The 55,171-nt window shown below is 68.5% G+C and carries 61 protein-coding genes and 4 tRNA genes (2 of these 65 only partly in view); 60 read left to right on the top strand and 5 right to left on the bottom strand.

Features of this window, described 5'->3' with window-relative positions:
• The 11 genes from ACIBK8_RS11825 to ACIBK8_RS11775 all read left to right on the top strand — a co-directional run.
• Window positions 1–630: the 3' portion of an NADH-quinone oxidoreductase subunit B gene (locus ACIBK8_RS11825; RefSeq protein ID WP_399041548.1), read on the top strand. It extends 45 nt beyond the left edge of the window; only the last 630 of its 675 coding nucleotides appear in the window; its start codon lies beyond the left edge, outside the window; its stop codon occupies window positions 628–630.
• Complete coding sequence (locus tag ACIBK8_RS11820) at window positions 627–1,823, top strand: NADH-quinone oxidoreductase subunit C (protein WP_399041547.1); 1,197 nt, start codon at window positions 627–629, stop codon at window positions 1,821–1,823. Before ACIBK8_RS11825 ends, ACIBK8_RS11820 begins: the two co-directional genes overlap by 4 nt.
• On the top strand, window positions 1,820–2,782 hold the full coding sequence (nuoH, locus tag ACIBK8_RS11815; RefSeq protein WP_399041546.1) for an NADH-quinone oxidoreductase subunit NuoH: 963 nt from the start codon (window positions 1,820–1,822) through the stop codon (window positions 2,780–2,782). The genes ACIBK8_RS11820 and nuoH overlap by 4 nt, the downstream gene beginning before the upstream one ends.
• The gene (locus tag ACIBK8_RS11810) at window positions 2,782–3,375 is read left to right on the top strand and encodes a NuoI/complex I 23 kDa subunit family protein (RefSeq protein ID WP_399041545.1); all 594 of its coding nucleotides are present in this window, start codon (window positions 2,782–2,784) and stop codon (window positions 3,373–3,375) included. Before nuoH ends, ACIBK8_RS11810 begins: the two co-directional genes overlap by 1 nt.
• Window positions 3,372–3,974: an NADH-quinone oxidoreductase subunit J gene (locus ACIBK8_RS11805; protein WP_399041543.1), complete on the top strand. Its 603-nt coding sequence runs from the start codon at window positions 3,372–3,374 to the stop codon at window positions 3,972–3,974. The genes ACIBK8_RS11810 and ACIBK8_RS11805 overlap by 4 nt, the downstream gene beginning before the upstream one ends.
• Complete coding sequence (gene nuoK / locus ACIBK8_RS11800; RefSeq protein WP_393683662.1) at window positions 3,974–4,348, top strand: NADH-quinone oxidoreductase subunit NuoK; 375 nt, start codon at window positions 3,974–3,976, stop codon at window positions 4,346–4,348. The genes ACIBK8_RS11805 and nuoK overlap by 1 nt, the downstream gene beginning before the upstream one ends.
• A complete protein-coding gene (locus tag ACIBK8_RS11795; protein ID WP_399041542.1) occupies window positions 4,345–6,342 on the top strand; it encodes an NADH-quinone oxidoreductase subunit L in 1,998 nt (665 codons plus the stop codon). Before nuoK ends, ACIBK8_RS11795 begins: the two co-directional genes overlap by 4 nt.
• A gap of 3 nt (window positions 6,343–6,345) precedes the next feature.
• Window positions 6,346–8,031 carry a NuoM family protein gene (locus ACIBK8_RS11790; protein ID WP_399041541.1) on the top strand — a complete coding sequence of 562 codons (1,686 nt, stop codon included), beginning with the start codon at window positions 6,346–6,348 and terminating at the stop codon, window positions 8,029–8,031.
• 8 nt (window positions 8,032–8,039) lie between these two features.
• The gene (locus ACIBK8_RS11785) at window positions 8,040–9,692 is read left to right on the top strand and encodes an NADH-quinone oxidoreductase subunit N (protein ID WP_399041672.1); all 1,653 of its coding nucleotides are present in this window, start codon (window positions 8,040–8,042) and stop codon (window positions 9,690–9,692) included.
• Between the two features lie 214 nt (window positions 9,693–9,906).
• On the top strand, window positions 9,907–10,776 hold the full coding sequence (gene htpX / locus ACIBK8_RS11780; protein WP_399041540.1) for a zinc metalloprotease HtpX: 870 nt from the start codon (window positions 9,907–9,909) through the stop codon (window positions 10,774–10,776).
• Window positions 10,777–10,893: 117 nt separating this feature from the next.
• Window positions 10,894–11,286 (top strand): YccF domain-containing protein, encoded by a 393-nt coding sequence (locus ACIBK8_RS11775; RefSeq protein ID WP_399041539.1) that lies wholly within the window; start codon window positions 10,894–10,896, stop codon window positions 11,284–11,286.
• A 305-nt stretch (window positions 11,287–11,591) separates the two neighbouring features.
• On the opposite strand, the gene ACIBK8_RS11770 is transcribed toward ACIBK8_RS11775, so the two are convergent.
• Complete coding sequence (locus ACIBK8_RS11770) at window positions 11,592–12,080, bottom strand: YajQ family cyclic di-GMP-binding protein (protein WP_227046462.1); 489 nt, start codon at window positions 12,078–12,080, stop codon at window positions 11,592–11,594.
• A gap of 200 nt (window positions 12,081–12,280) precedes the next feature.
• Between ACIBK8_RS11770 and ACIBK8_RS11765 the strand changes: the two genes are divergently transcribed.
• From ACIBK8_RS11765 to xylB, 4 genes are all read left to right on the top strand, one after another.
• Window positions 12,281–12,362, top strand: a tRNA-Tyr gene (locus ACIBK8_RS11765).
• Between the two features lie 252 nt (window positions 12,363–12,614).
• Window positions 12,615–13,409: a DeoR/GlpR family DNA-binding transcription regulator gene (locus ACIBK8_RS11760; protein ID WP_399041538.1), complete on the top strand. Its 795-nt coding sequence runs from the start codon at window positions 12,615–12,617 to the stop codon at window positions 13,407–13,409.
• Window positions 13,410–13,451: 42 nt separating this feature from the next.
• Complete coding sequence (locus tag ACIBK8_RS11755) at window positions 13,452–14,453, top strand: zinc-dependent alcohol dehydrogenase family protein (protein WP_399041537.1); 1,002 nt, start codon at window positions 13,452–13,454, stop codon at window positions 14,451–14,453.
• A gap of 74 nt (window positions 14,454–14,527) precedes the next feature.
• Complete coding sequence (gene xylB / locus ACIBK8_RS11750) at window positions 14,528–15,931, top strand: xylulokinase (protein WP_399041536.1); 1,404 nt, start codon at window positions 14,528–14,530, stop codon at window positions 15,929–15,931.
• A gap of 29 nt (window positions 15,932–15,960) precedes the next feature.
• On the opposite strand, the gene ACIBK8_RS11745 is transcribed toward xylB, so the two are convergent.
• Both ACIBK8_RS11745 and ACIBK8_RS11740 read right to left on the bottom strand, forming a co-directional pair.
• Window positions 15,961–16,623: an NAD(P)H-binding protein gene (locus tag ACIBK8_RS11745; RefSeq protein ID WP_399041535.1), complete on the bottom strand. Its 663-nt coding sequence runs from the start codon at window positions 16,621–16,623 to the stop codon at window positions 15,961–15,963.
• A 90-nt stretch (window positions 16,624–16,713) separates the two neighbouring features.
• Window positions 16,714–17,979, bottom strand: coding sequence for an amidohydrolase family protein (locus ACIBK8_RS11740; RefSeq protein WP_399041534.1), 1,266 nt, complete (start codon window positions 17,977–17,979; stop codon window positions 16,714–16,716).
• Window positions 17,980–18,160: 181 nt separating this feature from the next.
• Between ACIBK8_RS11740 and ACIBK8_RS11735 the strand changes: the two genes are divergently transcribed.
• From ACIBK8_RS11735 to ACIBK8_RS11710, 6 genes are all read left to right on the top strand, one after another.
• Window positions 18,161–18,233, top strand: a tRNA-Thr gene (locus ACIBK8_RS11735).
• A 48-nt stretch (window positions 18,234–18,281) separates the two neighbouring features.
• Window positions 18,282–18,354, top strand: a tRNA-Met gene (locus ACIBK8_RS11730).
• Window positions 18,355–18,442: 88 nt separating this feature from the next.
• On the top strand, window positions 18,443–18,607 hold the full coding sequence (gene rpmG, locus ACIBK8_RS11725) for a 50S ribosomal protein L33 (RefSeq protein WP_006604855.1): 165 nt from the start codon (window positions 18,443–18,445) through the stop codon (window positions 18,605–18,607).
• 86 nt (window positions 18,608–18,693) lie between these two features.
• Window positions 18,694–19,149: a MaoC family dehydratase N-terminal domain-containing protein gene (locus ACIBK8_RS11720; protein WP_393683642.1), complete on the top strand. Its 456-nt coding sequence runs from the start codon at window positions 18,694–18,696 to the stop codon at window positions 19,147–19,149.
• Window position 19,150: 1 nt separating this feature from the next.
• Window positions 19,151–19,585 (top strand): MaoC family dehydratase, encoded by a 435-nt coding sequence (locus tag ACIBK8_RS11715; RefSeq protein WP_399041533.1) that lies wholly within the window; start codon window positions 19,151–19,153, stop codon window positions 19,583–19,585.
• Between the two features lie 61 nt (window positions 19,586–19,646).
• Window positions 19,647–20,702, top strand: a complete 1,056-nt coding sequence (locus ACIBK8_RS11710; RefSeq protein WP_399041532.1) for a UDP-N-acetylmuramate dehydrogenase — start codon at window positions 19,647–19,649, stop codon at window positions 20,700–20,702.
• A gap of 68 nt (window positions 20,703–20,770) precedes the next feature.
• Here the strand turns inward: ACIBK8_RS11710 and ACIBK8_RS11705 are convergent, their stop codons facing one another.
• The gene (locus ACIBK8_RS11705) at window positions 20,771–21,790 is read right to left on the bottom strand and encodes an adenosine deaminase (RefSeq protein ID WP_399041531.1); all 1,020 of its coding nucleotides are present in this window, start codon (window positions 21,788–21,790) and stop codon (window positions 20,771–20,773) included.
• Window positions 21,791–21,926: 136 nt separating this feature from the next.
• Window positions 21,927–23,186 (bottom strand): pyridoxal phosphate-dependent aminotransferase, encoded by a 1,260-nt coding sequence (locus ACIBK8_RS11700; protein ID WP_399041530.1) that lies wholly within the window; start codon window positions 23,184–23,186, stop codon window positions 21,927–21,929.
• 182 nt (window positions 23,187–23,368) lie between these two features.
• Here ACIBK8_RS11700 and ACIBK8_RS11695 point away from each other — a divergent pair.
• From ACIBK8_RS11695 to map, 39 genes are all read left to right on the top strand, one after another.
• A tRNA-Trp gene (locus ACIBK8_RS11695) sits at window positions 23,369–23,441 on the top strand.
• Between the two features lie 109 nt (window positions 23,442–23,550).
• A complete protein-coding gene (gene secE, locus ACIBK8_RS11690) occupies window positions 23,551–23,844 on the top strand; it encodes a preprotein translocase subunit SecE (RefSeq protein ID WP_227046473.1) in 294 nt (97 codons plus the stop codon).
• Between the two features lie 72 nt (window positions 23,845–23,916).
• Window positions 23,917–24,804 carry a transcription termination/antitermination protein NusG gene (gene nusG, locus ACIBK8_RS11685; RefSeq protein WP_399041529.1) on the top strand — a complete coding sequence of 296 codons (888 nt, stop codon included), beginning with the start codon at window positions 23,917–23,919 and terminating at the stop codon, window positions 24,802–24,804.
• Between the two features lie 167 nt (window positions 24,805–24,971).
• Window positions 24,972–25,406, top strand: coding sequence for a 50S ribosomal protein L11 (gene rplK / locus ACIBK8_RS11680; RefSeq protein WP_143940025.1), 435 nt, complete (start codon window positions 24,972–24,974; stop codon window positions 25,404–25,406).
• Window positions 25,407–25,510: 104 nt separating this feature from the next.
• On the top strand, window positions 25,511–26,227 hold the full coding sequence (gene rplA / locus ACIBK8_RS11675; RefSeq protein ID WP_393683629.1) for a 50S ribosomal protein L1: 717 nt from the start codon (window positions 25,511–25,513) through the stop codon (window positions 26,225–26,227).
• A 147-nt stretch (window positions 26,228–26,374) separates the two neighbouring features.
• On the top strand, window positions 26,375–27,226 hold the full coding sequence (locus ACIBK8_RS11670; protein ID WP_399041528.1) for a hypothetical protein: 852 nt from the start codon (window positions 26,375–26,377) through the stop codon (window positions 27,224–27,226).
• A gap of 293 nt (window positions 27,227–27,519) precedes the next feature.
• Window positions 27,520–28,071: a 50S ribosomal protein L10 gene (gene rplJ, locus ACIBK8_RS11665; protein WP_393683625.1), complete on the top strand. Its 552-nt coding sequence runs from the start codon at window positions 27,520–27,522 to the stop codon at window positions 28,069–28,071.
• A gap of 108 nt (window positions 28,072–28,179) precedes the next feature.
• A complete protein-coding gene (rplL, locus tag ACIBK8_RS11660) occupies window positions 28,180–28,563 on the top strand; it encodes a 50S ribosomal protein L7/L12 (protein WP_227046477.1) in 384 nt (127 codons plus the stop codon).
• 627 nt (window positions 28,564–29,190) lie between these two features.
• Window positions 29,191–32,676 carry a DNA-directed RNA polymerase subunit beta gene (gene rpoB, locus ACIBK8_RS11655; protein ID WP_393683623.1) on the top strand — a complete coding sequence of 1,162 codons (3,486 nt, stop codon included), beginning with the start codon at window positions 29,191–29,193 and terminating at the stop codon, window positions 32,674–32,676.
• 97 nt (window positions 32,677–32,773) lie between these two features.
• On the top strand, window positions 32,774–36,673 hold the full coding sequence (locus ACIBK8_RS11650; RefSeq protein ID WP_399041670.1) for a DNA-directed RNA polymerase subunit beta': 3,900 nt from the start codon (window positions 32,774–32,776) through the stop codon (window positions 36,671–36,673).
• 236 nt (window positions 36,674–36,909) lie between these two features.
• Window positions 36,910–37,386: a DUF1707 and DUF4190 domain-containing protein gene (locus ACIBK8_RS11645; protein WP_399041667.1), complete on the top strand. Its 477-nt coding sequence runs from the start codon at window positions 36,910–36,912 to the stop codon at window positions 37,384–37,386.
• A 331-nt stretch (window positions 37,387–37,717) separates the two neighbouring features.
• On the top strand, window positions 37,718–38,089 hold the full coding sequence (rpsL, locus tag ACIBK8_RS11640) for a 30S ribosomal protein S12 (RefSeq protein ID WP_003948652.1): 372 nt from the start codon (window positions 37,718–37,720) through the stop codon (window positions 38,087–38,089).
• 2 nt (window positions 38,090–38,091) lie between these two features.
• A complete protein-coding gene (gene rpsG, locus ACIBK8_RS11635; protein WP_004571813.1) occupies window positions 38,092–38,562 on the top strand; it encodes a 30S ribosomal protein S7 in 471 nt (156 codons plus the stop codon).
• Window positions 38,563–38,601: 39 nt separating this feature from the next.
• Window positions 38,602–40,722, top strand: coding sequence for an elongation factor G (gene fusA / locus ACIBK8_RS11630; RefSeq protein ID WP_399041527.1), 2,121 nt, complete (start codon window positions 38,602–38,604; stop codon window positions 40,720–40,722).
• A 155-nt stretch (window positions 40,723–40,877) separates the two neighbouring features.
• A complete protein-coding gene (gene tuf, locus ACIBK8_RS11625) occupies window positions 40,878–42,071 on the top strand; it encodes an elongation factor Tu (protein ID WP_393683619.1) in 1,194 nt (397 codons plus the stop codon).
• A 590-nt stretch (window positions 42,072–42,661) separates the two neighbouring features.
• On the top strand, window positions 42,662–42,970 hold the full coding sequence (gene rpsJ, locus ACIBK8_RS11620; RefSeq protein WP_003948644.1) for a 30S ribosomal protein S10: 309 nt from the start codon (window positions 42,662–42,664) through the stop codon (window positions 42,968–42,970).
• A 14-nt stretch (window positions 42,971–42,984) separates the two neighbouring features.
• Entirely contained in the window at window positions 42,985–43,629 is a 645-nt protein-coding gene (rplC, locus tag ACIBK8_RS11615; protein ID WP_227046482.1) for a 50S ribosomal protein L3, read from the top strand.
• Window positions 43,630–43,637: 8 nt separating this feature from the next.
• Window positions 43,638–44,288, top strand: coding sequence for a 50S ribosomal protein L4 (gene rplD / locus ACIBK8_RS11610; RefSeq protein ID WP_393683617.1), 651 nt, complete (start codon window positions 43,638–43,640; stop codon window positions 44,286–44,288).
• On the top strand, window positions 44,288–44,611 hold the full coding sequence (rplW, locus tag ACIBK8_RS11605; RefSeq protein ID WP_227046484.1) for a 50S ribosomal protein L23: 324 nt from the start codon (window positions 44,288–44,290) through the stop codon (window positions 44,609–44,611). The genes rplD and rplW overlap by 1 nt, the downstream gene beginning before the upstream one ends.
• A gap of 39 nt (window positions 44,612–44,650) precedes the next feature.
• Complete coding sequence (gene rplB / locus ACIBK8_RS11600; RefSeq protein WP_030283452.1) at window positions 44,651–45,487, top strand: 50S ribosomal protein L2; 837 nt, start codon at window positions 44,651–44,653, stop codon at window positions 45,485–45,487.
• A 12-nt stretch (window positions 45,488–45,499) separates the two neighbouring features.
• On the top strand, window positions 45,500–45,781 hold the full coding sequence (gene rpsS / locus ACIBK8_RS11595) for a 30S ribosomal protein S19 (RefSeq protein ID WP_052859621.1): 282 nt from the start codon (window positions 45,500–45,502) through the stop codon (window positions 45,779–45,781).
• A gap of 43 nt (window positions 45,782–45,824) precedes the next feature.
• Complete coding sequence (rplV, locus tag ACIBK8_RS11590; RefSeq protein WP_030619142.1) at window positions 45,825–46,172, top strand: 50S ribosomal protein L22; 348 nt, start codon at window positions 45,825–45,827, stop codon at window positions 46,170–46,172.
• Window positions 46,172–46,993 carry a 30S ribosomal protein S3 gene (rpsC, locus tag ACIBK8_RS11585; protein WP_136741296.1) on the top strand — a complete coding sequence of 274 codons (822 nt, stop codon included), beginning with the start codon at window positions 46,172–46,174 and terminating at the stop codon, window positions 46,991–46,993. Before rplV ends, rpsC begins: the two co-directional genes overlap by 1 nt.
• Window positions 46,994–46,998: 5 nt before the next feature.
• On the top strand, window positions 46,999–47,418 hold the full coding sequence (rplP, locus tag ACIBK8_RS11580; RefSeq protein WP_004571829.1) for a 50S ribosomal protein L16: 420 nt from the start codon (window positions 46,999–47,001) through the stop codon (window positions 47,416–47,418).
• The gene (rpmC, locus tag ACIBK8_RS11575; RefSeq protein ID WP_030074787.1) at window positions 47,418–47,642 is read left to right on the top strand and encodes a 50S ribosomal protein L29; all 225 of its coding nucleotides are present in this window, start codon (window positions 47,418–47,420) and stop codon (window positions 47,640–47,642) included. Before rplP ends, rpmC begins: the two co-directional genes overlap by 1 nt.
• Window positions 47,642–47,923 (top strand): 30S ribosomal protein S17, encoded by a 282-nt coding sequence (gene rpsQ / locus ACIBK8_RS11570; RefSeq protein WP_399041526.1) that lies wholly within the window; start codon window positions 47,642–47,644, stop codon window positions 47,921–47,923. The genes rpmC and rpsQ overlap by 1 nt, the downstream gene beginning before the upstream one ends.
• 129 nt (window positions 47,924–48,052) lie before the next feature.
• A complete protein-coding gene (rplN, locus tag ACIBK8_RS11565) occupies window positions 48,053–48,421 on the top strand; it encodes a 50S ribosomal protein L14 (RefSeq protein WP_003974257.1) in 369 nt (122 codons plus the stop codon).
• 3 nt (window positions 48,422–48,424) lie between these two features.
• Window positions 48,425–48,748 carry a 50S ribosomal protein L24 gene (gene rplX / locus ACIBK8_RS11560; protein ID WP_393683611.1) on the top strand — a complete coding sequence of 108 codons (324 nt, stop codon included), beginning with the start codon at window positions 48,425–48,427 and terminating at the stop codon, window positions 48,746–48,748.
• On the top strand, window positions 48,748–49,308 hold the full coding sequence (gene rplE, locus ACIBK8_RS11555; RefSeq protein ID WP_227046488.1) for a 50S ribosomal protein L5: 561 nt from the start codon (window positions 48,748–48,750) through the stop codon (window positions 49,306–49,308). Before rplX ends, rplE begins: the two co-directional genes overlap by 1 nt.
• A gap of 2 nt (window positions 49,309–49,310) precedes the next feature.
• Entirely contained in the window at window positions 49,311–49,496 is a 186-nt protein-coding gene (locus tag ACIBK8_RS11550) for a type Z 30S ribosomal protein S14 (RefSeq protein ID WP_004571834.1), read from the top strand.
• 240 nt (window positions 49,497–49,736) lie between these two features.
• On the top strand, window positions 49,737–50,135 hold the full coding sequence (rpsH, locus tag ACIBK8_RS11545) for a 30S ribosomal protein S8 (RefSeq protein WP_227046489.1): 399 nt from the start codon (window positions 49,737–49,739) through the stop codon (window positions 50,133–50,135).
• 22 nt (window positions 50,136–50,157) lie between these two features.
• Window positions 50,158–50,697: a 50S ribosomal protein L6 gene (gene rplF, locus ACIBK8_RS11540; protein ID WP_393683608.1), complete on the top strand. Its 540-nt coding sequence runs from the start codon at window positions 50,158–50,160 to the stop codon at window positions 50,695–50,697.
• 3 nt (window positions 50,698–50,700) lie between these two features.
• Window positions 50,701–51,084, top strand: coding sequence for a 50S ribosomal protein L18 (gene rplR / locus ACIBK8_RS11535; RefSeq protein ID WP_227046491.1), 384 nt, complete (start codon window positions 50,701–50,703; stop codon window positions 51,082–51,084).
• Window positions 51,085–51,130: 46 nt separating this feature from the next.
• Complete coding sequence (gene rpsE / locus ACIBK8_RS11530; RefSeq protein ID WP_088798403.1) at window positions 51,131–51,733, top strand: 30S ribosomal protein S5; 603 nt, start codon at window positions 51,131–51,133, stop codon at window positions 51,731–51,733.
• Window positions 51,733–51,915, top strand: coding sequence for a 50S ribosomal protein L30 (rpmD, locus tag ACIBK8_RS11525; protein ID WP_393683606.1), 183 nt, complete (start codon window positions 51,733–51,735; stop codon window positions 51,913–51,915). Before rpsE ends, rpmD begins: the two co-directional genes overlap by 1 nt.
• A gap of 1 nt (window position 51,916) precedes the next feature.
• Window positions 51,917–52,372, top strand: a complete 456-nt coding sequence (gene rplO, locus ACIBK8_RS11520; protein WP_227046493.1) for a 50S ribosomal protein L15 — start codon at window positions 51,917–51,919, stop codon at window positions 52,370–52,372.
• Window positions 52,373–52,602: 230 nt separating this feature from the next.
• Complete coding sequence (gene secY, locus ACIBK8_RS11515) at window positions 52,603–53,916, top strand: preprotein translocase subunit SecY (protein WP_399041525.1); 1,314 nt, start codon at window positions 52,603–52,605, stop codon at window positions 53,914–53,916.
• Window positions 53,916–54,569: an adenylate kinase gene (locus ACIBK8_RS11510; protein WP_393683601.1), complete on the top strand. Its 654-nt coding sequence runs from the start codon at window positions 53,916–53,918 to the stop codon at window positions 54,567–54,569. Before secY ends, ACIBK8_RS11510 begins: the two co-directional genes overlap by 1 nt.
• 147 nt (window positions 54,570–54,716) lie before the next feature.
• A protein-coding gene (map, locus tag ACIBK8_RS11505; protein ID WP_399041524.1) for a type I methionyl aminopeptidase crosses the window boundary here: on the top strand, window positions 54,717–55,171 show its 5' portion. Its footprint extends 388 nt past the window's final position; the window shows 455 of its 843 coding nt (coding positions 1–455); its start codon is at window positions 54,717–54,719; the stop codon falls past the right edge of the window.

Raw genomic sequence — 55,171 nt, 5'->3', positions numbered from 1 at the left:
GGCCCCGCCCCGGAGTACCTGCCGACCCCGCGCCGCCTGGGTACGCTGGCCCGCCTCGCGCCCGAACCGATGAAGGTGGTCCTCAACTGGGGCCGCCGCTACAGCCTGTGGGTCTTCAACTTCGGCCTCGCCTGCTGCGCCATCGAATTCATCGCCGCGTCCATGGCGCGGCACGACTTCATCCGGCTCGGCGTCATCCCGTTCGCGCCGGGCCCGCGCCAGGCCGACCTGATGGTCGTCTCCGGCACGGTCACCGACAAGATGGCGCCCGCCGTCAAGCGGCTGTACGAGCAGATGCCCGAGCCGAAGTACGTGATCTCCTTCGGCGCCTGCTCCAACTGCGGCGGCCCCTACTGGGACTCGTACTCGGTCACCAAGGGCGTCGACCAGATCATCCCGGTGGACGTCTACGTACCGGGCTGCCCGCCGCGCCCGGAGGCGCTGCTCCAGGGCATCCTCAAGCTTCAGGAGAAGATCGCGCGCGAGTCGCTGGGCGAGCGGTACGCCACCGGCTCCGGCGCACGGCAGGCAGGACCTTCGGTGGCCGCGCTGCGCAGCGGCCTGGTGGCACCCCCGGCGCCCGCCGACGGCACACCGTCCGACGGCACACCGGGGGAGGAGCCGCGATGAGTGAGCAGCAGCCCGAGACGCCGGAGGAGCAGGACGGGACGGCCGGGCAGCCCGAAGAGCCCGTGGTCGGCTGGCTGCCGCGGCCCGCGAGCCGGCTCTTCGGCGCCGGAGCCACCGCGGAGCTGGCGTACGACCTGCTGACCGTGGACGTCCCGGCCGACGCCTGGACCGCCGCGCTGACCGCCGCCCGCGACGACCTCGGCTGCCGCTACTTCGACTGGCTGAGCGCCGTCGACGAGCCCGGCACCGGCTTCCGCGTCTGCGCACACGTGGCGGACGTGTCCCGTCCGGGGAGCGTCCGCCGGCTGCTGGTCCGTACGACCGTGCCGCACGAGGCCGCCGCGCTGCCCACCGCCATCGGCGTGTACGCGGGCGCCGCCTGGCACGAGCGCGAGACGCACGAGATGTTCGGCGTGGACTTCACCGGCCACCCGCACCTCGTACCGCTGCTGCTCCCGGACAGCTTTGAGGGACACCCGCTGCGCAAGGACTTCGTGCTGGCGGCGCGGGTCGCCAAGGCGTGGCCGGGCGCCAAGGAGCCGGGCGAATCCGAGCACGGTGGCCCGAAGCGGCGGCAGATGCTGCCGCCCGGCGTCCCCGACCCGAACGAATGGGGCCCGCTGAAGGGCCAGTTGCCGCCGGCTCCGGCCCGCCCGGCACGCGGTGCGCGTGCGGCGGGAGGCGCCCGCGCGGCCGGTGGCGCCCGTGCGGCAGGCGGTGCCGGAGCGGCGGCGGGGGAGCGTCCGGCGCGGCGCACCCGCTCGGCGAGCGCGGGCTCGGCCAGCCAGCAGGCGGCGGACGCGGCGAAGACGGCCGAGGCGACGGCGGCGCCGGACGTGGCGGAGACGCCGGAGGCGACGACGGCACCCGACGCGGCGAAGGCGGCTCCCGCCCCCGCGAAGGCCCCGGCCAAGGAAGCGACGACCGGGGACGCCCCCTGGCACCACGCGCGCCCGGCATCCGCCGCACCGGAGCGGGCCGAGGCGAAACCGGCACCGGACGAGGCGAAACCGGCAGGAAGCGAGGCGAAACCGGCAGGGGACGCCTCGGGGCCGGAACCGAGCGAGCCGCAACGGGCTCCGGAGGACGCCGCCCCCAAGGACGAAGCGTCCAAGGAGGCGGGCAAGGACCCGGCCCCTGACCAGGCCCAGCCCCGGAAGCAGAACCCGGCAGGAGGAGGTGACACCCCATGAGCGACCTCGTCGACATCGTGGTGCGCCTGCTCGCCGTCTTCGTCGCCTTCCTCGTCTTCCCCCTGGTCATCGGGCAGACCGAGCACAAGGTCATGGCCCACATGCAGGGCCGGCTCGGGCCGATGTACGCGGGCGGGTTCCACGGCTGGGCACAACTGGTCGCCGACGGCGTGAAGTTCGCGCAGAAGGAGGACATCGTCCCGGCGGGCGCCGACCGGCGGGTCTTCCAGCTCGCGCCGGCCGTCGCCCTGCTGCCGTACCTCCTGGTGCTCGCCGCCATCCCGCTCGGGCCGCACACCGTCGGACGCGACATCGACGCGGGCATCTTCTTCGTGCTCGCCGTGATGGGTGTCGGCGTGCTCGGCTCGATCATGGCGGGCTGGGCGTCGGCCAATAAGTTCTCGCTGCTCGGCGGCCTGCGCACGGCCGCCCAGCTGCTCGCGTACGAACTGCCGATGCTGCTCGCTGCGGCCTCGGTCGCGATGGCGGCCGGCACGCTCTCGCTGCCCGGCATCCTGGACGGCTTCCACTGGTGGTGGGTGCCGTGGCAGATCGTCGGCGGAGTGGTCTTCTTCGTGGCCGGCCTCGCCGAGCTGCAACGGCCGCCGTTCGACATGCCGGTCGCCGACTCGGAGATCATCTTCGGCGCGTACACCGAGTACACAGGGCTGCGGTTCGCGCTCTTCCTGCTCGCCGAGTACGCGGGCATCGTCGTGCTCTGCGCCCTGACCTCGGTCCTCTTCCTCGGCGGCTGGCACGGCCCGTTCGGCGCCGACGGCCTCGGCTGGCTGTGGATGCTGCTGAAGACCGTCGTCCTCGCCTTCGGCGTCATCTGGCTGCGGGTCACCTACCCGCGGCTGCGTGAGGACCAGCTGCAGAAGCTCGCCTGGACCACCCTGATCCCGCTCGCCCTCGCTCAGATCGCCCTCACCGGCGTCATCAAGGTGGTGATCTCCTGATGGCCGCGGACAAGCAGCACCGGCACACGTCCGGATTCCCCGGTTCCGGCCTGGCGAAGGGTCTGGCCGTCACCCTGCGGACCATGACGAAGCGGACGGTCACCGCGCAGTACCCCGACACCCAGCCCGACCTCGCGCCGCGCACCCGCGGTGTCATCGGGCTGTTCGAGGAGAACTGCACGGTCTGCATGCTGTGCGCCCGCGAGTGCCCGGACTGGTGCATCTACATCGACTCCCACAAGGAGACGGTGCCGCCGGCCGCCCCGGGAGGCCGCGAGCGCAGCCGCAACGTCCTGGACCGCTTCGCCATCGACTTCTCGCTCTGCATGTACTGCGGTATCTGCATCGAGGTCTGCCCGTTCGACGCGCTCTTCTGGTCACCGGAGTTCGAGTACGCCGAGACGGACATCCACGAGCTGACCCACGAGCGCGACAAGCTCCGCGAGTGGATGTGGACCGTGCCCGAACCGCCCGCGCTCGACCCGGCGGCCGAGGAACCCAAGGAAATCGCCGCCGCCCGTAAGGCGGCCGACAAGCTCGCCGCCCAGGAGGCCGAGGCACAGGCCGCCGCGCCCCCCGAGGAGGGATCGTGACGCTCGCCGCCGCAAGCCACGGCTTCCTGACGCCGTCCGGTGTGGAGATCGCGTTCGTCCTCGTCGGCCTGGTCACGTTCGGCGCTGCCCTGATCACGGTCACCACCCGGCAGCTGGTGCACGCCGCCCTGTGGCTGGTCGTCGCCCTCGGCGGCATCGCCGTCGAGTACCTGCTGCTGACGGCGGAGTTCATCGCCTGGGTGCAGGTGCTGATCTACGTCGGTTCCGTCGTCGTCCTCCTCCTCTTCGGGCTGATGCTGACCAAGGCGCCCATCGGCCGTTCCCCGGACGCCGATTCGGGCAACCGCTGGGCCGCCCTCGCCGTCGCCGTCGCCTCGGCGGCGGCCCTGGTGTGGGTGGTCGTCGACGCCTTCCGTGCCACGTGGATCAACCTGGGCGGCGCCGCCCAGGGCAGCACCGAAGCCTCCGGGCGCACCCTCTTCCAGTACTGGGTGCTGCCCTTCGAAGCGCTGTCCGTCCTGCTGCTCGCCGCGCTGGTCGGCGCGATCGTGCTGTCCCGCAGGAAGGCCGACGCGCCGTCGGCCGCCGCGGCCCCCGCCGCACCCACGGCCCGCGCCCCGCGAGAGGAGCAGCGCTGATGCATCTCGCCTACCCGGCCGTCCTCGCCGTCCTCCTCTTCTGCACCGGTCTGTACGGCGTGCTCGCGCGCCGCAACGCGATCCTGATGCTGATGTCCGTCGAGCTGATGCTCAACGCCGTCAACCTCAACCTCGTCGCCTTCGACGTCTGGCTGCGCGACACCCTGCACGCAGGCCAGGCGCTGACCCTCTTCACCATCGCCGTCGCCGCCGCCGAGATCGGCATCGGCCTGGCGATCGTGCTGCTCGTACACCGCAACCGCGGCACCGCAGACATCGACCGGCTGCGCGACCTCGCCGAGACACCGGGCGACGCGGACGCCGCCGTTCCGCAGCAGCCGCAGCCGGACACCAAGGCGGAGGCCACCGCGTGACGCTCACGACCACCGCCGTCCTCGTCCCCCTCCTGCCGTTCCTCGGTGCGGTCGCGGGCCTGCTCCTCGGCCGGCGCGCGCCCGGCTTCGTCCGGCCGCTGGCCATCCTGCCGACGCTCGCCGCCGCCGCGCTCGCGGTCGCCGTCGCCGTCGGGCAGGGCGGCGGCGCGGCCACCGACGTCGCCACCCGGCTCACCCCGACCGGCTCCGTCCCGATCGACCTGGCCCTGCACGTCGACGGCTTCGCCGCGCTGATCGCCGTCCTCGTCGGGGTCGTCGCGACCTGCGTGCAGATCTACTCCACCGGCTATCTGCGCGACGACCCGCGCTACCCCTCCTACGCCGCTCTGGTCTCGCTCTTCACCTCCGCGATGCTGCTGGTCGTCTACACGGGCGACCTGATGGTGCTGCTGGTCGGCTGGGAAGTCATGGGCATCTGCTCGTACTTCCTCGTCGGCCACTACTGGGAGACCGAGGCCGCCCGCGCCGCCTCCCTCAAGGCGTTCCTCGTCACCAAGCTCGGCGACGTCCCCTTCCTCTTCGGCATCTTCGCGCTGGCCGCCGACACCGGCACCTTCCGCATCACCGGCATCATCAGCTCGGTGACCAGGGACGGCCTGGACCACCCGACGCTGATCGCCCTGCTGCTGCTGGCCGGTGTCGCCGGCAAGTCGGCGCAGTTCCCGCTGCACACCTGGCTGCCGGACGCGATGGCAGGCCCGACCCCCGTCTCGGCGCTCATCCACGCCGCGACGATGGTGGCCGCCGGTGTCTATGTCGTGGCCCGTCTCCTCCCCGTCTTCGCCGCCTCCGCCGCGGCGCTTGTGGTCCTCGCCGTCATGGCCGCGATCACCATGATCGGCTCCGGTCTGGCCGCCCTGGCCCAGGACGACATCAAGCGCGTACTGGCCTATTCGACCGTCGGCCAGCTCGGCTACATGACCGGCGCACTGGCCGTCGGCGACCGCGGCGCCGCCGTCTTCCACCTCCTGTCGCACGGCGCGTTCAAGGCCCTGCTCTTCCTCGGCGCCGGCGTGATCATCCACGCCGCCGGCACCAACTCGCTGGCCGCCATGTCCCGCATGGGCGGCCTCGCCCGGCGCATCCCCGACGCCTACTGGACCGTCACCGTCGCGCTGCTCGCCCTCGCCGCCATCCCGCCGTTCGCCGGCTTCTTCTCCAAGGAAGCCGTCCTGGGCGCCGCCGAGCACGCCGCCACCGGCGGTGCACCCGGCATCCCCGGCGCCGCCGGCTGGACGGTGCTGATCTCCGGACTGATCGCCGCCCTCCTCACGGCCGGCTACGCCACCCGCCTGTGGCTGCTGGCCTTCCGGGGAAGCGGGCCCGAAGCACCGGACCACGGCCCCCGGCCGGTCGCCATGAACGCCGTGCTGTGGGTCCTCTTCATCCCCACCGCCGCCTTCGGCCTGGCCGCCCCCTTCCTGCCCGACTGGTTCGACGGACGCTCCCTCACCCCGACCCTCACCACCTCCGTCCTGGGCACCGGTATCGCCCTCGTCGGCGGCCTGGTGACCTACGCGACCTGGCGGCACACCACCGCGATGGCCGCCCGCACCTCCATCGGCGCGGTCGCCGTCGCCCCGGACGCCGCCCCGGCCGTCTCCGAGGAAGCGGCCATCGCCACCCACACCCCGGCCTACGGCCACATCGCGGGCGCCGCCGACCCGGCCGACCCCGGCCGGCTCCTGCTCGGCCCGCTGCACCGCCACGCCGCCGCCGGCTTCCACCTCGACGCCGTCTACACGACGCTGTTCGTCCGGCCCGTGCAGGCCGCCGCCACGCTCGTCCGCTTCCTCGACCGCGAGGTCGTCGACACTTACGTCCGCGCCGCCGGGACCGCACCCCGCTGGCTGGGGGCCGCCGTCCGCCGCGCCCAGACCGGCAACGTGCAGACCTACCTCGGCGCGCTGCTCGCGGGCTCGCTCCTGCTGGCCGTCGCCGCCGTCCTCGTCGCTACGGGCACGGGAGCCTGAGCCATGAATCACATCGCTATGCAGATCCTCCTCGCGGCCCTCATCGTGCTCCCCCTCCTGGGCGCGGCGGGCGCCCTGCTGCCCGCTCCCCCCGGCCTGCGGGGCCGCGGCCCCGACCAGGCCGTCCTGCGCCACGGCGTCACCGTCACCGGCGTCGTCCTCGCCGCGGCCATCGCGCTGGCGATCTGCTTCGACCACGACCACCCGGCCCGTATGCAGGCCACCACCGACATCAGCTGGATCCCGGCGCTCGACATCCGCATCCATCTCGGCGTCGACGGCATCTCGCTCCCCCTTGTCGTCCTGACCGCGCTGCTGACCTTCCTCTGCGCGCTCTACAGCTACTTCAAGATGCCTGCGGGCCCGTCACCCAAGGCATTTGTCGCCCTGCTGCTCCTCCTGGAGTCCGGCACCCTCGCCACCTTCGCCGTCCTCGACCTGGTCCTGTTCTTCCTGGCCTTCGAGATGGTCCTCATCCCGATGTACTTCCTCATCGCCCGCTGGGGCGGTGCGCAGAAGCAGGCGGCGGCCTGGAAGTTCATCCTCTACACGCTGCTCGGCTCGGTCGTGATGCTCCTCGGCCTCCTCCTCATCGGCGTGAAATCCGGCACGTTCGACATGGTGGCACTCGCCACTGACAACGGCCCGAAGTCCCAGCTCAGCCACACCGTCCAGCTCATCGCGGTGCTCGCGATCGGCATCGGACTCGCCGTCAAGTCCCCGCTGTGGCCGCTGCACAGCTGGCTGCCGGACGCGCACACCGCGGCCCCCACCGTCGGCTCCGTGCTGCTGGCCGGCGTGCTGCTGAAGATGGGCACGTACGGCTTCGTGCGGATCGCGCTGCCGATCGCTCCCGAAGGCATGCACACCTTCGCGCCGTACCTCGCGGCCCTCGCCGCCATCGGCATCATCTACGGGTCGCTCGCCTGCCTCGCCCTCGTCCGCAAGGGCGCCAAGGGCGACCTCAAACGGCTGATCGCCTACAGCTCCGTCGGCCACATGGGCTTCGTCCTGCTCGGCATCGCCAGCATGACCCCCACCGGCGTCAACGGCGCGCTGTTCGCCAACATCGCCCACGGCCTGATCACCGGCCTGCTCTTCTTCCTGGTGGGCGCCCTCAAGGACCGCTACGGCAGCACCGACATCGACACCCTGGCCGGCTCCACGGGCGCCGCCCTCTACGGCAAGGCCCCCCGCTTCGGCGGCCTGCTCGCGTTCGCCGCCGTAGCCTCCCTCGGCATCCCCGGACTCGCCGGCTTCTGGGGCGAGATGCTCGCCATGTTCGGCGCCTTCCAGCCGGCCGCCGGACTGAGCCGCCCCGCCTTCCTGACGTTCATGGTGCTGGCCGGCATCGGCACCCTGCTGACCGCCGCCTACCTGCTGCTCGTCGTCCGCCGCGTCTGCATGGGCGGCACCCCGGACATCGCGGAGTCCGCCGCCGCGGTCGAGGAGGGCACCGCCACCGACGCCGAAGCAGCCGCAGGACACCAGGGCGCGCCGGACACCCGGCCCGCCACCGGACGCCCCGCCGACGCACCGCGCCTCCCCGTCATCCCCGATCTCGCGCGCTACGAATACGCGGCCTGGACCCCCCTGGCGGTCCTCACCGTCCTCGCGGGACTGTGGCCCGCGGCCCTCATCGGCCTCACCGACCCGGCCGTCCAGCAGCTCCTCGGAGGCGGTAAGTGATGAGCCCGATGACCTCACTGGCCGCGAACCCGGTGGCCTCTCTGGTGCAGTCCGTCGACTGGCTCGCCATCGCGCCGCCCGCCCTGACCGCGGCCGTCGCCCTGGTGGTGCTCGTCGCCGACCTCTTCCTCCCCGCGGCCAGGAAGCCGCTGCTGGGCTGGATCGCCGTCGCCGGTCTGGCCGTCGCCGCGCTCTCCCTGCTGCCCCTCCTGGACGGCGACCGCCGCACCTTCTGCCTCACCGGCCACCCCGACGTGTGCAGCTACGCGGCCGACCCGTTCGCCCTGGTCATCCAGTTCCTGGTGATCGCCGGCGCGCTGCTGACCGCCCTGATGTCCATCGACACCGTCAAGGACCACGGACTGCCCGCGGGCGAGTACTGGTTCCTGCTGCTGTCCTCCGCGGCGGGCGCGGCCCTGCTGCCCGCATCCCGCGACCTCGCGACCCTCGTCATCGCACTCGAAGTCGCCTCGCTGCCGGCGTTCGCGCTGGTCGGCCTGCGTCGCGACGACCGGCTCTCCTCCGAGGCCGCCCTCAAGTTCTTCCTCTCGTCGGTCGCCGCGACCGCCGTGATGCTGCTCGGCGTGAGCTTCCTGTACGCCGCCACCGGGAGCCTGCACCTGAGCCGGGTCGCCCACGCGCTCACCGCCCTCCCCGACCCCCGGCTGGCGACCCTCGCGAGCGCCGGCGTCGCCCTCACCCTCGTCGGCTTCGCCTTCAAGACCGCCGCCGTCCCGTTCCACTTCTGGGTGCCCGACACCTACGTGGGCGCCCCGCTCCCCATCGCCGCCTACCTCTCCGTCGTCGGCAAGGCCGTCGGTTTCTCGGGCCTCATCCTGGTCACGGTCAAGGGCTTCCCCTCGTACGCGGACGTCTGGGGCCCGGCGCTGGCCGTACTCGCCGCGCTCACCATGACCGTCGGCAACGTCGCCGCCATCCGCCAGAACGCGGACCGCGCGCACAGCGCCGTCCGCCTCCTCGCCTGGTCGTCCGTCGGCCAGGCCGGCTACCTCCTGGTGCCGATCGCCGCCGCCGGATACGCCGACGACCCGGCACACGCCATCGGCTCGACCGTGGCCTACGCCCTGATGTACGCGGCGGTGAACCTCGGCGCCTTCGCCGTGGCCGCCCTGGTGGCGCGCACCCGCCCCGCCAACCGGATCACCGACTACCGGGGCCTGTACGCCGAGCGCCCCCTGGCGGCGCTCGCCCTCGGCTTCTTCCTCCTCTGCCTGGCCGGCCTGCCGCCCGGTGTCATCGGCCTGTTCGCCAAGGTCACGGTCTTCTCGGCGGCCGTCGACGCGGGCCTGGGCTGGCTCGCCGTGATCATGGCCGTCAACGTCGTGATCGCCCTCTACTACTACCTCCGGTGGACCGCCGTCCTCTTCCACGGCGCCACGGAGGACGCGGCAACACAGGACGCAGCCGCAGCCGCCACCGGGCGCGGCACCGCCACCGGGCCCCGCACCCCCGCGGACGGCGGCCACCGCACGGCCACGGCCACCGACGTGGACACCGAGGCCGCGCGCCCCGCCCGCCCGCCGCGCGCCAGGATCCCGGCCCCGCTCGCCGCCGCCCTCACCCTCGCCACCCTCCTCGGCATCGCCCTCTCCGGCGCCCCGCAGCTCGTCCTCCGCTTCGCCTCCGGCGCCCTCCTCTGAGCGGAACGCGGCAGGAGCCCGCCCCAGGAGCGCCTGCCGGGCCCGTACGGCGGCAGGCCCCCACCGGGCGCCTCTCCTGCCCCACTGCGGCCCGCGGCCCGCGCACCAGGGAACCTGCCCTCCTCATCTCGCGTTGACCAGTGAGTAAGGGTCCACTGGAGAGTGGAGAAACGCAGCACAGGGTTCCCCTGCCGCATCGCTTGGAGGGCGCACCGTGCACCGCCGGCACAACGGGCTCAGGACCGCCGTACTCCTCGGGGGACTGTCCGCCCTCATCATCGCCATCGGCAGCCTGTTCGGCCGTACGGGCCTGATCGTCGCCGTGCTCTTCGCACTGGGCACGAACGCCTACGCGTACTGGAACAGCGACAAGCTGGCGCTGCGGGCCATGCGCGCCCGCCCGGTCAGCGAGTTCGAGGCCCCCGCGCTCTACCGCATGGTCCGCGAGCTGTCGACGGCCGCCCGGCAGCCCATGCCGCGCCTCTACATTTCCCCGACCCAGGCCCCGAACGCCTTCGCCACCGGCCGCAATCCCCGCAACGCCGCGGTCTGCTGCACCGACGGCATCCTCCAGCTCCTGGACGAACGCGAACTGCGCGGCGTCATCGGCCACGAGCTGAGTCACGTCTACAACCGCGACATCCTGATCTCATCCGTCGCGGGCGCGCTCGCGTCGGTGGTGATGTTCCTGGTGAACTTCGCCTGGCTGATCCCCGTGGGCCGCTCCGACGACGATGACGAGCGCCCCGGCATAGTGGGCATGCTGCTGATCATGATCCTGGGGCCGGTCGCGGCCTCCCTGATCCAGCTGGCCGTCAGCCGCTCCCGCGAGTACCAGGCCGACGCGTCGGGCGCCCAGCTCACCGGCGACCCGCTGGCCCTCGCCTCGGCCCTGCGTAAGCTCGAAACAGGTACCCAGCAACTCCCGCTCCCCCCGGAGCCGCGTCTGGAGACAGCGAGCCACATGATGATCGCCAACCCCTTCCGGGCAGGCGAGGGCATGGCGAAACTCTTCTCCACCCACCCCCCGATGCGCGAGCGCATCAGCCGCCTCGAACGCATGGCGGGCCGCCCCCGCCTCTGATCCGCCGCCCGCGCAACGCCTCACCACCACCCACGCGTCCAGATGAGTGAGTCCGAAGCCGTACCTGCCCGGCAGGACGGACCCACTCTCCGCTACGCCCGTGGAAGGCTGTCGATCATGAAGTTCATCCTCAACGTCATCTGGCTGGTCCTGAGCGGCCTCTGGCTGGCGCTCGGTTACGTCGCCGCGGGCATCGTCTGCTGCATCCTGATCATCACGATCCCGTTCGGCATCGCGTCCTTCCGGATAGCCGGCTACGCGCTGTGGCCCTTCGGCCGCACCACCGTCGAACGGCGCGACGCGGGCGCCGGTTCGGTGATCGGCAACGTCATCTGGATCATCTTCGCGGGCTGGTGGCTGGCCCTGGGCCACATCATCACCGGCCTCGCGCTCTGCGTGACGATCATCGGCATCCCGTTCGGCATCGCCAACTTCAAGATGATCCCGATCTCCCTCATGCCGCTCGGCCGCGACATCGTCCCCACCGACCGGCCCTTCGCCACCCGCTGAGGCACGCTAGGGCGCTTCTGACGGATCTCCGCGGCGTCGCGGCGTCTGGCACGCACGCTCGCGGCGTTGCCGCAATGTCCCCATAGCTCCGCTATGAAGACATCCCGGCGCCTTGCGATCGCACGCACCAGACGCCGCTCCTTCCTCCACGGAGATCCATCAGAAGCGCCCTAGCCCGGCTGACGTCACCCGTCCCGCCGCCCGTCCCCAACGCCGGTGGGGCGGCGTGCCCACGGCACACCGCCCCACCCGGTCACACATCCGGCGGCCAGGCCCGAAGGCCGCGCGCCACCGTCGGGCAACGACTACCGGTAGTTCACGAACTGGATCGCGAAGTCCAGGTCCTTGCCCTTGAGCAGCTGCTGCACCGACTGCAGGTCGTCCCGGCTCTTCGAGCTGACCCGCAGCTCGTCGCCCTGCACCTGCGCCTTGACGCCCTTCGGGCCCTCATCGCGGATGATCTTGGCGACCTTCTTCGCGTTGTCCTGCGAGATCCCCTCCTCGATGGAGGCGAAGATCTTGTACTCCTTGCCCGACGCCTGCGGCTCACCGGCGTCCAGCGCCTTCAGCGAGATCCCGCGCTTGACGAGCTTGGACTGGAAGATGTCGAGTACGGCCTTCACCCGCTCCTCGGCGTTGGCCCGCATCTCGATCTTCTCGCCGGACCACTCGATCGACGCGCCCACGCCCTTGAAGTCGTAGCGCTGCGAGATCTCCTTGGCGGCCTGATTGAGGGCGTTGTCGACCTCCTGCCGCTCGACCTTCGAGACGATGTCGAAACTGGAGTCGGCCATGTTGAGTTGGCTCCTCGTGCGTAGATCCGTCAGGGAAGCGGCCCGTTCCGGACCGCCCCGCCAGCCTAGAGGAGGCGCCCCCGCCGCCCGCGATCCCGTCGGGGGTAATCGAGTGGCGGAGCACCCCCAGCCATCGGGTATGGTTTACGTCGTTGCCACCGAGCGCCGCCCCACAGCGGAACTCACCGGCAGCGCATCTTGGCGGTGTGCCCGAGCGGCCAAAGGGAGCAGACTGTAAATCTGCCGGCTCAGCCTTCCCAGGTTCGAATCCTGGCGCCGCCACAGATAAAGGGAAAGACCCCCGTTCTACGGAAACGTAGAACGGGGGTCTTTTCGTTTTCCGGGGCCGGTTCTCCGCGGGCGGCAATTCCGGCGAGTCCCAGCGAGGGCGCTTCTCGGGGTGTGGACTGTGTGGCGGGGTACCGCAGGGCGAACGTTCTCAGATAACACAGAGAGGTTCACAGAAAGTGTGTGATGTTCTATCGTCGGGGCGGCGGTGAGCGTGATCATCGAGGGAAGCGAAGGGGGCGACCGGTGAGGCGACCGAGTCGTGGGTCCGAGGCCGAGGTGGAGGAGCGCCGCCAAGAGGTGCTGCGCCGCGTCGCCGAGGAAGGCGAGATCCGCATCGCCGACCTCGCAGGGCGGCTCGGCGTGAGCGTGATGACCATGCACCGCGATCTCGACAACCTCCACGAACGCCAACTCCTGCGCAAGGGCAGGGGAGTGGCCACCGCCTTCCCCAACCTCACCATGGAGAGCGCCCTCCGCTTCCGCGAGCACGTCAACACGGCGGCCAAGGAGGCCATGGCCGACGTGCTCGTCAAGGAGGTCGCACCCGGCAGCACGGTGCTGATCGACTGCGGCTCCACGCTCTTCCCGCTCGCCCGCAGACTGGCCGGCGTCGAAGGGCTGCGGGTGATCACCAACTCGCTGCGCGTCACGTACCTCCTGTCCGGCTCGGCGGTCGAAGTGACCCTGCTCGGCGACCGGTTCTACGAGGACTTCGAATCCTGCGCGGGGCCGCAGGCCCGCCGTGAGCTGAAACACCTCAGGGCCGGCATCGCCTTCGTCACCGCCACCTCGGTCAGCGAGGGCCGGCTCTACCACCCGGTGCGCGAGTACGCCGACAACAAGGACGCCTACCTCCAGGCCGCCGACCGCGCCGTACTCGCCGTCGACCACAGCAAGTTCGGCCGCACCGCCACGCATTCCTACGGCGACGTCAGCGGGTACGACCTGCTGGTCACCGACGCAGGCGCCGCCGAGAGCGAACTCAGGTCCGTACGGGACCTCGGCGTCGCGATCCACACCGTCACCCCGCAGAGCTGAGGCTCCGCGCCCCGAGCCGTACCCCCGAGAAAGGCCCGACCCATGCGCGCCGTCGTCATCGAAACCCCAGGCACCTACTCGCTCACCACGGTGGACGATCCCGCTCCGGGCCCCGGCGAGGTCGTCGTCGCGCCCGCCGCCGTCGGCATCTGCGGGACCGATGTGCACATCGTCGAGGGCGAGTTCGCGCCCACCCCGTACCCGATCATTCCCGGCCACGAGTTCACCGGCGAGGTCGTCGCGCTGGGGGAGGGGGTGACCGGGCTGCGCACCGGCGAACAGGTCGCCGTCGACCCCTCGCTGTTCTGCGGCTCCTGCCACTTCTGCGCCATCGGGCACGGCAACCTGTGCGAGAACTGGGGCGCGATCGGCGACACCGTGGACGGCGCGATGGCCGAGTACGTCACGGTGCCGGCCGCCAACTGCTACCGGCTGCCGCAGAGCGTGGACGTCTTCCAGGGCACCCTGATCGAGCCGCTGTCCTGCGCGGTCCGCGGCTTCGACGTGCTGCCGCGGCGACTCGGCGACCACTACCTGATCTACGGCGCCGGCACGATGGGGCTGATGATGCTCCAGCTCGCCAGGGCGGCGGGCGCCGCCTCCCTCTCGGTCGTCGACATCAACCAGGACCGCCTCAAGATCGCCGAGCGGCTCGGGGCCGACGCCACCGGTGCCGACGCCGACGCGCTGGACCGGCCGCAGGGCTGGGAGACCGTCATCGACTGCACCGGCGTCGTCCCCGTCATCGAGGACGGGCTGACCCGGGTGCGCCGCGGCGGCACCTTCCAGCAGTTCGGGGTCGCGCCGTCCGCCGCCAAGGCGTCCTTCTCGCCGTTCCAGGTCTACAACGACGAGATCACCATCGTCGGTTCGATGGCGGTGCTGCACAGCTTCGGCCGGGCCGTCGACCTGATGGCCAAGGGGGTCATCGACGCCGGCACGATGCTCACGCACAGTTTCGGCCTGGACGAGTTCGGCGCCGCGCTCCAGACCTTCCGCGACGGAACGGGACGCAAGATCCAGATCCGGCCCGCCGCCTCCTGAACCGTTGCCCGCGGCGGGAGTTGCGCCCGCGCGCCTCCCGCCCTTCGTCCCGCCGTACGGAAGCGAACACCGTCATGCCGACAGTCGCCGGGGTGGACTCCTCGACCCAGTCCTGCAAGGTCGTCGTCTGCGACGCCGACACCGGAGAGGTCCTGCACCAGGGCAGGGCCGCCCACCCCGACGGCACCGAAGTGGCCCCGGAAGCCTGGTGGCAGGCCCTGGACGAGGCCGGCGGCGGCCTGCTGGCGGACGTGGACGCCGTCGCGGTCGCAGGCCAGCAGCACGGCCTGGTGGCGCTGGACGAGGCCGGACTGCCGCTGCGCGACGCCCTGTTGTGGAACGACACCCGCTCCGCGCGGGCCGCCGACGACCTCGTCGCGGAGCTGGGCGGGCCGGACGCGTGGGCCCGCGCGGTCGGCACCGTCCCGGTCGCCGCCCTCACCGTCGCCAAACTCCGCTGGCTGGCCGAAAACGAACCCCGCACCGCCGACCGCACGGCCCAGGTGATGCTGCCGCACGACTGGCTGACCTGGCGGCTGTGCGGCGGCCCCGGCAGCGGCGCGGCACCGGTCACCGACCGCGGCGACGCCTCCGGCACGGGCTACTGGTCACCCGCCGACGGCGACTACCGCCGCGACCTCCTCGCGCTCGCCACCGGTGGTCGCACACCCCAACTGCCGCGCGTCATCGGCCCGTACGAAGCCGCAGGGCGCACCCCGCACGGCGCCCTGGTCGCGGCGGGCACCGGCGACAACATGGCCGCGGCCCTCGGGCTCGGACTGCGGCCGGGCGACGCGGTGGTCTCGCTCGGCACCAGCGGCACGGCCTTCGCGGTCTCCGAGCGCCCGGTGGCCGACCCGTCCGGCGCGGTGGCCGGCTTCGCCGACGCCACCGGCCGGTTCCTGCCCCTGGTCTGCACCCTCAACGCCGCCCGCGTCCTCAGCTCGGCCGCCACCCTGCTGGGCACCGGCCTCACCGACATCGACCGGCTCGCCCGCGAGTCCGAACCCGGCGCAGGCGGCCTCGTCCACCTGCCCTACCTCGGCGGCGAGCGCACCCCCAACCTCCCCGATGCCGCCGGGAGTCTGCTGGGCATGCGGACGTCCAACATGCGTCCGCCGCAGCTCGCCCGCGCGGCCGTCGAAGGCATGCTGTGCAACATGGCCGATGCCCTGGACGAGCTGCGCGGCCAGGGCATCGGCACCCGCCGCGTGCTGATCATCGGGGGCGCGGCCAAGGCACCGGTGGTCGGGGAGATCGCCGCCGGGATCTTCGGCGCCCCGGTCACCGTCCCCGAACCCGCCGAGTACGTCGCGCTCGGCGCCGCCCGGCAGGCCGCCTGGGCCCTGTCCTGCACCCCCGAACCGCCCCACTGGCCGCTCGCCGCAGCCCGCCACGTCCCCGCACCCGCCGACCCCGCCACCGGCCGCCGCATCCGCGAGAACTACGCCCGCGCACGGGCGACGATGTACGGCTGACGGCCACGGCACGCGCCGGACTCACACACCTAGCTCCCAGCCACCGCCCGCACCGCATCCGCCACCGGCGTACCGCCGTTGACCAGCTCCAGCGTCCGGCCGGCCGTGCCCGGCTCATCGAGCAGCGCGGCCAGCGTGGCGGCCACGTCGTCCCGGGTCACAGCGGCCCGCCCGGTCGCGTCGGCGAGCTGGACGTGGCCGGTCCCCGGGTCGTCCGTCAGCCGCCCGGGACGCAGGATCGTCCAGTCGAGCCCGACCCGGGCCCGTACGTCCGCGTCCGCCGCTCCCTTGGCGCGCAGGTAGGCCGCGAACACCGGATCGGTGCCCTCCGGCGGCACCCGGTCCGCGCCCATCGACGAGACGACGAGGAAACGGCGCACACCGGCCGCCTCCGCCGCGTCGGCGAACAGCGCGGCGGCCCCGCGGTCCACGCTGTCCTTGCGTTCCGCGCCGCTGCCGGGGCCCGCCCCCGCGGCGAAGACGGCGGCGTCCGCCTGCTCCAGATGCCGTGCCACGTCCTCCACCGACGCCGACTCCAGGTCGCACACGACCGGTTCGGCACCCGCCGCCAGCAGATCGCCCGCCTGTTCCGGCCGGCGGATGATCCCCGCCACCTCGTCCCCGCGCCCGGCGAGCAACCGCTCCAGCCGAAGCGCGATCTGACCATGTCCACCTGCGATGACAATGCGCATGCTGCCGACCGTACGCCCCCGGCGCGGCGGCGCACGGGCAGGAGCGTGCGCCGCGCGACACCACCGCCACCGGACGGGCGGCGGCCCCGCTCAGCGCTGCGACTGCCGGGGCAGCTCCAGCGCCACGGCCGCCGCCGAATCGCAGTACTCGCGCACCGCGCTGGTCCGCGCCACCACCCGCCCCCGGTGCACCACGACCCGGCTGTACGCGAGCGACAGCACCCCGGCGATCCGCTCGCCCCGTACGGCCAGCAACTCCGCGGGAAAGCCCGCCTCGACGCGCACGTCGGGCAGCCCCAGCGTCGCCCGCGCCGCCGCACTCACCGTCTCGTACGCCGCCTCCGGACTCGTCTCCCCCAAGGACGCCAGCAGATACGCGGCCTCCAGAGGATCGCCGCGCCCCACCGGGTTGGCCACGTCCCGCAGCGCACCGCTGCCCGCCGCGACCCGCACCCCGGCGGCCCGCAGCAGCCGCACCGGAGCCGGCCTGGCGACCCGGGAGCCGTACCGCTCCAGACCGGTGCAGTCGCCCTGCGGCAGGCAGATCACCGTGACGCCGGCAGCCGCCAGCTGCTCGGCGACCCGCGCCGCCACACTGCGCGGCATCCGCGTCATCCCGGCGCACGGCCCGATGGCCACACCGGGCCGCAGCCCGCCGGCCATCGCCGCGAAGCGCGCGAGCCGCGCCGGATCGTCCCCGTCCGTATGCAGGTCCACCGGGCAGCCGTGTTCCCCGGCCACCTCCAGGACGGCCTCGACGTACCCCGCCGGATCGGGGTCGAGATCGGGACAGCCGCCGATCACCGAAGCCCCCATCTTCACGGCGTCCCGCAGCATCGCCAGGCCGTCCGCCCCGGCGGCCCCGGTCAGCACCCTGGGCACCGCGACCGCCGCCAGGTCCGCGAGCCCGCGCAGCGACCTGCGGGCCTTGAGCACCGCCTCCAGGGAGCGCAGCCCCCGCACCCCGCCGACGCGTACGTGGGTGCGGGACGCGGTCGCGCCGTGCCCGAGCTGGAGCAGGGCCGCCTCGGTGGTGCGCCGCTGGATGTCGTCGGGGGAGTCCGGAGCGGGTCCTTCGCAGTCCGCCGTCAGGGCCGTGTCGCAGTGCGCGTGCGGCTCGGCGGGCGCGGGGAGCAGCAGATAGCCGTTGAGGTCGACGCGCGCGCCCTGCCGCACGAGCGCCCCGGCCGTGCCGACCGCCTCGATGCGCCCGCCGCCGAGCCGTACGTCCACCGTGCGGCCGTCGGCGAGCCGGGCGCCGCACAGGACCAGCGCGCCCCCTTCGGACCGCGCGGACGGGCCGCCGTCCGGCTTCCCCGGCTGCGGTGGTGGCTGCGGTGAACTGCTGTCGGACATCGCGCTCCTCGAAGGCACGGGCGTGCATGATCACGCAGCGTGGTCCGAGCCTAGGGCGCGGCCCTGGGCGCTTCGAGCAGGCACGGAATAGTCGTACCGGTGTGGTGCGTGAGGCCGCCGGGGTGCCCTCCGGATACGGATTTCACGTTTGGCTGCGGGCCGTGTAATGTCTTCATCGCTCGCCCCAATAGCTCAGTCGGCAGAGCGTCTCCATGGTAAGGAGAAGGTCTACGGTTCGATTCCGTATTGGGGCTCTGATGTGTGAGGTACCTCGTCTTCGGACGAGGGCCCCCTCGCATCACAGCGGTGTAGCTCAGTCGGTAGAGCAAGCGGCTCATAATCGCTGTGTCACCGGTTCAAGTCCGGTCACCGCTACTGACAGTAGCCGATTGTGGGGTCGGTCCTCCGATCGGCTACTCTTTTATGCGTTCATCCGTCCATCCGTCCGTCAAGGAGCACTCACGTGGCTGCCACAGACGTCCGCCCGAAGATCACGCTGGCCTGCGTGGAGTGCAAGGAGCGGAACTACATCACCAAGAAGAACCGGCGTAACGACCCGGACCGTCTTGAGATGAAGAAGCACTGCCCCCGTTGCAACTCGCACACCGCGCACCGCGAGACGCGATAACACAGGCTCGTTCGTGAGGCCGTCCCCATTTCTTGGGGGCGGCCTCACGGCGTTATCACCGCAGCAGTACAGGGAGGTCGCGAGCCATGGCGCTCGACCAGTCATTCGTGGGTCGTACGTACCCGCCCACCGACCCGTACGAGGTCGGCCGGGAAAAGATCCGCGAATTCGCCGAGGCGATCGGTGACAGCAATCCCGCTTACACCGATACCGAAGCAGCCAAGGCTCTCGGGCACCCCGATGTGATCGCGCCGCCGACTTTTGTGTTTGCGATCACATTCAAGGACGCGGGGCAGGTGATCGAGGACCCGCAACTCGGCCTGGATTACAGCCGCGTGGTGCACGGTGACCAGAAGTTCGTCTACACCCGCCCGGTCCGCAGCGGCGACCGGCTGACCGTCACCTCCACCATCGAGGCGATCAAATCCATGGCGGGCAACGACATTCTCGACATCCGCGGCGAGGTGCACGACGAGGCGGGCGAGCACGTCGTGACCGCCCTCACCAAGCTGGTCGCCCGCGCCGCATCCGAGGAGGGCTGACATGACTGCGAAAATCTCCTACGACGACGTCGAGGTCGGCACCGAACTCCCGGCGCAGTCCTTCCCGGTGAGCCGCGCCACACTCGTCCGCTACGCCGGCGCATCGGGCGACTTCAACCCGATCCACTGGAACGAGAAGTTCGCCAAGGAGGTCGGGCTTCCTGACGTCATCGCGCACGGCATGTTCACGATGGCCGAGGCGGCCCGCGTGGTCACCGACTGGGCGGGCGACCCGGCGGCCGTCACGGAGTACGGCGTCCGCTTCACCAAGCCGGTCGTCGTCCCCAACGACGAGACCGGCGCGCTGATCGAGGTCAGCGGCAAGGTCGCGGCCAAGCTCGACGACGACGCCCGTACGGTCCGCGTCGACCTCACCGCGGTGAGCGCGGGCAAGAAGGTGCTGGGCATGTCCCGCGCCGTGGTCCGCCTCGCCTGAGACGGCACCCGAGGGGGCGGCCGGCCCGGCGTTGTCGGTCCGCCCCCGTACGCTGGGGCGCGTGCAGGAACTCCACGACGCCCCCCTCGCCCCGCTGACCACCTTCCGCCTCGGCGGCCCGGCGACCCGCCTGGTCACGGCCACCACCGACGACGAAGTGATCGCCGCCGTCCGCGCCGCCGACGCCGCGGGCACCCCGCTGCTGGTCATCGGCGGCGGCAGCAACCTCGTCATCGGCGACAAGGGCTTCGACGGCACCGCGCTGCGCATCGCCACCCGCGGCTTCACCCTGAACGGCACGGAGCTGGAGCTCGCCGCGGGCGAGAACTGGTCGGACGCGGTTGCCCGCACCGTCGAGGCAGGGCTGGCCGGCGTCGAGTGCCTGGCCGGCATCCCCGGCTCGGCCGGCGCCACCCCGATCCAGAACGTCGGCGCGTACGGCCAGGAGGTCTCCGCGACGATCACCGAGGTCGTCGCCTACGACCGCCGGGCGGACGAGACGGTCACCCTCACCAACGCGGACTGCGCCTTCGCCTACCGCCACAGCCGGTTCAAGCAGGACCCCGACCGGTTCGTCGTACTGCGGGTCAGGTTCGCCCTGGAGGACGCCGGCGGTCTCTCCGCGCCCCTGAAGTACCCGGAGACCGCCCGGGTGCTCGGCGTGGAGGCAGGCGAGCGGGTGCCGGCGGCCACCGCGCGCGCCACGGTGCTGGCCCTGCGCGCCGGCAAGGGCATGGTCCTGGACGCCGACGACCACGACACCTGGTCGGCCGGATCCTTCTTCACCAACCCGGTCCTCACCGAGACCGAGCACACCGCCTTCGTCCAGCGGGTGCACGACCGCCTCGGCCCGGACACCGCGCCGCCCGCCTTCCCCGCGGGCGACGGCCTGGTGAAGACCTCCGCCGCCTGGCTCATCGACAAGGCGGGCTTCACCAAGGGCTACGGCAGCGGCCCGGCCCGTATCTCCACCAAGCACACCCTCGCCCTCACCAACCGCGGCGAGGCCACCACCGATGACCTGCTCGCCCTGGCCAGGGAGGTGCGCGACGGCGTGCACGCGGCCTTCGGCGTCACCCTCGTCAACGAACCGGTCACGGTCGGCGTCAGCCTCTAGGCGCGCCCGCCGGAAAGCCTCCCGGGCCGCTGAGCGCGCTCAGCGGCCCTCTGGGGCATCGGCGGCGCTCAGGCGGCCAGCCAGGCGTCGATCCCCGCCAGCAGGCGCTCCTGGTCCGCCTGCGGCGCCCGGGAGCCGCGCACCGACTGCCGTGCCAGCTCGGCCAGTTCGGCGTCTGTGAAGCCGTGCGCGCGGCGTGCGATCTCGTACTGCGCCGCCAGCCGGGAGCCGAACAGCAGCGGGTCGTCCGCGCCCAGCGCCATTGGCACCCCGGCCTCGAAGAGCGTCCGCAGCGGCACGTCCTCCTGCTTCTCGTACACCCCGAGCGCCACATTCGACGCCGGGCACACCTCGCACGTCACCCCGCGCTCCGCCAGCCGCCGCAGCAGCGCCGGATCCTCCGCGGCGCGTACGCCGTGCCCGACCCGGCCGGCGTGCAGGTCGTCCAGGCAGTCCCGCACGCTCGAAGGGCCCGACAGCTCGCCGCCGTGCGGCGCGGCCAGCAGCCCGCCGTCCCTGGCGATGGCGAAGGCGCGGTCGAAGTCCCGCGCGAAACCCCGGCGTTCGTCGTTGGACAGGCCGAAGCCGATGACGCCCCGGTCGGCATAGCGCACCGCGAGCCGGGCCAGCGTGCGGGCGTCCAGCGGGTGCTTCATGCGGTTCGCCGCGACCAGGACCCGGATGCCGAGACCGGTCTCCCTGGACGCGCTGTGCACCGCGTCCAGGATGATCTCGAGCGCCGGGATCAGACCGCCGAGCCGGGGCGCGTAGGACGTCGGGTCCACCTGGATCTCCAGCCACCCCGAACCGTCGGCGACGTCCTCCTGGGCGGCCTCGCGCACCAGCCGGTGGATGTCGTCGGGCGTCCGCAGGCACGACCGCGCGATGTCGTACAGCCGCTGGAAGCGGAACCAGCCGCGCTCGTCCGTCGCCCGCAACTGCGGCGGTTCGCCGCCGCGCAGCGCTTCGGGCAGATGGACGCCGTACTTGTCGGCCAGCTCCAGCAGGGTCGCGGCACGCATCGACCCGGTGAAGTGCAGGTGCAGATGGGCCTTCGGCAACTGACGCACGTCACGAACGCTCTCCATTCACCGATCTTGCCGTACGCACCCGGCCCGCCGGTAGGGCGGCCCCCGAACGAAGTGCCCCGGGAAAACGCGTGCGGGCCACCGGGATGGCTCCCGGTGGCCCGCAAGGCAGTGACTCACGTGAGTCACAGCCCCTTTACTTGGCCTCGGCCAGCAGCTTCTGGATCCGCGAGACGCCCTCGGCCAGGTCCTCGTCGCCAAGCGCGTACGAAAGACGCAGGTAGCCCGGGGTGCCGAACGCCTCACCCGGGACGACGGCGACCTCCGCCTCCTCCAGGATCAGCTCGGCCAGCTCCACGCTGGTCTGCGGACGCCTGCCGCGGATCTCCTTGCCCAGCAGCTCCTTGACGGACGGGTACGCGTAGAACGCGCCCTCCGGCTCGGGGCAGAGCACGCCGTCGATCTCGTTGAGCATCCGCACGATCGTGCGCCGGCGGCGGTCGAAGGCGACCTTCATCGCGTCCACGGCGTCGAGGTCACCGGAGACGGCGGCGATGGCCGCGGCCTGCGAGACGTTGGCGACGTTGGACGTGGCGTGCGACTGGAGGTTCGCCGCGGCCTTGATGACGTCCTTCGGGCCGATCGCCCAGCCGACCCGCCAGCCGGTCATCGCGTACGTCTTCGCCACACCGTTGACGATGACGCACTTGTCGCGCAGCTCCGGGACGACGACCGGCAGCGAGCAGAACTCCGCGTCGCCGTAGACGAGATGCTCGTAGATCTCGTCGGTCAGCACCCACAGGCCGTGCTCAGCGGCCCAGCGGCCGACCGCCTCGACCTGCTCGCGGGTGTAGACCGCGCCCGTCGGGTTCGACGGCGAGACGAACAGCAGCACCTTGGTGCGCTCCGTACGGGCCGCCTCCAACTGCTCGACGGTCACGCGGTAACCGGTCGTCTCGTCCGCGACGACGTCCACCGGGACGCCGCCCGCGAGCCGGATCGACTCGGGGTAGGTGGTCCAGTAAGGCGCCGGGACGATGACCTCGTCACCCGGGTCGAGGAGAGCCGCGAACGACTCGTAGATGGCCTGCTTGCCGCCGTTGGTCACCAGGACGTTGGCGGCCTCGATCTCGTATCCCGAGTCACGCAGCGTCTTCGCGACGATCGCGGACTTCAGCTCGGGGAGGCCGCCGGCCGGGGTGTACCGGTGGAACTTGGGGTTCCGACAGGCTTCCACGGCCGCCTCGACGATGTAGTCGGGCGTGGGGAAGTCCGGTTCGCCCGCGCCGAAGCCGATCACCGGACGCCCGGCGGCCTTGAGTGCCTTGGCCTTGGCGTCGACGGCGAGGGTGGCGGACTCGGAGATGGACCCGACGCGGGTGGACACGCGACGGTCCGCCGGGGGCTGCCCCGGCTGGTTGGCGGAGGACGACTCGGAAGGAGTAGCAGCGCTCATACATGCATCGTCGCAGAACTCGGAACGGCCCGGTGCGGGGGTTTGCGGGCACCACCCGGGACGTTTCTGTTCGACGCCCGGCTCCGGAACACGTACACTCGCTGACCGTTGGCTCCCAACAGGCCACCGCGGCTCACGCACTTAGAGCAGTCGGTCGCATGCGGTAGGTTGGGGACACACAAAGGGTCGTAGCTCAATTGGTAGAGCACTGGTCTCCAAAACCAGCGGTTGGGGGTTCAAGTCCCTCCGGCCCTGCTACACGCACTTCTTCACCAAGGTGCGTGCACGCGTACGTACTGAAATGCACCGCCGTGCGGCCGGGCCGGACGCCGCACGGCCACGACCCGGATTCAGGTGAGGACGAGTGACGGACGCCCTGGGCTCCATCGACATGCCTGAGCGCGGTCGTTCCGAGGACGACACAGCGGAATCCAAGAAGCCCCGTCGCGGCGGTAAGCGCGGCAAGAAGGGGCCTTTTGCGCGTCTCGCGCTTTTCTACCGCCAGGTCGTGGCGGAACTCCGCAAGGTCGTCTGGCCCACGCGCAACCAGCTGTCGACGTACACCACCGTGGTGATCGTCTTCGTTGTCATCATCATCGGTCTCGTAACCGTGATTGACTTGGGAATCAACCGAGTCGTCGGGTACGTCTTCGGCTGATCCCGCGGAGGGCACCTCAGCGGGGTGCCCTTTCGCATGTTCAACCCCTTGAAGCCAGGAAGAAGCAGCCACGTGTCTGACCCGAACCTGAACGACGCCGCCGAGCCCGTCGCGGCCGCAGAGGCCGACGCGGACGCGGCCGTCCCGGCGGAGGTCGAGGGCGACGCTGCCGCCGTCTCTGATGACGAGGGCGCCGTGGAGATCGTCGAGAACGCCGACGGCGCCGACGCGCTCGATGCCGAGGACGCCGAGGCGGGCGAGCCCGCCGAGTCCGCAGCGGTGCACGTCGAGGACGACGCCGAGACCGACGAGGACGCAGCGGACGAGGAGGAGCAGGAGCCGGTCGACCCGGTGACCGCACTCCGCGACGAGCTGCGTTTCCTGCCCGGTGAGTGGTACGTCATCCACACCTACGCGGGCTACGAGAAGCGCGTGAAGGCCAACCTCGAACAGCGTGCGGTCTCGCTGAACGTCGAGGAGTTCATCTACCAGGCCGAGGTCCCCGAAGAGGAGATCGTCCAGATCAAGAACGGCGAGCGGAAGAACGTTCGCCAGAACAAGCTCCCGGGCTACGTGCTCGTGCGCATGGATCTGACGAACGAGTCCTGGGGCGTCGTCCGCAACACTCCCGGTGTCACCGGATTCGTCGGCAACGCCTACGACCCGTACCCGCTGACGCTGGACGAGATCGTCAAGATGCTCGCCCCGGAGGCCGAGGAGAAGGCCGCCAAGGAGGCCGCCGCGGCCGAGGGCAAGCCGGCGCCGTCCCGCAAGGTCGAGGTCCAGGTGCTGGACTTCGAGGTGGGCGACTCGGTCACCGTCACCGACGGTCCGTTCGCGACGCTGCAGGCCACGATCAACGAGATCAACGCCGACTCGAAGAAGGTCAAGGGCCTCGTCGAGATCTTCGGCCGCGAGACCCCGGTCGAGCTGAGCTTCGACCAGATCCAGAAGAACTGACGTTCTTCGGACCACCGCTTCCGAACAGGTCAGGCCGGCTCTCGCAGCCGGTCTGACCTGCTCGGTTTTTAGCCGCACGACGATACCCGTTATCGTGGTGCGGTATGCCTCCATCCGGATGACCGGATTGCGGGGCGAACCACCTCTCACTAGGACCCGGAGAGAGCATGCCTCCCAAGAAGAAGAAGGTCACGGGGCTCATCAAGCTCCAGATCAGCGCCGGCGCCGCGAACCCGGCTCCGCCGGTCGGCCCCGCGCTGGGCCAGCACGGCGTCAACATCATGGAGTTCTGCAAGGCCTACAACGCCGCGACCGAGTCGCAGCGTGGCATGGTCGTGCCGGTGGAGATCACGGTCTACGAAGACCGCTCCTTCACCTTCGTGACCAAGACCCCGCCGGCCGCGAAGCTGATCCTCAAGGCCGCTGGTGTGGACAAGGGCTCAGGCGAGCCGCACACCAAGAAGGTCGCCAAGATCACCGACGCCCAGGTGCGCGAGATCGCCACGACCAAGATGCCCGACCTGAACGCCAACGACCTGGACGCCGCCGCGAAGATCATCGCCGGCACCGCCCGGTCCATGGGCGTCACGGTCGAGGGCTGAAGTCACCTCGTAGCCCCCGGCGGTAGCCGCAGAAGGCCACCGTCCGTGGCAGGGCCAGGCGCTGGCCCGCACCACGACTCCATCTCCAGCACACAGGAGCAGCAGTGAAGCGCAGCAAGACTCTTCGCAACGCGGACGCGAAGATCGACCGGGAGCGCGTCTACGCCCCGCTCGAGGCCGTCCGTCTCGCCAAGGACACCACCTCCGTGAAGTTCGACGCGACCGTCGAGGTTGCCATGCGTCTGGGCGTCGACCCGCGCAAGGCCGACCAGATGGTCCGTGGCACCGTGAACCTCCCGCACGGCACCGGTAAGACCGCCCGGGTCCTGGTCTTCGCGACCGGCGACCGTGCAGCCGCCGCGGAAGCCGCCGGCGCCGACATCGTCGGCTCGGACGAACTGATCGACGAGGTCTCCAAGGGCCGTCTGGACTTCGACGCCGTCGTCGCCACCCCGGACCTCATGGGCAAGGTCGGCCGCCTCGGCCGCGTGCTCGGTCCCCGTGGTCTGATGCCGAACCCGAAGACCGGCACGGTCACCCCGGACGTCGCCAAGGCTGTCACCGACATCAAGGGCGGCAAGATCGAGTTCCGCGTGGACAAGCACGCGAACCTCCACTTCATCATCGGCAAGGTCTCCTTCGACGAGACCAAGCTGGTGGAGAACTACGCCGCGGCGCTCGAGGAGATCAACCGCCTCAAGCCCTCCGCTGCGAAGGGCCGCTACATCAAGAAGGCGACCATCACCACCACGATGGGCCCCGGCATCCCGCTGGACGCCAACCGCACCCGCAACCTCCTTACCGAGGAAGAAGCCGTCTGATCGCTTGATCGACGCTTCGTGGCGCGCGCTACGTGACGCAGGCCCCGCTCTCCGCTCCGGAGGGCGGGGCCTGCTGCTTCCGCTGTCGGTGCCCTGCATTACAGTCCTCCCGAGGTCGTAAAAATGATCTAAAAAGGGGGAGCCTCAGTGCGCAGCACACGTATCACCGCCGTCGTGGCGGGGGCCGTCATGATGGCCGGTCTGACCGCCTGCAACGGCGGCAACGGCAGCGGCGGCACGAGCAGTGACGCGGCAGGGGAGAAGAAGTCTCCGCTGGACGTGGCACTGGCGTCTCTGAAGACGGCGGCCCGGCAGACCGACGGCAAGAAGTCCGCCAAGGTCGAGGGGACGGTCAAGAACGGCCCGTCGAACCAGACCATGAAGGGTGCCCTGGACTGGTCCCAGGGCATGCGGATGAACGTCGACATCACGCAGTCCGGCCAGAGCCCGATGGCGGGCAAGCCCATGAAGGCGATCTACACGCCGGACGCCATGTTCATGAACATGGGCGCCGCGGGCATGCCGGTGGCGGGCAAGAACTGGGTGAAGTACGACTACGACGCCCTGGCGAAGAAGATGGGTCCGACCGGCGCGCTGCTCAAGGACCAGATGCAGAACAACAACCCGACCCGGGCGATGGAGCTGATGATCGCCTCGGGCAAGGTCAAGGAAGTCGGCAAGGAAGACGTCCGCGGCGTCCAGGCGACCCACTTCACCGGCACGCTGTCGGTCCAAGAGCTGACCCGCATGCAGTCGAAGAACCTCAGCGAGGCCGACCTCAAGGCGCTGGAAGCGCAGATGGAGCAGGCCGGCAGCAAGGCCGAGACCATCGACCTGTGGATCAGCTCGGACAACCTGCTGGTCAAGAAGCGCGAGCGGATGGACAGTTCGGCCGCGTCCTTCGACTCGACGGTCTTCTACTCGGACTACGGCACGAAGGTCACGGCCGAGGAGCCGCCGGCCGGCGACACCGTCGACTTCGAAAAGGTCTCCCAGTAGGGACGCATCGTGGGGGCGCTCCGGCGCCCCCACTCGGCCGATTTGCCTGGGCACAGGCCCTTCACGTACCGTACCGAAGAAGCCAAAGACCGCTGGTTGTCTCTGTGTGTCCTTCCCGGATACGCAGTGGCCGAAGGATCCGCTAGCTGCGGACGGCCTGCGCAGGTGTGAGTGGATGAACTCCCGGACGTTTTCCGTCCGGTCGAGTCACGCCCCGTGCGCCTGCGCCGGGGCGTTTGTTTTGCCCAGCCCCTTCTGCGCGGTCCTCATCACCCGGAAGGAGGCCGAGGCTCATGGCGAGGCCCGACAAGGTCGCAGCAGTTGAGGAGATCACGGACAAGTTCCGTAACTCCAACGCAGCTGTGGTGACCGCGTACACCGGACTGTCCGTTGCGCAGCTCAAGGAGCTGCGCCGTTCGCTCGGTGACAACGCTCAGTACCGTGTGGTGAAGAACACGCTGACCAAGATTGCGGCGAATGAGGCCGGAATCGCGCTGGACGAGCACCTCAAGGGCTCGACCGCAGTTGCCTTCGTGACCGGTGACCCGGTCACGGCGGCGAAGGGTCTTCGTGACTTCGCCAAGGAGAACCCCGCTCTCGTCATCCAGGGCGGTGTCCTTGATGGCAAGGCGCTGTCCGCCGACGAGATCAAGAAGCTTGCGGACCTCGAGTCCCGCGAGGTTCTGCTCGCCAAGCTGGCGGGTGGCATGAAGGCGTCCATGGCCAAGGCCGCGGCGACCTTCCAGGCCCCCCTCACGAAGTTCGTCCGCACCACGGACGCGCTTCGCAGCAAGGTGGAGCAGGGCGGTGCCGGTACGCCGGCTCCCGCCGAGGCTGCCGAGTAAGCACCTTCATGCCCCTCGCGGGGCGTGGCTCTCAGCAGTCCAGCGGGCCCGTACGCCCGCCAGACATGTTCATCCGGCACCAGCCGAATTAGTGGAAGGACCGCCACCATGGCGAAGCTCAGCCAGGAAGACCTGCTCGCGCAGTTCGAGGACATGACCCTTCTCGAGCTCTCCGCGTTCGTGAAGCTCTTCGAGGAGAAGTTCGACGTCGAGGCTGCCGCCCCGGTCGCCGTTGCCGCCGGTGTCCCCGGTGCCCCCGCCGCCGCCGAGGCCGAGGAGCAGGACGAGTTCGACGTCGTCCTCACCGGCGCCGGCGACAAGAAGATCCAGGTCATCAAGGTCGTGCGTGAGCTGACCTCCCTGGGCCTGAAGGAGGCCAAGGACCTCGTCGACGGCACCCCGAAGCCCGTCCTCGAGAAGGTCGACAAGGCCGCCGCGGACAAGGCCGCCGAGGCCCTCAAGGGCGCCGGCGCCTCCGTCGAGGTCAAGTGACCTCACTGAGTCTCCGACTCACGTCCTGAGCGCCTCCGGCGCCCCTGGACACAGCGAAGGGCGATCACCCAAGCGGGTGGTCGCCCTTCGGCGTGCTCGCCACGGCTGCGTTGCCCCGGCCCGGCGTGCGAGTATGGTGATCTTCGTTGCCCTGACGTGCCCCGTGTGACGATCTCGCAGGGGCGGGGGGCCTTGACGAACCGGACGCGGCGCGCAATTCTCGGGACGCAACGCAGAAGCGATCCAGGGTCCGAGGCATGGATCGCGGGCGAAGAGGGAAGCATCGGTGTGCGCCACTGGCGCAAGGGCTTTCGGCAGGCGCAGGGCATTGGACGCAGAGAAGAACAACGAGGGGTTCCTCCGGCTCGGAGGACGCCACCTCCCGGAGGGAGAAGATCGGTATCACGGTGCTGGACCGGTCTCCGGAAACTCGCTCTGGACATCAGTGTGCCAAGTGGCTACACTGACCCTTTGCGCTGCCTGTTAGCTGCTCCCTGCCCGTCACCAGGGGCATGCCCGAACCTGAGCATCACTGACTGAACCGCCCTGACCTGGGCTTTCCCTCAGTCTGTTCAATTCGGGACCGGTACGCGCGTAGTGAGTCCGAGCCCTCGGAAGGACCCCCTCTTGGCCGCCTCGCGCAACGCCTCGACTGCCAATACGAACAACGGCGACAGCACCGCCCCGCTGCGCATCTCTTTTGCGAAGATCAAGGAGCCCCTCGGGGTTCCCAACCTCCTTGCGCTGCAGACCGAAAGCTTCGACTGGCTGCTCGGCAATGCCGCATGGAAGGGTCGCGTCGAGGCTGCGCTGGAGAGTGGGCAGGAAGTCCCCACCAAGTCCGGTCTCGAAGAGATCTTTGAAGAGATCTCCCCGATCGAAGACTTCTCCGGGTCGATGTCGCTGACGTTCCGCGACCACCGCTTCGAGCCCCCGAAGAACTCCATCGACGAGTGCAAGGAGCGCGACTTCACGTACGCGGCTCCGCTCTTCGTCACCGCGGAGTTCACCAACAACGAGACCGGCGAGATCAAGTCCCAGACGGTCTTCATGGGCGACTTCCCGCTCATGACGAACAAGGGCACCTTCTGCATCAACGGCACCGAGCGTGTCGTCGTTTCGCAGCTGGTGCGCTCGCCGGGTGTCTACTTCGACAGCTCCATCGACAAGACGTCCGACAAGGACATCTTCTCGGCCAAGGTCATCCCGTCCCGGGGTGCCTGGCTGGAGCTGGAGATCGACAAGCGCGACATGGTCGGTGTGCGCATCGACCGCAAGCGCAAGCAGTCCGTCACCGTCCTGCTCAAGGCTCTCGGTTGGACGACCGAGCAGATCCTGGAGGAGTTCGGCGAGTACGAGTCCATGCGCGCCACCCTGGAGAAGGACCACACCCAGGGCCAGGACGACGCGCTGCTCGACATCTACCGCAAGCTGCGTCCGGGCGAGCCGCCGACCCGTGAGGCCGCGCAGACGCTGCTGGAGAACCTCTACTTCAACCCCAAGCGTTACGACCTCGCCAAGGTCGGCCGCTACAAGGTCAACAAGAAGCTGGGCGGCGACGAGCCGCTGGACGCCGGTGTGCTGACCACCGATGACGTCATCGCCACGATCAAGTACCTGGTCAAGCTGCACGCCGGCGAGACCGAGACGATCGGCGAGTCCGGTCGTTCGATCGTGGTCGAGACCGACGACATCGACCACTTCGGCAACCGTCGTCTGCGCAACGTCGGCGAGCTCATCCAGAACCAGGTCCGTACGGGCCTGGCGCGTATGGAGCGCGTCGTGCGTGAGCGCATGACCACCCAGGACGTCGAGGCGATCACGCCGCAGACGCTGATCAACATCCGGCCGGTCGTCGCCTCCATCAAGGAGTTCTTCGGCACCAGCCAGCTGTCCCAGTTCATGGACCAGACCAACCCGCTGTCGGGTCTGACCCACAAGCGCCGTCTGTCGGCGCTGGGCCCGGGTGGTCTCTCCCGTGAGCGGGCCGGCCTGGACGTCCGTGACGTGCACCCCTCGCACTACGGCCGCATGTGCCCGATCGAGACCCCTGAAGGCCCCAACATCGGTCTGATCGGCTCGCTGGCCTCCTACGGCCGGGTCAACGTCTTCGGCTTCATCGAGACGCCCTACCGCAAGGTCGTCGACGGTCAGGTCACCGAGGAGGTGGACTACCTCACCGCCGATGAGGAGGACCGCTTCCTGATCGCGCAGGCCAACGCCAAGCTCACCGAGGACATGCGCTTCGCCGAGCAGCGTGTGCTGGTCCGTCAGCGTGGCGGCGAGGTCGACCTGATCCCCGCCGAGGACGTCGACTTCATGGACGTCTCGCCGCGCCAGATGGTGTCGGCCGCGACCGCCATGATTCCGTTCCTCGAGCACGACGACGCCAACCGCGCGCTCATGGGATCGAACATGATGCGCCAGGCGGTTCCGCTGATCAAGGCGGAGTCCCCGCTGGTCGGCACCGGCATGGAGTACCGCTGCGCGGTCGACGCCGGTGACGTCATCAAGGCGGAGAAGGACGGTGTGGTCCAGGAGGTTTCCGCGGACTACATCACCGTCGCCAACGACGACGGCACGTACACCACGTACCGCGTCGCCAAGTTCACCCGCTCCAACCAGGGCACCTCCTTCAACCAGAAGGTCGTCGTGGACGAGGGCGCGCGGGTCATCGAGGGCCAGGTCCTCGCCGACGGTCCGTCCACGGACGAAGGCGAGATGGCGCTCGGCAAGAACCTGCTCGTGGCGTTCATGCCGTGGGAGGGTCACAACTACGAGGACGCGATCATCCTGTCGCAGCGCCTCGTGCAGGACGACGTCCTCTCCTCGATCCACATCGAGGAGCACGAGGTCGACGCCCGTGACACCAAGCTCGGCCCGGAGGAGATCACCCGGGACATCCCGAACGTCTCCGAAGAGGTCCTGTCCGACCTCGACGAGCGCGGCATCATCCGTATCGGTGCCGAGGTCGTCGCCGGCGACATCCTCGTCGGCAAGGTCACGCCCAAGGGTGAGACCGAGCTGACCCCCGAGGAGCGCCTGCTCCGCGCGATCTTCGGTGAGAAGGCGCGCGAGGTGCGCGACACCTCGCTGAAGGTGCCGCACGGTGAGATCGGCAAGGTCATCGGCGTCCGCGTCTTCGACCGCGAAGAGGGCGACGAGCTGCCCCCGGGTGTGAACCAGCTGGTTCGCGTCTACGTCGCGCAGAAGCGCAAGATCACCGACGGTGACAAGCTCGCCGGCCGTCACGGCAACAAGGGCGTCATCTCGAAGATCCTGCCGGTCGAGGACATGCCGTTCCTGGAGGACGGCACCCCGGTCGACATCATCCTCAACCCGCTGGGTGTCCCGTCCCGAATGAACCCGGGGCAGGTCCTGGAGATCCACCTCGGCTGGCTCGCCAGCCAGGGCTGGAAGGTCGAGGGTGTCGAGGAGGAGTGGAAGCAGCGCCTGCACGCCATTGCGGCGGACGAGGTCGCTCCCGGCTCCAACGTCGCCACCCCGGTGTTCGACGGTGCGCGCGAGGACGAGATCTCCGGTCTCTTCGAGTCCACGATCCCGAACCGCGACGGCGAGCGCATGGTCAAGGGTTCCGGCAAGGCGCGGCTGTTCGACGGCCGCTCCGGTGAGCCGTTCCCGGACCCGATCTCGATCGGGTACATGTACATCCTCAAGCTGCACCACCTGGTCGACGACAAGCTGCACGCGCGTTCGACCGGTCCGTACTCGATGATCACCCAGCAGCCGCTGGGTGGTAAGGCCCAGTTCGGTGGCCAGCGCTTCGGTGAGATGGAGGTGTGGGCGCTGGAGGCATACGGCGCCGCGTACGCACTCCAGGAGCTGCTCACGATCAAGTCCGACGACGTCACCGGCCGCGTGAAGGTCTACGAGGCCATCGTCAAGGGCGAGAACATCCCCGAGCCCGGCATTCCCGAGTCCTTCAAGGTGCTCATCAAGGAAATGCAGTCGCTCTGCCTCAACGTGGAGGTGCTGTCCTCGGACGGCATGTCCATCGAGATGCGCGACACCGACGAGGACGTCTTCCGTGCAGCGGAAGAGCTCGGTATCGACCTGTCGCGGCGCGAGCCGAGCAGCGTCGAAGAGGTCTGACGGGTCTGGCCGGGGCTCCCACTCAGAGCCCCGGCCGTCCCCGGACCCCCCGTCAGACCATGATTGAGACTCGACCCTGAAAGAGGGATTGACGACAGTGCTCGACGTCAACTTCTTCGACGAGCTGCGGATCGGCCTCGCCACCGCTGACGACATCCGTCAGTGGTCCCACGGTGAGGTCAAGAAGCCGGAGACCATCAACTACCGCACCCTCAAGCCCGAAAAGGACGGACTCTTCTGCGAGAAGATTTTCGGTCCGACCCGGGACTGGGAGTGCTACTGCGGTAAGTACAAGCGCGTCCGCTTCAAGGGCATCATCTGCGAGCGCTGCGGCGTCGAGGTCACTCGCGCCAAGGTGCGCCGTGAGCGGATGGGCCACATCGAGCTGGCCGCTCCCGTCACCCACATCTGGTACTTCAAGGGCGTGCCGAGCCGTCTCGGCTACCTGCTGGACCTCGCGCCCAAGGACCTCGAAAAGGTCATCTACTTCGCCGCCTACATGATCACGTGGGTGGACGAGGAGCGCCGTACGCGCGACCTGCCCTCGCTGGAGGCGCACGTCTCCGTCGAGCGTCAGCAGATCGAGCAGCGCCGCGACTCCGACCTGGAGGCCCGCGCCAAGAAGCTCGAGACCGACCTGGCCGAGCTGGAGGCCGAGGGCGCCAAGGCCGACGTGCGCCGCAAGGTGCGCGAGGGCGCCGAGCGTGAGATGAAGCAGCTGCGCGACCGTGCGCAGCGCGAGATCGACCGCCTCGACGAGGTCTGGAACCGCTTCAAGAACCTCAAGGTCCAGGACCTGGAGGGCGACGAGCTGCTCTACCGCGAGCTGCGTGACCGCTTCGGCACGTACTTCGACGGTGCGATGGGCGCCGCCTCGCTGCAGAAGCGCCTGGAGACCTTCGACCTGGACGAGGAGGCCGAGCGCCTCCGCGAGATCATCCGGACCGGCAAGGGCCAGAAGAAGACCCGTGCGCTCAAGCGCCTCAAGGTCGTCTCCGCCTTCCTGCAGACCCGCAACAGCCCCAAGGGCATGGTGCTGGACTGCATCCCGGTGATCCCGCCGGACCTGCGTCCGATGGTGCAGCTGGACGGTGGCCGCTTCGCGACCTCCGACCTGAACGACCTGTACCGCCGTGTGATCAACCGCAACAACCGCCTGAAGCGGCTTCTCGACCTCGGTGCGCCCGAGATCATCGTGAACAACGAGAAGCGCATGCTCCAGGAGGCCGTGGACGCCCTCTTCGACAACGGTCGTCGCGGTCGCCCGGTCACCGGTCCCGGTAACCGTCCGCTGAAGTCCCTGAGCGACATGCTCAAGGGCAAGCAGGGCCGTTTCCGTCAGAACCTGCTCGGTAAGCGAGTCGACTACTCGGCGCGTTCCGTCATCGTCGTCGGCCCGCAGCTGAAGCTGCACCAGTGCGGTCTGCCCAAGGCCATGGCGCTGGAGCTCTTCAAGCCGTTCGTGATGAAGCGCCTGGTCGACCTGAACCACGCGCAGAACATCAAGTCGGCCAAGCGCATGGTCGAGCGTGGCCGCACCGTCGTGTACGACGTCCTCGAAGAGGTCATCGCCGAGCACCCGGTGCTGCTGAACCGTGCGCCCACCCTGCACCGCCTCGGCATCCAGGCCTTCGAGCCGCAGCTGGTCGAGGGCAAGGCCATTCAGATTCACCCGCTCGTCTGCACCGCGTTCAACGCGGACTTCGACGGTGACCAGATGGCCGTCCACCTCCCGCTGTCCGCGGAGGCGCAGGCCGAGGCCCGCATCCTGATGCTGTCCTCGAACAACATCCTCAAGCCGGCCGACGGCCGTCCGGTCACCATGCCGACCCAGGACATGGTGCTGGGCCTGTTCTTCCTCACCACCGACGAGGAAGAGCGCAAGGTCATCGGCGAGGGCCGGGCGTTCGGCTCGGTCGCCGAGGCGATCATGGCGTTCGACGCCAAGGAGCTGTCGCTCCAGGCGAAGGTCGACATCCGGTTCCCGATCGGCACCGTCCCGCCCCGTGGCTGGACCCCGCCGGTTCCGGAAGAGGGCGAGCCCGAGTGGCAGCAGGGTGACAGCTTCCGCCTGCGGACGACCCTGGGCCGTGCGCTCTTCAACGAGCTGCTGCCCGAGGACTACCCGTTCGTCGACTACTCGGTGGGCAAGAAGCAGCTCTCCGCGATCGTCAACGACCTGGCCGAGCGCTACCCCAAGGTCATCGTGGCGGCGACGCTCGACAACCTGAAGGCGGCCGGCTTCCACTGGGCGACCCGTTCCGGCGTCACCGTCGCCGTCTCGGACATCGTCGTCCCGGAGGCCAAGAAGGGCATCGTCGCGGGCTACGAGGCCCAGGACGAGAAGGTCCAGAAGCAGTACGAGCGCGGTCTGATCACCAAGGACGAGCGTACGCAGGAGCTCATCAACATCTGGACCAAGGCGACCAACGAGGTTGCCGAGGCGATGAATGAGAACTTCCCCAAGACGAACCCCATCTTCATGATGGTTGACTCGGGTGCCCGAGGAAACATGATGCAGATGCGTCAGATCGCCGGTATGCGTGGTCTGGTGTCGAATGCGAAGAACGAGACCATTCCGCGACCCATTAAGGCGTCGTTCCGTGAGGGTCTCTCCGTGCTGGAGTACTTCATCTCCACCCACGGTGCCCGTAAGGGTCTCGCGGACACCGCCCTGCGTACCGCCGACTCGGGTTACCTGACCCGTCGTCTGGTGGACGTCTCGCAGGACGTGATCATCCGCGAGGAGGACTGCGGCACCGAGCGCGGCCTCAAGCTGAAGATCGCGACCCGCGGCGCCGACGGCAGCCTGCGCAAGACGGACGACGTGGAGTCGAGCGTCTACGCCCGCATGCTGGCCGAGGACGTCGTCGTCGACGGCAAGGTCATCGCCTCCGCGAACGTCGACCTCGGTGACGTGCTCATCGACCAGCTGGTCGCGCACGGCGTCGAGGAGGTCAAGACCCGCTCGGTCCTGACCTGTGAGTCCGCGGTCGGCACCTGTGCCTTCTGCTACGGCCGTTCGCTGGCCACCGGCAAGCTGGTCGACATCGGTGAGGCGGTCGGCATCATCGCCGCCCAGTCCATCGGTGAGCCCGGCACCCAGCTGACCATGCGTACCTTCCACACCGGTGGTGTGGCGGGCGACGACATCACCCTGGGTCTGCCGCGAGTCGTCGAGCTCTTCGAGGCCCGTACGCCCAAGGGTGTCGCGCCGATCTCGGAGGCGGCCGGCCGCGTCCGCATCGAGGAGACCGAGAAGACCAAGAAGGTTGTCGTCACCCCCGACGACGGCAGCGACGAGACCGCCTACGGCGTCTCGAAGCGTGCCCGTCTGCTGGTGGGCGAGGGCGACCACGTCCAGGTCGGCCAGCCGCTCACGCTGGGTGCCATCAACCCGCACGACGTGCTGCGGATCCTCGGCCAGCGTGCCGTCCAGGTCCACCTCGTCGGCGAGGTCCAGAAGGTCTACAACAGCCAGGGCGTGGCGATCCACGACAAGCACATCGAGATCATCATCCGGCAGATGCTGCGCCGCGTGACGATCATCGAGTCCGGCGACGCGGAGCTGCTGCCGGGCGAGCTGGTGGAGCGCACGAAGTTCGAGGGCGAGAACCGTCGCGTCGTGGCGGAAGGCGGCCACCCGGCCTCCGGCCGTCCGCAGCTGATGGGTATCACCAAGGCTTCGCTGGCCACCGAGTCCTGGCTGTCGGCGGCGTCCTTCCAGGAGACGACCAGGGTCCTGACCGACGCGGCGATCAACGCCAAGTCGGACTCCCTGATCGGCCTCAAGGAGAACGTCATCATCGGTAAGCTCATCCCGGCCGGTACGGGTCTGTCCCGCTACCGCAACATCCGGGTCGAGCCCACCGAAGAGGCCAAGGCCGCGATGTACTCGGCCGTCGGTTACGACGACATCGACTACTCGCCCTTCGGCACCGGCTCCGGCCAGGCGGTCCCGCTGGAGGACTACGACTACGGTCCTTACAACCAGTAGGACGGCCATCCGGCCGCGCGCCGGATACGTGCTCAACCGCAGGGCGGTCACCCGATCGGGTGACCGCCCTGCGGCGTTGTGCAAACGTCGCGTCGCGGCCCCGGGGAACTTGTCCTCCCATTGCTGCGTCTGTGATGAGAAGATGGGGAGAACTGTCGAGCGGGGGAGGAGCGCGCATGGCATTCCAGCCTTGGCAGGGTGGGCAGCCCGCTCAGCCGCTCAATCAGGTGCCGGCGATGCGTGCCTCGCATGCGGACCGTGAGCGTGCGGTCGACGTGCTGAAGGCGGGATTCGCCGAGGGCAGGCTCGCGCAGGGGGAGTACGAGCAGCGCATCACGCGGGCGTATCAGGCGCAGACGCATGCCGAGTTGCAGATGCTGGTCGCGGATCTTCCGCAGGGGCCGGTGCCGCAGGCGCAGTTCACGCCGCGGCCGGTGCCGGCGGCGTTCATGCCGATGCAGATGCCGATGCCGGTCCACACGAACAGCTCCGCAACCGGCGCGCTGGTGTGCGGGATCATGACGCCGGTGACCTGGGGGCTGACCGCGATCCCGGCCGTCATCCTGGGGCACAAGGCGCGCGCCGAGATCCGCAGGAGCGGTGAGCGCGGGGACGGGCAGGCGCTGACGGGTCTGGTGCTCGGCTGGCTGGGGATCGGCGGCTGGGCGCTGTTCTTCCTGGTGTTCTTCGTCGCGGTGGCTTCCGGCAGGTGACCGTCGGCCGCGGGACCGGCCGGCGTACGGCTTCGGCGCCGCGAGGCTCACGGTGACCGGCTTCTGACCGGTTGTGCCCGGCGTGTCGGCCCCGAGGCATTTGTTTTGACCGGAGTCGGTGAGGTAGGTACGCTCAGACCTTGTGCCTGGGGTGTGCCCTGGCTGCCATGCGTGTCTTCAGCCGCATGGCGAGCCGTTTTCGGCCACGCCGCAATCTGCGCCTTTTCCGCCTCGCAGCGGGAGCATGCAGTTTCGACACACCCGACCTCGTGGGTCGGCGTGCGTTTCAGGTTAGCTTTACCGTGATTGGCACACAGAAACCGGAGAAGTAGTGCCTACGATCCAGCAGCTGGTCCGGAAGGGCCGGCAGGACAAGGTCGAGAAGAACAAGACGCCCGCACTGGAGGGTTCGCCCCAGCGCCGCGGCGTCTGCACGCGTGTTTTCACGACCACCCCGAAGAAGCCGAACTCGGCCCTGCGTAAGGTCGCGCGTGTGCGTCTGACCAGCGGGATCGAGGTCACCGCTTACATTCCGGGTGAGGGCCACAACCTGCAGGAGCACTCGATTGTGCTCGTGCGTGGCGGCCGTGTGAAGGACCTGCCGGGTGTTCGGTACAAGATCATCCGCGGCTCCCTCGACACGCAGGGCGTCAAGAACCGCAAGCAGGCTCGCAGCCGCTACGGCGCCAAGAAGGAGAAGTAAGAATGCCTCGTAAGGGCCCCGCCCCGAAGCGCCCGGTCATCATCGACCCGGTCTACGGCTCTCCTCTGGTGACCTCCCTCATCAACAAGGTTCTGCTGAACGGAAAGCGCTCCACCGCCGAGCGCATCGTTTACGGCGCCATGGAGGGTCTGCGCGAGAAGACCGGTAACGACCCGGTCATCACGCTCAAGCGCGCGCTCGAGAACATCAAGCCGACCCTTGAGGTCAAGTCCCGCCGTGTCGGTGGCGCGACCTACCAGGTCCCGGTCGAGGTCAAGCCCGGCCGTGCCGCCACCCTCTCGCTCCGCTGGCTCGTGGGCTACTCCCGCGCCCGTCGCGAGAAGACCATGACCGAGCGCCTCATGAACGAACTGCTCGACGCCTCCAACGGCCTCGGTGCTTCGGTCAAGAAGCGTGAGGACACGCACAAGATGGCCGAGTCCAACAAGGCCTTCGCGCACTACCGCTGGTAGTCGCAACCCACATCGAGACCGAGAGAAGATTGAGCCGATATGGCCACCACTTCGCTTGACCTGGCCAAGGTCCGCAACATCGGGATCATGGCCCACATCGACGCGGGCAAGACGACCACCACCGAGCGGATCCTGTTCTACACCGGTGTCTCTTACAAGATCGGTGAAGTCCACGACGGCGCTGCCACGATGGACTGGATGGAGCAGGAGCAGGAGCGCGGCATCACGATCACGTCTGCCGCGACGACCTGCCACTGGCCGCTGAACGACGTCGACCACACCATCAACATCATCGACACGCCGGGCCACGTCGACTTCACCGTCGAGGTGGAGCGTTCGCTGCGCGTCCTCGACGGTGCAGTGACGGTGTTCGACGGCGTTGCCGGTGTTGAGCCCCAGTCCGAGACCGTTTGGCGTCAGGCGGACCGCTACGGCGTGCCGCGCATCTGCTTCGTCAACAAGCTCGACCGTACCGGCGCCGAGTTCCACCGCTGCGTCGACATGATCGTGGACCGCCTGGGCGCGGTGCCGATCGTGATGCAGCTGCCGATCGGTACCGAGGCGGACTTCCAGGGCGTCGTCGACCTCGTCACCATGAAGGCTTTCGTGTGGTCCGCCGAGGCGGCCAAGGGCGAGATGTACGACGTCGTCGACATCCCGGCCACCCACACCGAGGCAGCCGAGGAATGGCGCGGCAAGCTCCTCGAAGCCGTCGCGGAGAACGACGAAGACATGATGGAGCTGTACCTGGAGGGCCAGGAGCCCACCGTGGAGCAGCTCTACGCCGCGATTCGTCGGATCACGATCGCTTCGGGCAAGGCGGAGAACACCACCGTCACCCCGGTGTTCTGCGGCACCGCGTTCAAGAACAAGGGCGTGCAGCCCCTGCTCGACGCGGTCGTGCGCTACCTCCCGTCGCCGCTGGACGTCGAGGCCATCGAGGGCCACGCGGTCAACGACGCCGAGCAGGTCGTCACCCGTAAGCCCTCCGAGGACGAGCCGCTGGCCGCCCTCGCCTTCAAGATCGCGAGCGACCCGCACCTGGGCAAGCTCACGTTCATCCGGGTGTACTCGGGCCGCCTTGAGGCCGGCTCGCAGGTGCAGAACTCGGTGAAGGGCAAGAAGGAGCGCATCGGCAAGATCTACCGGATGCACGCGAACAAGCGTGAGGAGATCGAGTCGGTGGGTGCCGGTGACATCGTCGCCGTCATGGGTCTGAAGCAGACCACCACCGGTGAGACCCTCTGCGACGCGGGCAGCCCGGTGATCCTGGAGTCGATGGAGTTCCCCGCTCCGGTCATCCAGGTCGCCATTGAGCCCAAGTCCAAGGGCGACCAGGAGAAGCTGGGTGTCGCCATCCAGCGCCTCGCGGAAGAGGACCCGTCGTTCCAGGTCCACACCGACGAGGAGACCGGCCAGACCATCATCGCGGGTATGGGCGAGCTGCACCTCGACGTGCTGGTCGACCGTATGAAGCGTGAGTTCCGGGTCGAGGCCAACGTCGGTAAGCCGCAGGTGGCCTACCGTGAGACGCTGCGCAAGCCGGTCGAGCGCCTGGACTACACGCACAAGAAGCAGACCGGTGGTTCCGGTCAGTTCGCGAAGGTCCAGATCGCGATCGCGCCGCTCGAGGGCGACGGGTACGAGTTCGAGAACAAGGTCACCGGTGGCCGTATCCCGCGGGAGTACATCCCGTCCGTGGACGCGGGCTGCCAGGAGGCCATGGAGTTCGGTGTTCTCGCCGGCTACCCGCTGACCGGTGTCCGGGTCACCCTGCTCGACGGTGCCTTCCACGAGGTCGACTCGTCCGAGATGGCCTTCAAGATCGCCGGTTCGATGGCCTTCAAGGAGGCCGCCCGCAAGGCCAGCCCGGCCCTGCTCGAGCCGATGATGAAGGTCGAGGTGACGACGCCCGAGGACTACATGGGTGACGTCATCGGCGACATCAACTCGCGCCGCGGTCAGATCCAGTCCATGGAGGACCGCAGCGGCGCCAAGCTCGTCACGGGCCTGGTCCCGCTGTCGGAGATGTTCGGCTACGTCGGAGACCTCCGCAGCAAGACGTCGGGTCGCGCAAGCTACTCGATGCAGTTCGACTCCTACGCCGAGGTTCCCCGGAACGTCGCCGAGGAGATCATCGCGAAGGCCAAGGGCGAGTAGCTCCGTCTCCCGATAGTCGGAACACGCTTTAGGCTTGACACCGTCTGCCGGGGCAATCCCCGCAATCCGTGAGGAATGTCCCGGCAGCCGGCATCCCAGCAAAGATCACCTGGCGCCGATGAGTAAGGCGTACAGAACCACTTCAGGAGGAACCAGTGGCGAAGGCGAAGTTCGAGCGGACTAAGCCGCACGTCAACATCGGCACCATCGGTCACATCGACCACGGTAAGACGACCCTCACGGCCGCCATTACCAAGGTGCTGCACGACGAGTACCCGGACCTGAACGAGGCCTCGGCCTTTGACCAGATCGACAAGGCTCCCGAGGAGCGCCAGCGCGGTATCACGATTTCGATCGCGCACGTCGAGTACCAGACGGAGAACCGTCACTACGCCCACGTCGACTGCCCCGGTCACGCGGACTACATCAAGAACATGATCACGGGTGCGGCGCAGATGGACGGCGCCATCCTCGTGGTTGCCGCCACCGACGGCCCGATGCCGCAGACCAAGGAGCACGTGCTCCTGGCCCGCCAGGTCGGCGTTCCCTACATCGTTGTCGCCCTGAACAAGGCCGACATGGTGGACGACGAGGAGATCCTGGAGCTCGTCGAGCTCGAGGTCCGTGAGCTCCTCTCCGAGTACGAGTTCCCGGGCGACGACGTTCCGGTCGTCAAGGTCTCGGCGCTCAAGGCGCTCGAGGGCGACGCCGAGTGGGGCAAGTCCGTTGTCGACCTGATGAAGGCCGTCGACGAGGCGATCCCGGCTCCCGACCGTGACGTCGACAAGCCGTTCCTGATGCCGATCGAGGACGTCTTCACGATCACCGGCCGTGGCACCGTTGTCACCGGTCGTATCGAGCGTGGTGTCCTCAAGGTCAACGAGACCGTCGACATCATCGGCATCAAGCAGGACAAGACCACCACCACGGTGACCGGCATCGAGATGTTCCGGAAGCTGCTGGACGAGGGTCAGGCCGGTGAGAACGTCGGTCTGCTGCTTCGCGGCATCAAGCGCGAGGACGTCGAGCGCGGCCAGGTCATCATCAAGCCGGGTTCGGTCACGCCGCACACCTCCTTCGAGGCCCAGGCGTACATCCTGTCGAAGGACGAGGGTGGCCGTCACACCCCCTTCTTCAACAACTACCGCCCGCAGTTCTACTTCCGTACGACTGACGTGACCGGCGTCGTGACCCTCCCCGAGGGCACCGAGATGGTCATGCCGGGCGACAACACCGAGATGTCGGTCGAGCTGATCCAGCCGGTCGCCATGGAGGAGGGCCTGAAGTTCGCCATCCGTGAGGGTGGCCGGACCGTCGGCGCCGGCCAGGTCACCAAGATCAACAAGTAATTCCGTTGATCGGGGTAACCCGGTAGCTCCCCGGAGCATTCGAGCCTCGGCTCACGGAAGCGCCCGTACGACCTCGGTCGTGCGGGCGCTTTCCGCTGCCCCGGGGCGGGCGTCCGCGGGGGCAGGGGCGTCCTGTGGCCGCGGGGGCGCAGGTACGGCGGGGGCTGTCCGTGGCGGCCGAAAAGAGTGGGCAAACCGCCCTTTCGCGCGAGCCGCAGGGTTGGGCGCCGGTGTCGTGGGGTACCCTCCCCGGCTTCAGTTGGCCAGCCATGGTGCTGGTATGGCACACTGTCCAGGTTGCTCGGTTGAGTGCCGATGCTGCGCGCCTCCCGCCGGGAGGACCGGAAGCGAGTCCCAGGTATTCGTCGTCCCTTCTCAGGGGCGGAAGTACGGGAATCTTCCGGGAAGTGTCAGCGGGGTGCCTCAGCCAGGCACTCGGTGGGTGTTCTGCCCCCACTTCTCCTTCTCAGGGGTTTCCGTTACGGAAATTTCCGGGAAGGAGCGCGACACGCCCGACCGCGTGGGTCGGAGGCGGGACGCGAACGCACCGAGTCCCAGAGCGTTACGAGAGACAGGACTACGAAGTAGCCATGGCGGGACAGAAGATCCGCATCCGGCTCAAGGCCTACGACCACGAGGTCATCGACAGCTCGGCGAAGAAGATCGTCGAGACGGTGACGCGAACTGGTGCGTCGGTCGCGGGCCCGGTGCCGCTGCCCACTGAGAAGAACGTGTACTGCGTCATCAAGTCGCCGCACAAGTACAAGGACTCGCGCGAGCACTTCGAGATGCGCACGCACAAGCGCCTGATCGACATCCTCGACCCGACGCCCAAGACCGTTGACTCGCTGATGCGCCTGGACCTTCCGGCCGGCGTTGACATCGAGATCAAGCTCTGAGAGGCGCGGAAGAGATGGCTAAGCAGATCAAGGGCATCCTGGGCGAGAAGCTCGGCATGACCCAGGTCTGGGACGACAACAACCGTGTCGTTCCGGTGACCGTGGTGAAGGCCGGCCCCTGTGTCGTTACCCAGGTGCGCACCAATGACCAGGACGGCTACGACTCCGTCCAGATCGCCTTCGGCGAGATCGACCCGCGCAAGGTGAACAAGCCCCTCAAGGGCCACTTCGCGAAGGCCGACGTCACCCCCCGCCGCCACCTCGTCGAGGTCCGTACCGCCGATGCCGGCGAGTACACCCTCGGCCAGGAGCTGACTGCCGAGACCTTCGAGTCCGGCATCAAGGTGGACGTGACCGGCAAGAGCAAGGGCAAGGGCTTCGCCGGCGTCATGAAGCGTCACGGCTTCCACGGCGGCAAGGCTTCCCACGGTGCCCACCGTGTGCACCGCAAGCCGGGCTCCATCGGTGGCTGCGCCACCCCGGGCCGCGTGTTCAAGGGCATGCGGATGGCCGGTCGTATGGGCAACGAGCGGGTCACCACCCAGAACCTGACCGTCCATGCCGTTGACGCGGAGAAGGGTCTGCTGCTCATCAAGGGCGCAGTTCCTGGTCCGAACGGCGGCCTCGTCCTGGTCCGTACCGCGGCCAAGGGGGCCTGAGGTAACCGATGAGCACCATTGACATCCTTTCGCCGGCAGGCGACAAGGCCGGGACCGTCGAGCTCCCCTCGGAGATCTTCGACGCCAAGGTCAGCGTTCCGCTGATCCACCAGGTCGTTGTCGCACAGCTGGCCGCGGCCCGTCAGGGCACGCACAAGACCAAGACTCGCGGCGAGGTCCGCGGCGGTGGCAAGAAGCCGTACCGCCAGAAGGGCACCGGCCGCGCGCGCCAGGGTTCGACCCGTGCGCCGCAGTTCGCCGGCGGTGGCGTCGTCCACGGCCCCGTGCCGCGTGACTACTCGCAGCGGACGCCCAAGAAGATGAAGGTTGCCGCCCTGCGCGGTGCCCTCACCGACCGGGCCCGCAACAGCCGCATCCACGTCGTGTCCGGCGTGGCCGATGGCGAGATCTCGACGAAGGCCGCGAAGAGCCTGCTCGGCAAGGTCAGCGAGCGCAAGAACGTGCTCCTGGTCATCGAGCGCTCGGACGAGACTTCGCTGCTCTCCGCCCGCAACCTGCCCCAGGTTCACATCCTGGAGCCGGGCCAGCTGAACACGTACGACGTGCTCGTCTCGGACGACGTGGTCTTCACCAAGGCCGCTTTCGAGTCCTTCGTGTCTGGCCCCAAGGCCGTTGAGACCGAAGGGAGCGACGCCTGATGAGTGAGGCCGTCGTCACCAGCAAGACCTTCTCGGACCCGCGCGACATTCTCGTCAAGCCGGTTGTCTCGGAGAAGAGCTACGCGCTGCTGGACGAGAACAAGTACACGTTCATCGTCGCGCCCGGCAGCAACAAGACCCAGATCAAGCAGGCCGTCGAGGCGGTCTTCTCGGTCAAGGTCACCGGGGTCAACACGATCAACCGGCAGGGCAAGCGCAAGCGCACCCGTACCGGTTTCGGCAAGCGCGCTGACACCAAGCGCGCCATCGTGACCCTCGCCGAGGGCGACCGTATCGACATCTTCGGCGGCCCGACCTCCTGACGGAGGTCGAGTCGTCCGGAATCGGACGAGGACTGAGAAATGGGTATCCGCAAGTACAAGCCGACGACCCCGGGCCGTCGTGGCTCCAGCGTCGCCGACTTTGTCGAGATCACGCGGTCCACGCCGGAGAAGTCGCTGGTCCGCCCGCTGCACAGCAAGGGCGGCCGTAACAACGCCGGTCGTGTGACCGTTCGCCACCAGGGCGGTGGCCACAAGCGCGCCTACCGAGTGATCGACTTCCGTCGTCACGACAAGGACGGCGTGCCGGCCAAGGTCGCGCACATCGAGTACGACCCCAACCGCACCGCGCGCATCGCGCTGCTGCACTACGCAGACGGCGAGAAGCGCTACATCATCGCGCCCCGTGGCCTGTCGCAGGGTGACCGGATTGAGAACGGCCCCGGTGCCGACATCAAGCCCGGCAACAACCTGCCGCTGCGCCACATCCCCGTGGGTACGACGATCCACGCGATCGAGCTGCGTCCGGGCGGCGGTGCGAAGTTCGCCCGCTCGGCCGGTGCCTCCGTGCAGCTGCTGGCGAGGGAGGGCTCGATGGCCCACCTTCGTATGCCGTCCGGTGAGATCCGCCTGGTCGACGTCCGCTGCCGCGCCACTGTCGGCGAGGTCGGCAACGCCGAGCAGTCGAACATCAACTGGGGCAAGGCCGGCCGTATGCGCTGGAAGGGCGTTCGCCCGACCGTGCGCGGTGTCGTGATGAACCCCGTCGACCACCCCCACGGTGGTGGTGAAGGCAAGACTTCCGGTGGTCGCCACCCGGTCTCGCCCTGGGGTCAGAAGGAGGGTCGTACTCGCTCGCCGAAGAAGGCCAGCAACAAGTACATCGTCCGCCGCCGCAAGACGAACAAGAAGCGCTAGGAGCGGGTTTAGATGCCGCGCAGTCTCAAGAAGGGGCCCTTCGTCGACGGACACCTCACCAAGAAGGTGGATGTCCAGAACGAAGCCGGCACCAAGAACGTCATCAAGACCTGGTCCCGCCGCTCCATGATCGTCCCGGCCATGCTCGGCCACACGATCGCGGTGCACGACGGCCGCAAGCACGTCCCGGTGTTCGTCACCGAGTCGATGGTCGGCCACAAGCTCGGCGAGTTTGCGCCGACCCGCACCTTCCGCGGCCACGAGAAGGACGACCGCAAGTCGCGGCGTCGTTGATCGGCGGAGTGCGAAGACTATGACTGACACCGAAGGGACAACCATGGAAGCCAGGGCCCAGGCGCGGTACATCCGCGTCACGCCCATGAAGGCCCGCCGCGTGGTGGACCTTATCCGTGGCATGGATGCCACGGAGGCTCAGGCGGTCCTGCGTTTCGCCCCGCAGGCCGCGAGCGTGCCGGTTGGCAAGGTGCTGGACAGCGCCATTGCCAACGCCGCGCACAACTACGACCACACCGACGCCGACAGCCTCGTCATCTCCGAGGCATACGTCGACGAGGGCCCGACCCTGAAGCGGTTCCGGCCGCGTGCCCAGGGCCGTGCCTACCGGATCCGCAAGCGGACCAGCCACATCACCGTGGTCGTCAGCAGCAAGGAAGGAACCCGGTAATGGGCCAGAAGGTTAACCCGCACGGGTTCCGGCTCGGCATCACCACCGACTTCAAGTCGCGTTGGTACGCCGACAAGCTGTACAAGGACTACGTCAAGGAAGACGTCGCCATTCGTCGCATGATGACGAAGGGCATGGAGCGCGCCGGTATCTCGAAGGTGGAGATCGAGCGCACCCGTGAGCGCGTCCGCGTTGACATCCACACCGCTCGTCCGGGCATCGTCATCGGCCGCCGTGGCGCCGAGGCCGACCGCATCCGTGGCGAACTGGAGAAGCTGACCGGCAAGCAGGTCCAGCTGAACATCCTCGAGGTCAAGAACCCCGAGACCGATGCTCAGCTCGTGGCCCAGGCCGTCGCCGAGCAGCTGTCCTCCCGCGTCTCCTTCCGTCGCGCCATGCGTAAGAGCATGCAGTCGACGATGAAGGCCGGCGCCAAGGGCATCAAGATCCAGTGTGGTGGCCGTCTCGGCGGTGCCGAGATGTCCCGCTCGGAGTTCTACCGCGAGGGCCGTGTGCCCCTGCACACGCTCCGTGCGAACGTCGACTACGGCTTCTTCGAGGCCAAGACCACCTTCGGCCGCATCGGCGTGAAGGTCTGGATCTACAAGGGCGACGTCAAGAACATCGCCGAGGTTCGTGCGGAGAACGCTGCCGCCCGTGCGGGCAACCGCCCGGCGCGTGGTGGCGGCAACGACCGCCCGCGCCGCGGTGGCGAGCGTGGCGGCCGTGGCCGCAAGCCGCAGCAGAGCGCCGCTGCCGAGGCCCCCAAGGCCGAGGCCGCTGCCGCTGCTCCGGCGGAGACCCCCGGAACGGAGGCCTGACCGACATGCTGATCCCTCGCAGGGTCAAGCACCGCAAGCAGCACCACCCGAAGCGCAACGGCATGGCCAAGGGTGGCACCGAGCTGGCCTTCGGTGAGTACGGCATCCAGGCCGTCACCCCGGCTTACGTGACGAACCGTCAGATCGAGTCCGCTCGTATCGCGATGACCCGTCACATCAAGCGTGGCGGCAAGGTCTGGATCAACATTTACCCGGACCGCCCGCTCACGAAGAAGCCGGCCGAAACCCGCATGGGTTCCGGTAAGGGTTCTCCGGAGTGGTGGGTCGCGAACGTCAAGCCCGGTCGGGTGATGTTCGAGCTGTCCTTCCCGAACGAAAAGGTTGCCAAGGAGGCGCTGACCCGCGCCGCCCACAAGCTTCCGATGAAGTGCCGCATCGTGCGGCGCGAGGCAGGTGAGTCGTGATGGCGGCCGGTATCAAGGCGACCGAGCTGCGCGAGCTGAATGACGAGGACCTCGTCGGCAAGCTTCGTGAGGCCAAGGAGGAGCTGTTCAACCTCCGCTTCCAGGCGGCGACCGGACAGCTTGAGAACCACGGTCGGCTCAAGTCCGTCCGTAAGGACATCGCCCGGATCTACACCCTGATGCGTGAGCGCGAGCTGGGCATCGAGACGGTGGAGAGCGCCTGATGAGCGAGAAGAATGTGACTGAGACGAACGAGCGCGGATTCCGCAAGACCCGTGAGGGTCTCGTCGTCAGCGACAAGATGGACAAGACCGTCGTCGTCGCTGTCGAGGACCGTGTCAAGCACGCGCTGTACGGCAAGGTCATCCGCCGTACCAACAAGCTCAAGGCGCACGACGAGCAGAACTCCGCCGGCGTCGGCGACCGCGTCCTCCTGATGGAGACCCGACCGCTGTCCGCCTCGAAGCGCTGGCGCATCGTCGAGATCCTCGAGAAGGCCAAGTAGGGATTTCCCGTAAGGGAATTCCGAGAGAAACCGCCTGTGGGGGTTACCCCTCAGGTCAGTTCCGCCAGGCTCGGCAGGGACTTCAGCTGAAGTCCCTGCCGGGAACCGGCAGACGATCAGGAGATAGACGTGATCCAGCAGGAGTCGCGACTTCGGGTCGCCGACAACACGGGTGCGAAGGAAATTCTCACCATCCGTGTTCTCGGTGGTTCGGGTCGCCGCTACGCGGGCATCGGTGACGTCATTGTCGCCACCGTGAAGGACGCGATCCCCGGTGGCAACGTGAAGAAGGGTGACGTCGTCAAGGCCGTCATCGTTCGCACCGTCAAGGAGCGCCGCCGTCCGGACGGCTCGTACATCCGCTTCGACGAGAACGCGGCCGTCATCCTCAAGAACGATGGCGACCCCCGCGGCACCCGTATCTTCGGCCCCGTGGGCCGTGAGCTGCGCGAGAAGAAGTTCATGAAGATCATCTCGCTCGCGCCGGAGGTGCTGTAACCGATGAAGATCAAGAAGGGCGACCTGGTCCAGGTCATCACCGGTAAGGACAAGGGCAAGCAGGGCAAGGTCATCGCGGCCTTCCCCCGCGAGGACCGTGTCCTGGTCGAGGGTGTCAACCGGGTCAAGAAGCACACCAAGGCCGGCCAGACCGCTCGCGGTTCGCAGACCGGCGGCATCGTCACGACCGAGGCCCCGATCCACATCAGCAACGTTCAGCTGGTCGTGGAGAAGGACGGCAACAAGGTTGTCACCCGCGTCGGTTACCGCTTCGACGATGACGGCAACAAGATCCGCGTTGCCAAGCGGACCGGTGAGGACATCTGATGACTGCCACCACCAACGCGCCGCGCCTCAAGCAGCGCTACCGCGAAGAAATCGCCGGAAAGCTGCGCGACGAGTTCTCGTACGAGAACGTCATGCAGATCCCCGGTCTGACCAAGATCGTGGTCAACATGGGTGTGGGCGACGCCGCCCGCGACTCCAAGCTGATCGACGGTGCCATCAAGGACCTCACCACGATCACCGGCCAGAAGCCGGCCGTCACCAAGGCCCGTAAGTCCATCGCGCAGTTCAAGCTGCGTGAGGGCCAGCCGATCGGTGCCCACGTCACCCTCCGTGGTGACCGCATGTGGGAGTTCCTGGACCGCCTGCTGTCGCTCGCGCTGCCGCGCATCCGCGACTTCCGTGGTCTGTCCCCGAAGCAGTTCGACGGCCGGGGCAACTACACCTTCGGTCTCACGGAGCAGGTCATGTTCCACGAGATCGACCAGGACAAGATCGACCGGGTCCGGGGCATGGACATCACCGTGGTGACGACCGCCCAGAACGACGATGAGGGCCGTGCCCTGCTTCGTCACCTCGGCTTCCCGTTCAAGGAGAACTGACCGTGGCGAAGAAGGCCCTGATTGCTAAGGCGGCCCGCAAGCCGAAGTTCGCTGTGCGCGCGTACACGCGTTGCCAGCGCTGCGGCCGGCCGCACTCCGTCTACCGTAAGTTCGGCCTCTGCCGCGTGTGCCTTCGTGAGATGGCTCACCGTGGCGAGCTGCCGGGCGTGACCAAGAGCTCCTGGTAAACCCCTAGTTGGGTTCACCCGGAAGCTCTCGGTAAGCATCCGGTCGGCAGGCGCCCCGCCCTTTGTCCCGTAGGGTAGAAGGGTTGGGCGCCCCGCCGCCCGAGACCGACCGCGGGCACGCTGCCCGCATAACGTCGCTTACTACGCCGTAGGTCCCCGCGCCGCACCCGTCCCGACTCTGATCGGGGAGAGGGATGGCGCACATAGGAAACCCCGGCGAGAGAGGCCGAAGGCCAATTCATGACCATGACTGATCCCATCGCAGACATGCTGACCCGTCTGCGTAACGCGAACTCGGCGTACCACGACACCGTCGTGATGCCGCACAGCAAGATCAAGTCGCACATCGCGGAGATCCTCCAGCAGGAGGGCTACATCACCGGCTGGAAGGTCGAGGACGCCGAGGTCGGCAAGAACCTCACCCTCGAGCTGAAGTTCGGCCCGAACCGCGAGCGCTCGATCGCCGGCATCAAGCGGATTTCGAAGCCGGGCCTGCGGGTCTACGCAAAGTCCACCAACCTGCCGAAGGTCCTCGGCGGCCTGGGCGTGGCGATCATCTCCACGTCCCACGGTCTCCTGACCGGTCAGCAGGCCAGCAAGAAGGGCGTGGGTGGGGAAGTCCTCGCCTACGTCTGGTAACCAGGGAACGGAGGAATAGCTAATGTCGCGTATTGGCAAGCTGCCCATCCAGGTTCCCGCTGGTGTGGACGTCACCATCGATGGCCGCACGGTCGCGGTGAAGGGCCCCAAGGGTTCCCTCTCGCACACCGTTGCTGCGCCCATCGAGGTCGCCAAGGGTGAGGACGGCTTCATCACCGTCTCGCGCCCGAACGACGAGCGTCAGAACAAGGCCCTCCACGGCCTGTCCCGCACGCTGGTGGCGAACATGATCACCGGCGTGACCACGGGCTACAGCAAGGCGCTCGAAATCAGCGGTGTCGGCTACCGCGTCCAGGCGAAGGGCTCCAACCTGGAGTTCGCCCTGGGCTACAGCCACCCCATCGTCGTCGAGGCGCCCGAGGGTATCTCCTTCAAGGTCGAGTCCCCGACCAAGCTCAGCGTCGAGGGCATCGACAAGCAGAAGGTCGGCGAGGTTGCGGCGAACATCCGCAAGCTGCGCAAGCCTGACCCGTACAAGGCCAAGGGCGTCAAGTACGCCGGCGAGGTCATCCGCCGCAAGGTCGGAAAGGCTGGTAAGTAAGCCATGGCATACGGTGTGAAGATCGCGAAGGGCAATGCCCGTAAGGGTGCCGCCCTCAAGCGGCGCCACATCCGCATCCGTAAGCGGATTGCGGGTACGCCGGCGCGTCCGCGTCTGGTCGTGACGCGTTCCAACCGCGGCATCACCGCCCAGGTCATCGACGACATCGCGGGCCACACGCTCGCGTCGGCGTCGCACCTGGACGCGTCGATCCGTGGCGGCGAAGGCAGCAAGGGCGACCAGGCCAAGCAGGTCGGTGCCCTGGTCGCTGAGCGCGCCAAGGCCGCCGGCGTCGAGGCCGTCGTGTTCGACCGCGGTGGCAACCAGTACGCCGGGCGCATTGCCGCTCTGGCGGACGCCGCCCGCGAAGCCGGGCTGAAGTTCTAAGCCCCGGTTCCGGAGCTAGCGGACGTAACAGAGAGAGGTAAATCCAATGGCTGGACCCCAGCGCCGCGGAAGCGGTGCCGGTGGCGGCGAGCGGCGGGACCGGAAGGGTCGCGACGGTGGCGCTGCCGCCGAGAAGACCGCATACGTTGAGCGCGTTGTCGCGATCAACCGTGTCGCCAAGGTTGTCAAGGGTGGTCGTCGTTTCAGCTTCACCGCGCTGGTCGTGGTGGGCGACGGTGACGGCACCGTAGGTGTCGGTTACGGCAAGGCCAAGGAAGTTCCGGCTGCCATCGCCAAGGGCGTGGAAGAGGCCAAGAAGAACTTCTTCAAGGTCCCCCGTATCCAGGGCACCATCCCCCACCCCATCCAGGGCGAGAAGGCTGCGGGCGTCGTCCTGCTCAAGCCGGCTTCCCCCGGTACCGGTGTGATCGCCGGTGGCCCGGTGCGCGCCGTTCTGGAGTGCGCGGGCATCCACGATGTCCTGAGCAAGTCGCTCGGTTCGTCGAACCCGATCAACATCGTGCACGCCACGGTGGAGGCCCTCTCGGGACTGCAGCGTCCCGAGGAGATCGCCGCCCGTCGTGGCCTGCCGCTGGAGGACGTTGCTCCCGCAGCCCTGCTGCGTGCGCGTGCCGGGGTGACCGCGTAATGGCGCACCTCAAGATCACGCAGACGAAGTCCTACATCGGCAGCAAGCAGAACCACCGCGACACCCTGCGTTCGCTCGGGCTCAAGCGCCTGAACGACTCGGTTGTCAAGGAGGACCGTCCCGAGTTCCGCGGCATGGTGCACACCGTCCGCCACCTCGTGACGGTTGAGGAGGTCGACTGACATGGCGGAGCAGAACCCGCTGAAGGTCCACAACCTCCGGCCCGCCCCGGGCGCCAAGACCGCCAAGACCCGTGTGGGTCGTGGTGAGGCGTCCAAGGGTAAGACCGCTGGTCGTGGTACCAAGGGCACGAAGGCCCGTTACCAGGTTCCGGAGCGCTTCGAGGGCGGGCAGATGCCCCTCCACATGCGCCTCCCGAAGCTGAAGGGCTTCAAGAACCCCGCCCACAAGCAGTTCCAGGTCGTGAACTTGGAGAAGCTGGCCGCGCTGTACCCGCAGGGTGGCGAGGTCACGGTGGCCGATCTGGTCGCCAAGGGCGCGGTGCGCAAGAACGAGCTCGTCAAGGTGCTCGGCGCCGGCGAGGTCTCCGTGGCACTGCAGGTGACGGTTGACTCCGTCTCCGGCTCCGCCAAGGAGAAGATTGCCGCTGCCGGCGGCACCGTCACCGAACTCATCTGAGTTCGTTGGTTCAACTGACCGGGGATGCCCATCGTTTGGGGCATCCCCGGTTGGTCGTTCCACGGGGGTACGGTCGCCGGTAAGGTGGCTTGCCGGTGCAGTGTTTTCCAGGGGGAAAGCACCGGACCCCCGCCGTACGGCCCCGGCCGTGCGGCGTTTGGCCACTTTCTATTCGTCGATCCTCAAGACCGTCACCTCTCGCCCATGAGGCGGGAGGCGCAGGAGGCACCGTGCTCACCGCGTTCGCCCGAGCGTTCAAGACGCCCGACCTGCGCAAGAAGCTGCTGTTCACATTGGGCATCATCGTGCTCTACCGGATCGGTGCGCATATCCCGGTCCCTGGGGTGAACTACGCGAACGTCGAGACCTGCATGAAGCAGGCCGGCGGCAACAGCGGGTTGTTCGCCCTGGTGAACATGTTCAGCGGTGGTGCGCTGCTGCAGATCACGATCTTCGCGCTGGGCATCATGCCGTACATCACGGCGAGCATCATTCTCCAGCTGCTGACCGTGGTCATTCCACGACTGGAGGCCCTCAAGAAAGAGGGGCAGACCGGTCAGGCGAAGATCACCCAGTACACCCGCTATCTGACCGTGGCGCTGGCGATCCTGCAGGGCACCGGCCTGGTGGCCACCGCCCGCAGCGGTGCGCTCTTCCAGAGCTGCCCGGTCGCCAGCGAGATCGTGCCGAGCGACTCCATCTTCACCACCATCACGATGGTCATCACGATGACCGCCGGTACGGCCATGGTCATGTGGCTCGGTGAGCTGGTCACCGACCGCGGTATCGGCAACGGCATGTCCATCCTGATGTTCATCTCGATCGCCGCCGGATTCCCGGGCGCCCTCTGGCAGATCAAGGTCCAGGGCAAGCTGGCCGACGGCTGGATCGAGTTCTTCGCCGTGATCGTCGTGGGCCTGGCCATGGTCGCCCTCGTGGTCTTCGTCGAGCAGGCTCAGCGCCGTATTCCGGTCCAATATGCGAAGCGCATGATCGGTCGCCGTTCCTATGGCGGTACGTCCACGTACATCCCGCTCAAGGTGAACCAGGCGGGTGTGATTCCCGTCATCTTCGCGTCGTCGTTGCTCTACATTCCGGCCCTGGTCGCGCAGTTCAGCGGATCGACTGCGGGCTGGGCGAACTGGGTTGCCACCAACTTCACCAAGGGCAATCACCCGGTTTACATCGTTACGTACTTCTTGTTGATCGTGTTCTTCGCCTTCTTCTACGTGGCAATCTCCTTCAACCCCGAAGAAGTTGCCGACAACATGAAGAAGTATGGTGGCTTCATCCCGGGCATCCGGGCTGGTCGCCCGACGGCCGAGTACCTCAGCTACGTGCTCAACCGGATCACGTGGCCGGGCTCGCTGTACCTGGGGCTGATCGCACTCGTACCAACAGTGGCGTTGGTGCTGTTCAACGCGAACCAGAACTTCCCGTTCGGCGGGACGAGCATCCTGATCATCGTGGGTGTGGGTCTGGAGACCGTGAAGCAGATCGAGAGCCAGCTTCAGCAGCGCAACTACGAAGGGTTCCTCCGCTGATGCGAATCGTCCTCGTCGGACCTCCGGGGGCCGGTAAGGGTACGCAGGCTGCGTACCTTGCCAAGAACCTCCAGATCCCGCACATCTCCACGGGCGACCTGTTCCGCGCCAACATCAGCCAGGGCACGCCCCTGGGTGTGCAGGCGAAGTCCTACATGGACGCCGGAAACCTGGTGCCGGACGAGGTCACGATCGGCATGGCCGAGGACCGCCTGGAGCAGTCGGACGCGGCCGGGGGCTTCCTGCTGGACGGGTTCCCGCGCAACCTCAAGCAGGCCGAGGCGCTGGACGCTTACCTCAAGGGCAAGGGCATCGCGCTGGACGCGGTGCTCGACCTGGAGGTTCCCGAGGACGAGGTCGTCAAGCGGATCGCCGGGCGGCGCATCTGCCGCAAGGACTCCGCGCATGTCTTCCACGCCGAGTACAGCAAGCCGAAGACCGAGGGCGTCTGCGACGTCTGCGGCGGCGAGCTGTACCAGCGCGACGACGACCACGAGGACACGGTGCGCAAGCGCCTGGAGGTCTACCACTCGGAGACCGAGCCGATCATCGACTACTACAAGTCGCAGGAACTCGTCGTGACGATTCCGGCTCTCGGCAAGGTCGAAGAGGTCACCCAGCGGTCCATGACCGCGCTGGGTCGCGGCGCGTAGGGCCGCACACACACTCCGGTACGGCCGCGTTGCCCGGCGAGGGCGGCGCGGCCGTATCGTGTATGGGGGCGGGCGCGCCCGTCCGGCGGTCGGCCGGGCAAAGGACGCAGATGTCGTCATCGTCGGTTCAGGAAGGCGTTATTCGCCATGGTGGAGATCAAGACCCCGGAGCAGATCGCGAAGATGCGCGAGGCGGGGCTGGTGGTCGCCGCCATTCACGCGGCGACCCGTGAGGCCGCGGTGCCGGGCGCGACGACCAAGGACCTGGACGACGTGTCCCGCAAGGTGCTCGCCGCGCACGGCGCCACCTCCAACTTCCTTGGCTACGGCGGCTTTCCCGCGACGGTCTGCACGTCGGTGAACGACGTCGTGGTGCACGGCATCCCCGACACGGAGACGGTGCTGCGCGACGGCGACATCATCTCCATCGACTGCGGCGCCATCATCGACGGCTGGCACGGCGATGCCGCGTACACCGCGTTCGTCGGCACCGGTCACTCCGCGGAGCTGGTCGAGCTGAGCCGGGTGACGGAGGAGTCGATGTGGGCCGGCATCGCAGCGGTCAGCAAGGGCAACCGCCTCATGGACATCTCCAAGGCGAT

The organism is Streptomyces sp. NPDC050161, from assembly GCF_044460025.1.
Taxonomy (GTDB): Bacteria; Actinomycetota; Actinomycetes; order Streptomycetales; family Streptomycetaceae; genus Streptomyces.
The sequence above is the reverse complement of the archived record's forward strand: the minus strand, read 5'-3'. Positions and strand labels throughout refer to the sequence as shown.

What these genes read in the sequence shown, in the direction of transcription:
- ACIBK8_RS11820 (WP_399041547.1), top strand. Translation starts at nt 627, where the DNA reads ATGAGTGAGCAGCAGCCCGAGACGCCGGAGGAGCAGGACGGGACGGCC.
- nuoH (WP_399041546.1), top strand. Translation starts at nt 1,820, where the DNA reads ATGAGCGACCTCGTCGACATCGTGGTGCGCCTGCTCGCCGTCTTCGTC.
- ACIBK8_RS11810 (WP_399041545.1), top strand. Translation starts at nt 2,782, where the DNA reads ATGGCCGCGGACAAGCAGCACCGGCACACGTCCGGATTCCCCGGTTCC.
- nuoK (WP_393683662.1), top strand. Translation starts at nt 3,974, where the DNA reads ATGCATCTCGCCTACCCGGCCGTCCTCGCCGTCCTCCTCTTCTGCACC.
- ACIBK8_RS11790 (WP_399041541.1), top strand. Translation starts at nt 6,346, where the DNA reads ATGAATCACATCGCTATGCAGATCCTCCTCGCGGCCCTCATCGTGCTC.
- ACIBK8_RS11785 (WP_399041672.1), top strand. Translation starts at nt 8,040, where the DNA reads ATGACCTCACTGGCCGCGAACCCGGTGGCCTCTCTGGTGCAGTCCGTC.
- ACIBK8_RS11775 (WP_399041539.1), top strand. Translation starts at nt 10,894, where the DNA reads ATGAAGTTCATCCTCAACGTCATCTGGCTGGTCCTGAGCGGCCTCTGG.
- ACIBK8_RS11770 (WP_227046462.1), bottom strand. Translation starts at nt 12,080, where the DNA reads ATGGCCGACTCCAGTTTCGACATCGTCTCGAAGGTCGAGCGGCAGGAG.
- ACIBK8_RS11755 (WP_399041537.1), top strand. Translation starts at nt 13,452, where the DNA reads ATGCGCGCCGTCGTCATCGAAACCCCAGGCACCTACTCGCTCACCACG.
- xylB (WP_399041536.1), top strand. Translation starts at nt 14,528, where the DNA reads ATGCCGACAGTCGCCGGGGTGGACTCCTCGACCCAGTCCTGCAAGGTC.
- ACIBK8_RS11745 (WP_399041535.1), bottom strand. Translation starts at nt 16,623, where the DNA reads ATGCGCATTGTCATCGCAGGTGGACATGGTCAGATCGCGCTTCGGCTG.
- ACIBK8_RS11740 (WP_399041534.1), bottom strand. Translation starts at nt 17,979, where the DNA reads ATGTCCGACAGCAGTTCACCGCAGCCACCACCGCAGCCGGGGAAGCCG.
- ACIBK8_RS11720 (WP_393683642.1), top strand. Translation starts at nt 18,694, where the DNA reads ATGGCGCTCGACCAGTCATTCGTGGGTCGTACGTACCCGCCCACCGAC.
- ACIBK8_RS11715 (WP_399041533.1), top strand. Translation starts at nt 19,151, where the DNA reads ATGACTGCGAAAATCTCCTACGACGACGTCGAGGTCGGCACCGAACTC.
- ACIBK8_RS11705 (WP_399041531.1), bottom strand. Translation starts at nt 21,790, where the DNA reads ATGGAGAGCGTTCGTGACGTGCGTCAGTTGCCGAAGGCCCATCTGCAC.
- ACIBK8_RS11700 (WP_399041530.1), bottom strand. Translation starts at nt 23,186, where the DNA reads ATGAGCGCTGCTACTCCTTCCGAGTCGTCCTCCGCCAACCAGCCGGGG.
- rplK (WP_143940025.1), top strand. Translation starts at nt 24,972, where the DNA reads ATGCCTCCCAAGAAGAAGAAGGTCACGGGGCTCATCAAGCTCCAGATC.
- rplJ (WP_393683625.1), top strand. Translation starts at nt 27,520, where the DNA reads ATGGCGAGGCCCGACAAGGTCGCAGCAGTTGAGGAGATCACGGACAAG.
- rplL (WP_227046477.1), top strand. Translation starts at nt 28,180, where the DNA reads ATGGCGAAGCTCAGCCAGGAAGACCTGCTCGCGCAGTTCGAGGACATG.
- ACIBK8_RS11645 (WP_399041667.1), top strand. Translation starts at nt 36,910, where the DNA reads ATGCGTGCCTCGCATGCGGACCGTGAGCGTGCGGTCGACGTGCTGAAG.
- rpsG (WP_004571813.1), top strand. Translation starts at nt 38,092, where the DNA reads ATGCCTCGTAAGGGCCCCGCCCCGAAGCGCCCGGTCATCATCGACCCG.
- fusA (WP_399041527.1), top strand. Translation starts at nt 38,602, where the DNA reads ATGGCCACCACTTCGCTTGACCTGGCCAAGGTCCGCAACATCGGGATC.
- rpsJ (WP_003948644.1), top strand. Translation starts at nt 42,662, where the DNA reads ATGGCGGGACAGAAGATCCGCATCCGGCTCAAGGCCTACGACCACGAG.
- rplC (WP_227046482.1), top strand. Translation starts at nt 42,985, where the DNA reads ATGGCTAAGCAGATCAAGGGCATCCTGGGCGAGAAGCTCGGCATGACC.
- rplD (WP_393683617.1), top strand. Translation starts at nt 43,638, where the DNA reads ATGAGCACCATTGACATCCTTTCGCCGGCAGGCGACAAGGCCGGGACC.
- rplW (WP_227046484.1), top strand. Translation starts at nt 44,288, where the DNA reads ATGAGTGAGGCCGTCGTCACCAGCAAGACCTTCTCGGACCCGCGCGAC.
- rplB (WP_030283452.1), top strand. Translation starts at nt 44,651, where the DNA reads ATGGGTATCCGCAAGTACAAGCCGACGACCCCGGGCCGTCGTGGCTCC.
- rpsS (WP_052859621.1), top strand. Translation starts at nt 45,500, where the DNA reads ATGCCGCGCAGTCTCAAGAAGGGGCCCTTCGTCGACGGACACCTCACC.
- rplV (WP_030619142.1), top strand. Translation starts at nt 45,825, where the DNA reads ATGGAAGCCAGGGCCCAGGCGCGGTACATCCGCGTCACGCCCATGAAG.
- rpsC (WP_136741296.1), top strand. Translation starts at nt 46,172, where the DNA reads ATGGGCCAGAAGGTTAACCCGCACGGGTTCCGGCTCGGCATCACCACC.
- rplP (WP_004571829.1), top strand. Translation starts at nt 46,999, where the DNA reads ATGCTGATCCCTCGCAGGGTCAAGCACCGCAAGCAGCACCACCCGAAG.
- rpmC (WP_030074787.1), top strand. Translation starts at nt 47,418, where the DNA reads ATGGCGGCCGGTATCAAGGCGACCGAGCTGCGCGAGCTGAATGACGAG.
- rpsQ (WP_399041526.1), top strand. Translation starts at nt 47,642, where the DNA reads ATGAGCGAGAAGAATGTGACTGAGACGAACGAGCGCGGATTCCGCAAG.
- rplX (WP_393683611.1), top strand. Translation starts at nt 48,425, where the DNA reads ATGAAGATCAAGAAGGGCGACCTGGTCCAGGTCATCACCGGTAAGGAC.
- rplE (WP_227046488.1), top strand. Translation starts at nt 48,748, where the DNA reads ATGACTGCCACCACCAACGCGCCGCGCCTCAAGCAGCGCTACCGCGAA.
- rpsH (WP_227046489.1), top strand. Translation starts at nt 49,737, where the DNA reads ATGACCATGACTGATCCCATCGCAGACATGCTGACCCGTCTGCGTAAC.
- rplF (WP_393683608.1), top strand. Translation starts at nt 50,158, where the DNA reads ATGTCGCGTATTGGCAAGCTGCCCATCCAGGTTCCCGCTGGTGTGGAC.
- rplR (WP_227046491.1), top strand. Translation starts at nt 50,701, where the DNA reads ATGGCATACGGTGTGAAGATCGCGAAGGGCAATGCCCGTAAGGGTGCC.
- rpsE (WP_088798403.1), top strand. Translation starts at nt 51,131, where the DNA reads ATGGCTGGACCCCAGCGCCGCGGAAGCGGTGCCGGTGGCGGCGAGCGG.
- rpmD (WP_393683606.1), top strand. Translation starts at nt 51,733, where the DNA reads ATGGCGCACCTCAAGATCACGCAGACGAAGTCCTACATCGGCAGCAAG.
- rplO (WP_227046493.1), top strand. Translation starts at nt 51,917, where the DNA reads ATGGCGGAGCAGAACCCGCTGAAGGTCCACAACCTCCGGCCCGCCCCG.
- ACIBK8_RS11510 (WP_393683601.1), top strand. Translation starts at nt 53,916, where the DNA reads ATGCGAATCGTCCTCGTCGGACCTCCGGGGGCCGGTAAGGGTACGCAG.